The organism is Paraprevotella xylaniphila YIT 11841 (assembly GCF_900683745.1).
GTDB classification, from domain to species: domain Bacteria; phylum Bacteroidota; class Bacteroidia; order Bacteroidales; family Bacteroidaceae; genus Paraprevotella; species Paraprevotella xylaniphila.
In genome coordinates this window covers 3,068,086-3,125,756 of sequence record NZ_LR215980.1, presented here as the reverse complement: position 1 = coordinate 3,125,756, position 57,671 = coordinate 3,068,086, and the positions used below count along the sequence as shown (strand labels likewise).

The following is a 57,671-nucleotide window of genomic DNA, read 5'->3' as shown; positions in this document are numbered from 1 at the left end:
GTACCAAAGCCGCACAATCATCTTCCGTATCCGCCACTTCCTTATAAGCCAGCAACAAAGTACGCTGAGCGTGCATCTGCCAGTCTTTCAGTTGGACGTGATACCCTGCAATTTGCTCTTCCGATAAACCCCGGCAAAGTCCCAAAACGATTTCCGGTGCCCCTTTCACATATACAATCTTTCGTCCCAACACGGAGGAATCCACTATCGTAGCCATATATTTCCGCTCTGAAGAGAAAGGCAGACGAGCCACTTCTTCCACTCCTTGGCGCACCTTCATATAATCAGAGCCGCGCCCTTGCATCCAAAGCAACAAAGCCACTTCCGTGGGATTTCCCAACCCCTCCGTACGGGATTCATTTAAAAAGGCTGTCGTATTGCATGCGATAGCTTCATCCAAGAGTGCCGAATTCTCATCTTGCATCAGCATTTGCGACACGGTCATGCGATTTTGTGTCAATGTGCCAGTCTTGTCCGTACAAATTACCGTAATGGCCCCCATCGTCTCGCAAGCATGCATCTTACGTACCAAATTATTGGTCTTCAGCATACGACGCATATTCAATGCCAGACTTAACGTCACAGCCATCGGCAATCCCTCGGGAACAGCCATGACAATCAGCGTCACAGCCATCATGAAATTATTCAGCACCATCCCAAACACATGCCAATAGTTTTCACTCCCCCACACACCTACCTTGGGAATATATTCCATCAAACCATGTACCGTAAATATCGTAAACGTAAGGAATGCCACAGTATACCCTATCTTACTAATGAAACCGGCCAAACGGTCCAACTGCTTGTTCAATGGTGTCTTTTCACCGGTCAGCACGGTCGCTTCGCGAGCTACCTGGCCAATCTCCGTATGGTCGCCCACAGCGATCACACGGGCCGCAGCACTTCCCTCTACAATGGTCGTGCCACGCATCAATCGATTCGTGGCATACGGGGCATTTTTATCAAAATCCGAATGGTCCGTACTTTTCCGCGTAACCGGTTCTCCCGTCAGATTCGATTCATTCACCTGCAAACTTTCAGCCTTCAACAACTCGGCATCGGCAGGTATCTCGTCTCCGGTGTCCAACATGATGATGTCTCCCACCACAAGCTCCTTGCGTGTAACTTCACACACCTGTCCGTTCCGTACAACCCGCACAAGGGCCTCGCTCCCCAAAGCATTCAACACATCAAATTTACGGGCGGCATCGTACTCAAAATAAAAACCGATGCCCGTGGCCAACAATATGGCACACACGATTCCTATGGTCTCTGCAAATTCATTTTCCACAAAAGCGACTACAAAAGACAGCAAGGCAGCTACCAACAATATCTGTATTACGGGATCCTGGAATTTCTCCAGATAAAGCCTCCACATTGAAGGGCGTTTCGGTGGGGTCAGTTCATTGCTCCCATGACGGGCACGGCTCTCTTCCACTTGTCGGTCATTCAAACCGACACTCAACCAATCTGTCTCTTTTGTACTCATCTTTACCTTTAATTATATACGATTTCTGTTTCATACATCATTCCACGACGCGAAAATACAATAGTTCCGGCAATATTGAAAGCTTTCCCCCCATTTTTTACCTTTATTGTTTGCATATCTCAATAAATCATATTACTTTTGCAATGCAATTTCAGAAAGAAGTTGTTTCGGACTTGTAGCTCAGTTGGTTAGAGCAACAGACTCATAATCTGGAGGTCCCTGGTTCAAGCCCAGGCTGGTCCACTTTAAAAATCAAGGAGTTATGAATCTCGTAACTCCTTTTTTCTTGCCTTTGCGTAAACAAACTGTTTGAGTTGACCGTGTTTTACACATAGAATTTCTATGATGCTCCATGCAATCCTGTAGCATCTTTACCCGAAGTTTTGTTAGTGTAACGACACTTCACAGTCAAATAAACTCAAATGTCTTCCATTTATATATTGATTTACAGAATAATGTTATAACTTTGCAAATGCAATGCATTTATGGCAAGCCATGATCAACAGGTGCTCTTTCCCCAAAAAGGAAAAGTGAGTTTGCCTAACCATCGTGGGAGGGTCATCCCATTCCGATGAATCGAAGCGTAGAGGGAGTATTAGTCGGAAGATACTCTATTTCAAACAATACGTGAGAGTTGCTTCAGGGGTTGAGACCGATTAGCAGAAGCCCGGTTACCAGTCAGCGACAGAAGACAACGAGATTGCACCGCTGCATATAACGACAATGTTTTTATCCGTCAAAGGATAGAGGCTCAGTGGTTATATGCAGCGTTTTGTATATGTACGCCTCACATTGCAAAGCGGCTGTATTCAGAGGTTATGTTGAACATAAACAATGAATGCAATGGAAAAATTAACCAAGTCATTGCCACTTTTCAAAGAGCGTAACTGTTCTGTCTCTATCGTGCTGGATGCACGTACCCGCAGGAAAAATGCGTATGAGTTCCCTTTATCCCTACGTTTCACGATAGACCGCAAGTTCTTCTACTTTACAGTTGGAAGTTCTTTTACTGAGAAAAAGTTCTCGGACATCTGCAATGCGACGAAATGTAAAAGCGAGAACTACAAATTTCAGAAGGAGTGGAAAGATACCATTGCCCCTAAGTACAAAGAAATCTTGATTAATCTGAACAAAGGCGGCATCCTGACATTTGAGATGGTACGTCAATGTATCATGGGTGAAGAAGTGGTGCTATCCAAAGAGGGCACAACCCAATCACAATCCTTTATTAGTATATGGGAGCAAGTCATTCACGAGTTGCGTACAGAAGATGAAGGAGCACGTTTCACTACGGCAGAGAGTTATGAGTGTTCTCTCAAATCATTCAGAAAGATTCTTGGAGAAAATGCAATTAAAGGCTTCTGCATCTGTGCGGCAGAACTTCAGAAGTGGAAGGATGGTATGCACAATGGGGTAAAAGACGAAAATGGTGCGATTGTCGGAAAAATCAGCGACACTACGGCCGGTATCTATTTGCGTTGTTGCCGTGCCGTATGGAACAGGTGTGTACATGAAGGCTACCTCAAAGATGTGCCCTATCCTTTTTCCAACAAAAAAGAGAAAGGGCTTGTGAGCATTCCCAAGAGTGCAAAGCGCAAACAGAATTTCCTGAACGTGAATCAGATGACGGAACTATACAACCTTTTCGTTTCAAAGAAATACCCAGAACATTGGTCGGAAGAATATATGCAACGTGCGCATTATTCATTGGGATTATTTCTTGCCCAATACCTTTGCAACGGTTTCAATATGGCTGATGCTAGTCGCTTGACCTATAATAGTTATTATTATCAGACAAATGGCAAGGCTTTCCGCTTCAATCGAAAGAAAACATCCCGACGGAGTGCTGACGGTTCAGAGGTAATAGTCCCTATCATCCCTCCCTTACGATATATCTTGGATGAGATAGCTGCACCTCCGACTCGGGATAGTTTTGTGTTCCCCGATATATTAAAAGGAGCGGAAACGGAAGAGTTACGCCGCAAATACACCATGCAAGAGAACTCAAACGTGAAAGACCGCGTCATTAAGATTTGCCATGAGGCATTGAATTGGGATAAGGCCATCTGTCCGTCCGGCACATGGTGCCGACACTCGTTTGCTACTAATCTGCATAATGCCGGAGTGGATATGGATTATATCTCTGAAAGCATGGGGCATTCAACTTCTGATCATGCTATCACTCAAATCTATATTGAGCATTATCCTCTTGATATACAGATGCAGAACAATTCAAAACTACTAAACTTGGAGGATCCCTCTGAAAGGGATGTGTTATTGGCGAAGTTGGCAAGTATGTCCACAGAAGAACTGCTTAAACTATTCAAATAACTTTTATTAGTAATGCAATGACAAACTTCATAGAAAGGATAAAATCCTATTCCAAGAGGAAGGATACGGCTGATATGGCTATCCGTGCATGGAAATCGGATAACAAGAAAGTGTATGCTGATTTTTGTAAGCGCATGGATGCTGTGGCTAAAGGTAATATGTCTGTTTTAATGGATATGTATCTGATGATGCGTGACTGCGTTCCACCCGAAGCCTTGATGATGTATAACTGGCTCTCTGATTTTGTGAACGTCAAGGATGTGTCAGACATTGCAAACCAACAATGGGCTGGCCAATATACCGAGACCATCGCCAGATGTATAACCAACAAGCGTTTGTGGATAGGCATCAATGTGAAAACAGGTATGGTAGAACTTCTTACTACTCCAAAGTCCGGGCTGTTGATGGTTCATTCTGAAACGTCTATCGAAATTTGGAACCATCTGCCATTGGAAATGAGAACCTATTTGACTGAACAGTTGGATTTGCTTATGAGAAACAGCAAAGGTTGTTTTCTGTTAAGTAAGTTGGAAAAGAAAATGGTTTATCAGTTTCTGACCTATATCTCTCAAATTGTTTTCCTCTCTCATGCAGTATTCATTGGTGGGTTCATGGCTAACCTGTATGACCGTGTAATGGAAAAGAAAAAGGATTTGGCTTATTGTATGTATTATTTCGTGGTATTTGACCACGGCCTTTTACGTATGACCAAGTTATTCAACCGTTTATCAAACAGTGAAGAGGTTGACCATGGCGATATACTTTTGGTGAAATCATGTGTTACCATGCTTGCCAATAGAAGTATAGAGATGGGCGCAGAAACCAAAGCAGACTGGGAAGATACTATAGAAGACTGTACCCCGGAAATCTGGAAGGAGGTAATGTTTGCCTTACGAAAAGTAAAAGGCAGGCGAGGCAATAGAAAGGTGATACAATCATTGGATGATATTCTTTGGGGCGGCAAGGAACGTATCAAGCAGGGTATCCGTTTGTTTCTTGAAGAGAATACAGAGGACATAAGTCTTGCCTATCTGTTGCAATCATTGGTAAAGTCTGGCAAGATAAAAGCGTCCACAAGATACATGACATTCCACCGTGCCATAGAACAGTTCTCTCAACGGCATTATGGGCACGATATACCGCAAAAGCGATACGGGGAAATCAAGGAACTTACTTTGAACTCACCCCAAAGAGGAAGCAGTTACACCAAAGCAAAACGGATAATAGACCGTTGGACGGACTATTTTGCCAATAACGGGTAGTTGGGAAATCCAGCTATCCGTTTTTACTTTGCAAACAACTGTTGTAATACGGTCGGTTAAATTAAGGTATAAATAAACCGACCAACACACAGAGTTTCATACACTACCTTTGCTTGCGAAATCGGTTTCACAGAGTTGAGCCGAGGCTTAAAGTATTTAATCACCAAACAAGTAAAGGTATGGAAGAAAAACTCAATTTTACCCAACTACTCCAAAAGCCCATCGCCATGATGACGGGTGAGGAGCTTTGCTTTCTCATCACCAAAAGTGTGGAGAGTACAGAAGCGGCCACTCCCCAAGTGGCATCCAAAGGCAACTACTATGGCATAGAAGGAATCTCCCGTGTGTTCGGATGCAGTGTACCCACGGCAAACCGCATTAAGAAAAGCGGTATCATAGACAAGGCTATCACACAGATAGGACGAAAAATCGTAGTGGATGCAGACCTTGCACTGTCTTTGGCAAAGGAAGCAGGTGGCATCCATATCAAAGAATAGCGGTATGGAAGAGAATTGGAAAAAGAATCTGGCAACAGACAGTTACGGAAATCCGGTTCGTTCCATCAGTAATCTCCGGCTTATTTTCACACTGGATGAGAATCTTAGTCAGATAAGGTACGATACCTTCTGTCAGGACGATGTGTGTTTCTGCCCTTTGTTCCGCAATGTCAATGGTAACAAAATTGATGAAGAATCGGCAGGAAAGATACAGGACTATCTGGAAAAGACATACAGAATACGTCTGACGCAGAATAAGGTATTTGAGATACTGAAGACCACTTCTTCTGAACGGAGTTTCAATCCTGTACAGGAATTCATCACACAAGAGACATGGGACGGACAACCTCGCATAGCCACAACCATCATCGATTATCTTGGAGCCGAGGACACTCCGCTTGTCCGGGAACAGACAAAACTTTGGTTTGTGGCGGCTGTAACCAGAATATTCAATCCAGGTTGCAAGTTTGACAACGTATTGACCTTGCCCGGTCCCCAAGGTATCGGTAAAAGCACCTTTTTCAAAGCCATCAGCGGGAGATGGTTCAACGATTCGTTCTCTTTTGCCAGCGGTGACAAAGAGAAAGTGGAGACCATAACCAATGGCTGGATTATTGAAATCAGTGAGCTTAATGGTTTGAAACGGGCGAATGATGCGGAAGCTGCCAAGGCTTTTCTAAGCCGTTGCAGTGATTATATGCGTCCAGCTTATGGACACAAGGTAGTGGAGTTCATGCGGCACAATGTCTTTGCAGCGACTACTAATGAAATGAACTTTCTGCAAGGAGACAATGAAAACCGCCGATGGTGGATTATCCCGGTCAAAGGCAACGGTCATGTGTCAGATTGGTTGGATGATTTGCAGTGTTCCGTTCCTCAACTTTGGGCAGAGGCATATACATATTATAAGCAAGGTATGAAACTCTATTTGTCGCCGGACATGGAGAATGAGGCCAACGAAGTGCAGATGCAACATTCCAACATTCTTGTTGACCCTATTATAGAGGACATAGAAATGTATCTGGAACGTGAGGTTCCCATCCAATATGCAAGTTGGATGATTCCGACACGACAGGCTTATCAGAAAGGAGCATACTCAGAGCCAAAATCCACAATGACCTCACTCAATATGGTTTGTGCCCGGCAGATTATAGAGGAACTGCCCAATGACTTGGTCAGACGAAATCCGTCCAAATACACTTCGCAATACATCAACCGCCTGATGTCCAAGATTCCAAATTGGAAACGGAGTGAACAGGAGAAGGTTAAGGGGCTGCATCCTGCCTATTGCGACAAGACAGGACGGACGAAATACCCATGGGTGAGAGTGGACGCTCCAAGTGAAGACTCCTGCGCGACACTGCCAAGTGAACAGGAATTGCCATTCTAATTTTAAAATAAGGGAAAAAGAAAAAACTAATGTCCCCTTGTCCCTTTTGCCCTCGAAAAAAGAATAAAAACAGGAAATAAGCAAAATAGAAAGTTATAAAAATGCTTGGGACACGGGACAATATAAATCACAATATAAGAAAAGAAGAACTTATCAAACAACTACAAGAACGTGACTCGTTGTTGGCAAATGCGGTCAGCCACATGGTTACGTATGTTCAAGACCGTTACCCTTCCACCTTTCCAAGTAAGGAGCAGACCGAAGCGGTGAACACCTACTTACATAGTGTCCATGCCGACGGGGACGGAAGTATGTCGGAACGGAATTGTGAACACCGGCGTATCGCGTCACAGAACATTACCATTGCCGCCATCCGTGTGTTGGACAGCCAACAACTTGACAGACTGCAAAACGTGCTTGACCACATCGCATACGACAAGGAGTATTATATACCGGAGAGAGGATGCGGAATGCACCGCTGACTTTCTCTTTTGGCTGCACCATTTATAAACCATCTTCAAAATTGACAGACGATGAAAACAAACTTGAATTATTGTATAGTGCTTTCGTCAGAGCAACTTGCATATCTGGCAGGGAGCAAGTATGGCATTGACCGCATGAAAATTCTGCACCAACTTATCGAAGCGGCTGTGTTGGAAGAAAACGACTATGCCATAAAAGGATTTTCCACAACCTTACAAGTGGGGCAAGCCATCCTTTCGGAAGTGGATTTGTCCTGCAAATTAGGCTATGACAAAAAGACCATATCCCGCGTACTTGACAAGATGAACCAGTTGGGAATTGTCGCATCTACGCAGAGCAACCGAACAAGCGTTCATACCCTGAAATGTATATCGGCATGGATGGAAAATGGCAATCGTATAAACAATCCTTTCTATGTCCGAATCAAAAACCGACAAGAGGAAGGAGAGAATACAGGCGCACTATCCAATGATGCGAAGCCTCTTTTACCAACACCCCCGCTGGAGGAAAACGTTTCCAATTCTAATGATTATAGTCAATCAGAAGTAATGAATGAGGGCTGTATTTCTGACACTGATTTTTCCTTTGAAGACAAATTACCTGTTATATCAGACAAAGGGGAACTACTCTCGTCCTCTTTTTCTTTCCCTTCTGTTTCGGTTTCTCCACCGCTTGCGGGAGAGGAAGAATCCGGTGAGGATATATTGGCAGACAGCCAGACATAGTCATATTGGATATGGCAATGGAGCCTCTGTTTTTGTGTGGGGTCTTGCAAGAAGTTCCTATGTCGCACAAATTCGCTACGCTCATCCGTACTACATAGGCGTATTCCGGCAGTCACAAGCTCCCACCGTGCTGTCCAATTTTAGAAAGAAGTTTCACTCATAACACAATGAAGTATGAAGAAGAAAAAGAATATCAGCAATGAAGTTGACGAAGAAAATGACAAGAAAGTTATAAAGCGTACCCTGCGACTTGAAGCCAGGGTGACGGAACAGGAATATGCAAAGGCGGCAGAACTTGCCAAAACCTGCGGTTTGTCCATGAGCAACTATGTGCGGCGTACCGCTTTGGGGCAACATCCTCGGCAACGGCTGTCTGAGCGTGAGGTAGAAGCCTTGTACAGCCTGACGGATGCAAGAGGCGACCTCATCCGTATTGCGGCAGCCGTGAAATCCATCCAAGCGTACAAACGAGCCTTGTATTTCAGTGATACACGCTTTGTAGAGCGATGGATGATAGCAGCTACACAGCTTATCAACCGCTGGGGCCAGATCGAGAATTACCTAACAGAATAAAAATCCTTACCTATTATGATAGCAAAAGCCAGTACCATTCCGCATGGTGCAAATGCCATAAGATACTCCGTCAACAAGGACAGGGCAGATATAGTCAAAGCCAACCTGTTACCCGATGACATTTCACCGGAAGCGATGTACGGTCGGATGATGCTCGTGCAGAAGATGTTTGCCGAGAAAATCAACAAGGGCAGACCTCTTGGCAGAAACGTGATAAGAATTGAAATTTCCCCATCCGAGGAAGAGAGCCGAAACTGGACAATGGATGACTGGACGCGTTTGGCAGATGAGTTCATCCGGGTATTCGATTCCATAGACCTTTCTGAAAAGACCCAACGGGCTTCCTCAAAACGAACCAATCTCAAAGGTTCGCAGTACATCGTTGCCTTGCATCGTGATTCCAAAAGTGGCATTCTCCACCTGCATATTGATGCCAACCGTGTGGATATGAATGGAAAAATAAATGATAGCCATAAGATTGGTGAGAGGGCAGTCATGGCTGCGAATATCATCAACGAAAAACGAGGATGGGTACAGCCCAAAGAAATCGGCATACGGCACAGGCAGGAAATCTCAAACTGTTGTATGGAGATACTTCGTGCGATGGACAAATTCAGTTGGCGGCAATATAAAATGGAACTGACAAAACGGGGGTACAAAGTACACATACAAGAAAATGATAAGGGAAAAGTTTATGGTTATTCAGTCAAACGGGGTAACTCAAATTATAAATCATCCGTGTTGGGTATCGGGAGAAATCTGACTCCATCAAAGATAGAAGCTACTTGGGCAAAATTGCATCCGCAGGAAAGGACGTTTGAGCAGACAAAGCCTATTCCCCAACAAACACGGACAACCAATGCTGATTCTGTTATACAACCCAAGATGGCTCCACAGCCTGCTATAAGGCACTATGATATAGCAACAGACGAATATCACAGCTACCATGTGGAGATACCCGAGGTCGCTGACAATATCATCAGGCAGGAATGTTCTTTGGAGGAAGCTCATCCGTTGGCTAAGATTGAAGAGATACAACACACGGCTCGTTTACTCTTTGCCGGGTATTTGGATGCTGCCACAAGCATAGCGGTTTCAAGTGGTGGTGGCGGCTCTGACACAGGTGACTGGGGAAGAGACAAGGACGAGGATGAACTTGAATGGGCACGCCGCTGTGCAAGAATGGCAAATACTATGTGCAAACGCAGAAAAGGACTTCACAGATAATTCACCTTTTATAAAAAGAAAAATATGGGTATAGGAAAATCAAGGGGCACTTCGCCCATAAATGTCAACGACATGCTGGAGAAGGTTGAAATCAACCAGCAAATTGAAGCTGAAAAATCAGAAGTAGATAAACTTCTCGTAGAAATCAGAGAGGCAAAAGAAACGCTGATAAAGTTCAATGAGGATTTGGAGAAAGCTATCGCTGCCGAATGTCACATTGAGGGTGCGCTCAAAGCGGCAGCTAGCAGTTGTGACAATATTGTCAACGGCATCTGCAATGCCATTGTGAAAGCAGAACGAGACACGAAATTTAAAACAACTATTACCCCTGACCAACTTGCAAAGCTTAAGCAACTTATAGACCATTCTGTAGAAAGTTGGATTTCGGTATTGGCAAATCACCGTGCCGAACAATCAAAACTTATCACCGAACATGAATCCAATATGCGCAAAATCCTCAAACGGAATGAGGGCGTTTGGTTTTCCGACTTCTGGATGAAAGTCTTGCTGATATTTTTGTTCGTTTATACGATGGGATTGGGAGTAATTGTATGTTATGCCACATAAATAAAGCATCATAGTTATATTATGACGTTGTTTATTATAATCATTTTACTTTTTCTTCATGCAATAATTGACATGTTACCAAATAAAAATACTGTCAAATAAAAAATTGGTTTATGATTTCTGTTTCCCTAGGGTGTATTGTTCCATCTGCTTCAGCCATCCCAACGAATAGAACCTTAGCTAGAATTTTATTCTCATCAGTCATTCCACTGATTATAAGTTTAGTTTGTATATCATCAATATTGGAGATGTCCTCTATATCATTGATTGTTATGGAAAAATCACTATATGTTTTATCCATGTATCTCTCCTCTTTTGGATGAATGATACCATCTGCTTTCATAATGTGTGAAAGAACTTTTATGATGGCGTATTTTTCTATTGTTGTGAAACTATTCATAATGTCTGATTGTAGAAGAAGTTGTGATAAGTATCATTACCAATGTTAATTATATACATGTTTTCCCTTGCACGAGTTATCGCCGTATATATCGTTTGTGGCGACATTGGGCGAAATGTCGTATTATGCAAAACAATGTCATTCTCTAGAATAACTATAACGGAAGGAGATTCCCAGCCCTTGAAACTTTGTATGGTAGATATTTTCAAACAACGTTTGTCTGTCGTAAACAATTGCTTTCTTGTTCGTTCAAGAGCTTCAAAATCTCTATTAAATTTCCAATTGGCTGCCTTTTCATCAGTAACCTGATGTATTTGCTTTAACCATTCAAGGGTTTCGTTTGAAATAAATGTTATTTCTGTTTGTTCGTTTGTTCTTTGTCGATAAAGAATGTCAATATTGCGAAGCAATTTTGTTGAAGAAGCAAGTACAGCAAAATCTCTTGCTTCGTTATTGTCATTGGAAATGATATTGATTATATTAGTTATTATGGATTCAATGGAATTGTTTTGTCTCAGATCAATATAAGTTACAATTTGGAAATTGAACGTATTTGATATGGTATTCTCCGCAACTATATCATCGGTAGGTAGATTTGCCATAAATTGTGTTTGAAATGCAGTGGCAAGATTAGCAAGACGTGGATTAGTAAATCTTCGACTGGTTGTTAATTGTCTATTCCATTGTCCTCCAATAATACCTAAGCGGATGTCACCATTTGCATCTAAAGGTCGTTGATATACATTTTGTTTGGGATCCCCAAACACTACCAGTTCACCATTAGGCACCAAAAGGAAATTCTGCATGATGATGCGAAGCCATTCCGTAGTATAGTCCTGAACCTCGTCAACAAAGATTGCAGAATACTTCTTATGACCTTTGGAATTTTCAAAGAAGGCTTCGTTTTGATATGAGCTAAATTCAACATGCAACTGACATTCTGCAGCACGTATTCTAAAGAATTGATGATAAGGATATACGTCTATTTTTTCCCAAGAGAAATCCTCCCGAATCTCGGAAAGCCTAAACTTCAGGTAATTGGCTAATGTAATGTTATATGTCAACACTAAGACATCACCTCCAGTACGCTTCATGGCATTTACTGCTCTAAAGGCAAGTACTTGAGTCTTTCCAGAACCAGCGACACCACTTATTTTCTGTTGTGTTATACTACTTTCCGATAGTCGCTTCTGTGCACCAATAGGTTGCATATCAATACGTCCTTCCTGATATGAATGCCAGGATGGAGATATCATCCTAGCCAATTTCCTTCTTACAACATCGTCAAAAGCATTGTTGTTGTATAAGAAACCTATGGTAGTATACAAATTTTGTGATATATCTCTATTTTCAATAATCTCCTTACCGAAGATAAAGGTAAAATTAAAGACGTTATTCTGATATTCAAAGAATTTTTTTATTTCGTCAATAGAGTTTTCTGAGAACACAACCGCCTTTTTGATAAGACTAAAATTCCGATTATCTTCAATAGTACTCATCAAAAGTTCTTCTATACCATCCTTAATGCTCAATTGACATAGGTTTATAAGGTCAATAGGAGATTGATATAGTTGCCCATGTACATTTATTTCCTTTTTATCTTCTGATAATGTACACTCATTAAGGTTCTCCTCGAATATGTTCAGTAGAAGAATCCCCTTATTAGGTCTAACGATAATAAAATCTACAGCCACTTCGTTTACTGCTGCATCAATATACATTATGTCATCCACAGACAAAATATTTTCGAGTCTCCATGCGACTCTTGCTTTTTGAGATGATAACACATGATTCTGTATCTGCAAACGTAAATCATATTCATTATATATTGCCTCATGTCTTTCATCCACCAAAGCTAATTTGTTAAGGTCAATTGTTGCACCATTGTATTCAAAGCATCTTGTCATGCATGTATAGGGATGTGCTGTTCTCCTTGTGCGTGCATAACGTACACTATTTATCTGGCTGAAATAATTCTGTTCTCCAAAAACAGAACAAAATTTCTCAATTCTATACGCCGCACCATTTTGGGGACCAATACATAGAACAAAGTGTTTCCCTTGCGCAGATGCCACCATCTTTGCAACTATTCCCAAATCGATAGCAGTTACATCCAAGATATTAGAAAAAACATGGATGATATTATTATATCTATATCCAATAGAATTAAGAGTCTCTCCTTCAACAATGTCGTTTGCTGGAAGAAAAAGATTCTTCACATCTATTTCAACTGTGCCGTGCGTAAGAGTTCGGATATTATCGTTGGCGCGTTCGATGGCACTATGAGAAGGCTCAATAAGCGTTATTTTACGTAGCCATTGAAATAAATTACGCTGTCTTAATACTTCAATTATAGTAGCAGAGCCTATGCCTTGACCACATCCCCAATCAACTATCTCAATACTTCCCTGAATATCGTTAAATGGGAAATTCATCATTGCGGCACGACACTTGGTTACATGCATATCTCCATATGCAGACATATAACAATTTAGTGCCACATCACTTGCTAATAGATTTATGCCATGATTCAACTCTGGATGTGTCCAAGGTCTTCCCTTATATTCTTCGGGCAAAGCATTGTGACAATAATCAATAATGTCATCAATACTATTACATTGTTTTATATCTTCTGCGTATGGCATAATTATCTTCCTGCTATTGTTTCTGCAAATCTATTCTCTATATGCTGTTTCCAATTTTGCAATGCCAATTGTTTTGTGGTGTTAGCATAACAGTATTCGCAAAGATGCGGACAAGTGTTGTATTCACCAATGTCCTTAGAGGCCATGCATTCGCAGAATGGTCGCTGCCCCAGGTCTTTCTTGTGCTTACTGATGAAGTAATGGTTATGAGGCAGAAGTATTGCTCCTTGGGGCAATTGGGACTCGCCAAAAAGCGTTGGCGCAGGAACTTTCTCTATCTTTACTTTCATGAAGTCCATCAGTTCCTCGTCGTCCCAAGCCAAACGAGTGATAAGGTCTCCATCTATGCAGCGATTATGCTGAATGCCATATTTTGAGATGTCAATCTTCTCACCACAAGTAGCAAGTTGGAAGTTCCAACTGCGTTCACGATTCATAGTAGATAGCTTGTCAGCAAACTCTTCCATTTGCCCTGTATCCCACTCATGGTATGATATACCACTTACTTCAAGATTATGTTTCACCTTCCTGTACATAATAATATCCGCATAGCTGAATACCAACTTTTCTGTGTAATCTTTTAGTTGGTCACCAATATTCTGAACTTTCCATAGCAAGTCATCCACAGATATGTCATCTGTCAGCATCATGGGGTCAAACCGCCAAATAACAGCACCCTTACCAAGTTGCTCAACAAGTAACTTGAATGTTTCTATGCGTTTAGCAAGAGAAGGTACTTTCTCTAACTTCTCCTGTTCGTAATCATTCAGGGTATATTGAACATAGCACTTAATGTTACGCTCTTTGAGGATATGCAGATATGGCAACAATGGTAGTGGATTCTTTGACCAAAATACAATGAAGCGAGTTTTCTCATACGAGACATACGACTTTATGCCATTGAACGGATTCGTCCATGCTGAATACCCTTTCTGTAAACGATGGAAAAACCAATCAGCATAGAATGCCGGAATGTCGGTACTCCTACTTGCAGAAATAATGAGGGGAGTCTGCGCTTTTACAGGTAATCCATTAATAATAATGTCTGTACATTGCCACGTTGCCATAATACATTAGAATTTTTTGAATGTCTCTTTTATCTTTTTTTGTTTTGCTTCCTTTTCTTATGCTCTTGATATACTCTTGAGTAGGCTTAGAAACAGCCTATAGTATGCCTTCACTCTTCAAATGGATACGTTTCGTCATAGACTTCACTTAGAAGACGGTCGTTGAAAAGCCAGTGTGGTGTGGGCTGTATATGTTTGACCTTGTAGCCTTTTAGCTTAGCAGAAAGTGCACTAATAGAAGTTTCTTCTCCTTGATAACACACTTTGCGCTCTGAACGAATGGTGACAGAAATTGACGGATCATCTTTCCAGATGAGAATATCACCTTTCTGCAATCCCATCTCGTAGAAATTGAGCGGTGGACGTTTTGCTTGTGCTTTTGTGCTGGCAGCTTTATCCTCATCAGTGAGGTCGTTCTGTATCTCATCTGTCACTTCTTCCGTCACATCTTCATGATGGAAAAGTTCGAGGATGGCTTGTGCCTGATCCACGTTGATACGGAAGAACTCACGATTCTGATTGATGCGCTGAGGTTCAAAGGCTTTATGAAGGGCTTTCTCAATTTTGAGACAATCACTTTTCTTGACCTTGCACGCAAATTTACACTCAAACGGAACGGGAACTCCTGTGGTATATAGTTCCTTCATCCGTTTATCAATGTCTTCCTGTGTGGTCATGCCTATTTTTACCAGTCCTGGCATCACAGGGTTTGTCAGAAGATAAACTATTCCGTATTCCATATCGTTGTGTTTTTAGAGACTATTGTACAGTTTGTCTTTGTTTGTAACTCTTTCAAATTCGTGCATCAGTGTATTGCCATTTCTGTTGGTAAATATATATGAGTTCATTTTTTACTCCTCCTATATTTTTGATTGCTTGCATTGGGATGCTCGGGATTGGTCATTTCAAGATAACCTGCCTCTACAAGTGACATTATATATGTTTGTCTATTCTTGCTATGATTCGTTACTCCTATTCTATCAAGAATTTCCTTGCTGCTGCGTGGCACACTACAGAAGTTTACAATGTCCTTTTGCTTATTTGTTATTTTAGGATGCTTGGTGTCTAAGTAAGCATTGAGAGTGTCAGAGTTAGTGTCTAAGTCTGTGTCAGAGTGTCCAAGTCCAGTGTCAGGGTTGGTGTCCAAGTGTCTAAGTTTGGTGTCTAAGTTGCCATTAACTTGGTTACTTTTATTGCTAGCTTGGTTACTTTTCTCGTTGACTTGGTTACCTACTGGCCTATTTATAGTAATCACAAACTCATTCGTCCTATCGTTATTGGTGAACGAGACATTCATATTCTCAGACAAGGCACGAAGCATACCACTACCTGCTCCTGTGTAGGGGAGCAAATGAATGGCATTTGTGAAAAGGAACATATTACGAGGCATAGAAGTTCCCACAACAATATCATCTACAGAAAGTCCATTGGGGAGTGTTCCGGGACTGTGTATCTCCACCCTGTCGTCAAAGATGAATATACGGATAGGGGCTGTCGCATTCAGCGAGCGATGCACTAAAGCATTTACGGTGAACTCAACAAGGCTGATGTATGGAATCTCCAATACACCTTGCGAGTTAAATTCATCCCCAACCTGTATATGGCGCAAGTTTCGGGTGAAGAAATCCATAATAGTCTCAAACTGATGAAGCAGATTGCCCTCAATGTCGGCATCATTCACCTTATCACGGAACTGCGTACCGCCAAGATTGTTGCCAACGAAGCAGATACACTTTGCTGTCATTACCGGAAGCCAACGCTGGGTATACTTGCCAAACAGTAGCATTGCTGCCACTGTGATTTTTCCGTCAGGACGAATGAAGCGTAGGTTACGCAACAGCTTCTCTCCATCGTGACCACTGGCGATAGCGGAGCAGACAGTATCTAAAGAGGCTTCGCGTAAAGCATCGCCCACCAGACCTTTTCTCACCAATACTTTTTCAAACTTGTTGCTTAGGAAGGTTTTGATGGTATTCTCGTCCAAGTCCTTAATCGTAGCATCTCTTACTCCTGCTTCATCAGGCGAGAAACTGCCGCAGTCGGTCATCATTTCGGCAAGCTCGGCATTATCGAACACTTTGCGCTTGTCGGCACCGTTCTTCACCCACACAATGCCACGATTGTCATGGTAAGGTTTATTCACCCCTTCTTTAATATGAGCCACAACAAGGCTTCCGTCATCCACAGAAATAGTTTCTACATCAACAAGGATGGCAGGAACAACATTCTCAGATGCGATGTTGCCAAGTGTATTCGTCGTTTCCTGTACTTCCAGATACGACAAAGGATTGACGCTGCCAGTTTTGTCCTTCACACCAACGACCAGTGTTCCACCACGTGCATTACTGAATGCCACCAATTCGCAGCCGATGTCGTAGCTGTCAAGGAGCCGTTCTTTGAACTGCACCTTACTGACCTCACCTGACTTTATCTGTTGGATAATATCTATTTCCTTCATTTCTTCAAATGTTTTTGGTTGAGCAGTCTACCTGCATCAATATTCAAAGCCTCTGCTATACGTAGGAGGTTTCTTGCGTCAGGTTGCATGGTATTCGTCACCCATTTGGAGACAGTAGCCCTGTCTTTTCCTAATTGTTCTGCCAGCCACTTACTGCTTTTTTGTTCTTCGGCAAGCACAATCTTCAGCCTGTTAATCATTTCTTTTTCCATAAAAGACATTCTCTTCGGTGTAAAGGTACAAATAAACCCTGAGAATCCCGGAGAAACACGTCAAAAAAGAGCGTCTTTTTTATAAATAATTGGTTATATCGTCAATATGTAATCTGCATTTGTTCCTTTGTGAGTAATAGATCTGCAACAAAACGCTTTTCCAAGACAGGGAGGGGATATAAAGGTTTTCTTAGTTGAATGGCATTCCTAAAAATAGTGGAACCGACTCGGTTGAGATGGTTTCTAACGGCTCATTGTTTCCTGTGTGGACACAACTTGTTGGTGGCGGCTTATCCTTAGTAGAACTTGTTTTCTCGTCGGGCTGCTACGGCTCTTTCATTTAACCTTGGCATTGTTTGATAACAATTTGAATAAGTTACATTTACTGCAAAATCAACCTTTATAAATATAAGGAATGCCTTGTTGGGGTAAGTTAAAAATAGCTTTTAACCGCTTAATACCCACAAACATTGAAAATTAGAGGCATTTTTAATGAAAGAGCCGTGTCCGGCTGTAACACAAAATTAGCATTTATGATTGAGTTGATAAAAAATTGAATTAACTTTGCATATTCGTTTCTGAAACAAACTAGTTTCAGACACACTTAAGGAAACACTGCCGTTAAAAAAACAAGCGTTTAGGCAAGATATATTTTAAAGTAGAATGAAACTCATTAAGGCCAATGACCTCAAACGATGGGCAGACACGTTGGAAATCCGTGGTTTGCTTCCTGAGTTAATACGCCGATTGGTGCATGCAACTAAGCCGCATCTTTCAAAGGTGTACATACCGACTGAAGAAAGCACTCATTCTGCCGGATGGGATGGCATTGTTGTTTCTGAAGACAATGACACTTATCTGCCAGCTGGTACATGTCTTATCGAGATGGGGACGAATGAGAAAGTGGCAACAAAAGCTAATGACGATTATACAAAACGTACGAATGGCCCATTAGAATTTGAGAAAGGAGAATGTACCTTCGTTTTCATCACTCCTCGCGAATGGCCCAAAGCGCCATCTTGGGAAGCAGACAAAAATAAACTGAATAAGTGGAAAAGGGTTAAGGTGATAACAGCCGTAGAATTAGAGGATTGGCTATCTTATTATCCTTCTGTCGCTTTATGGGTGGCAGAAAAACTTAACATTTCCCACAGAGAGAAAATTCAAAGTATAGAATCGTATTGGCGTCAATGGTCAACCAACGATAAAGGACAACAACTTTGCTATAGTGTTGCCGTTGGAGGACGCGAGGAATCTGTCAAAGAACTTCTGGAGAAAACAGAAAATCATATAGCAATAGATGTTTGTTCCCATTCTGTAGAAGAATCGCTCGCATTTGTCGTGGCTGCTATATTACAATGCGGAGATGACAATCTTAAAAACAGAGTGGTTATTGCAAAAGACAATGAAACCACAGGCTTATTGGCTTCACAATGTTCCAATATGGTTATTATCTCTAGTGGAGATGATAAAAACATTAATCCAAACGAGAATTGCTTGGTGTATGTTACACATCCATCTGCAAGAAGCAGAAGTGGAGTGTCTATCATTCTACGAACACCAGAGCCTGACGATTTTATTAATGCTTTAAAAGAAAGCGGATTTAATGAAACGCAAGCAAGGCAGCTTTGTTCTGATACAGGGCGAAGCACAGCTATCTTGAGAAGGAAACTTGGTTTTGAACGCAACAACCCTGATTGGGCGAAGCCTGAAAATATCAACCAATTGCTTCCGGCTCTTCTGATAGGACGTTGGCTGAATAATTTGGAAGGGGACAAAAAACTAATTGAAGAGCTTTCTGGGATGGAATATTGCCAATTCGAAAATGTTATTCAGACATTTGCTAAAGGCAACGACAGTCCTTTTGGACTTATTGATAATCTATGGTATGTTATATCTCCATTTGACGCTATAAATTATGCAATAGATTTTATCACACCCCAATACTTAGATAGACTCTCTGTCATTATTGACAAAGTCGCAAATGATATTGACCTTGATGACAAAAAGGCAGCCACGACTGATTCCTTATTCTGGCAAAAACATAATACGAAGTATAGCTATTATGCTAAAGAAGGGTTATTCTTGACATTGGTGTTATTGGCTCTTCGAGGTGACAAAAATGCTCAACTGATTCCGTGGGTTGACGAAAAGGTTAGAGCAATATTAAATATAAACACTTTAGAATGGTGGTTTGGCTATTGCAAACAGAATCTGATATCTCTCTTGGCAGAAGCTTCGCCTCAGGTTTTTATTCAGAAAATTGAAGATGATGTGATGAGCGATAATTCTATCATCCGTGAGATGTTCCGAATCAATTTTGAGCATACCTCCTTGTGGGGTAATAGTTCGCACTATGGATATGTTTTATCTGCATTGGAAGACTTGGCCTGGCCTGCAGAGAATCTTTCCAGAATTAGCCGAATCCTATTTGAACTCTCGTCTTTAGGGAAGAAAGAAGGGTATGCTGGAAATCCTTTTGAGTCGTTGTGCAAAATATATTGTCTCTGGATGCCTAAAACAAAAGCAACCGTAGAGCAATGTTTTATGGTACTTGAATCCATGGCAGAGGAGTTTAGACCATTTGTTTTCAGACTTTGTAGATGTTTAGTGAACTATAGCCGTCAATCACAAAGCATTAATGGCCGTATAATGCGGTGGAGATATTTCGGAGAAGACGTTAAAGCCGTGACAATGGATGAGTTTTTGACAGCATTAACAGCTACAGTGAGGATGTTGATACAAAATTGCGATTATAGCAATGATGCTATTGAATGCATGTTGGAAACAGCGACTGCTCCTGACTTGCCTGCTCATCTTAGGAAAGAAGTCCAAGATGCGATTTCTTCAAATATAGATTTTCTGAAAGGTAAAAATAAGTTCTGTGACAAAATAAGAGAAAAAATATATCATTTTGAAGAAGCCCGTGATTCAGATTGGTGTATAAGTGATGATGAGATGAACTGGCTAAAAAATCTCTTAGAAGTCATATTGCCAGATGATATTATTGAGGCTAACTTGTGGAAATTCAAGGCTTTCTTGCCTATACATGAACTGCATCGGAGAGAGGATGATATATGTAAGTGGACAGAAAAACAGTTGAATTTCAGAGTAGCTGCCGTGAAAGAACTGTACAAGCAGATAGGATTCGATGGTTTAAGAAAGATTGCCGAGAAATCTGAAGACAAATATCAAACAGGTCTTGCATTTGCAAAATTCAAGACCACATACCCGATGGTTGATTTTGTTATAAACGAAGGTTTTGACAATCAACTTTTAGCAGGATTCTTTGTCTCTTTATTCAACACAAACAAGGAACGCTATTGGAAAGTGGTGAGGAAATACAATAATCGGAATGATATTCTTATTAGCATCGGAACAAATGAAGAATTAACCAGATTTGTCGAAACTCTACCAGAAGAAGCTAAGAAAAATTATTGGAAGACCGTATCTGTTTGGTGCTATTCTGACGATACGCTGAACATAATGGCAGAGCAACTGCTTAAAGTGGGTAGGTATGGCGATGTATTATCTTTGCTACGTCATGTCAGTTATGGTGGGAAGGACATTCCTGTTGCACCAGCCTTTAATGCCTTACAAGGATGGTTGAACAATATTAAAACACCAGAATTGGAGCAGTACAAGCATGATGCAGAAAAAATACTGGAATATCTTGATAAAAATCCAAATGTCAAAGATGAACAAATAGTTAGTTTAGAACTTTTACTTAGCGAAATTTTCCATCTGGATTCTGATTGTCGCCTGTATCATTCTATTTACACAGAGCCAAAAAGTTTGTTAGAACTAATATCATTTGCATACCGTGGAGATGAAGATTTTGACGATAAGACTTATTCTGATTCAGAGAGAAACATCGGGTTGCTTTCACTGCGTTTTATCAAAGGCCATGTAAAAAGTTGCCCTGGATTGACAAAAAACGGGACATTAGATGAAGATGCTTTGATGAAATATGCCGATGAATTTATGTCTCTTGCAAAAAGAGAGAAGTATTTTCGTGCTGCAAAGATAGTGTTTGGCCAACTGTTAGGCAACATTCCTGACAGGGAAGACTACCCACAGGATGTTCTCTGTAAACTATTGACAAAATATAGTGAACATGGTCGTGACAAATCAATCCTAAATTCTTTTCGATGCCAGTTCTTTAACAATCGTGGTATGACCTCACGTCTGCCCTACGATGGAGGACGAATTGAAAGGACACGAAGTGAGAAATACAAGAAATATGCAGATAAGACACGCTACACGTACCCAGATGTCGCATCAATCTTCGACTCATTGAGCCGAGATCATGAATATGATGCACATCGTATGGACAATCAAGCTGAATTGGCAAAAATTGGGTATTAAAATATGAGGCGATATTTACATTGACTATTAATAAAAGTAATAGTACTGTATGCTTAATGGGTTCAACGGCAATATGCAATCTCTCAAATTCTGCGTAAACAATGCGTAAACAAACGGTTTCAGTTAGGGGGGATTTAGTGAGTTTCATTGTAAATGACGGATTTTACAACTGACTGATATTCAATAAAGATTAATAAAACAGACTATCACAGAACATCATCTTATCGTTCTCATAATCTGGAGGTCCCTGGTTCAAGCCCAGGCTGGTCCACAAGACATAAAGCAAAGAAAATTAAGCCGTTATAAAGAAATTTGTAGCGGCTTTTTCTTTACACACAAAAGTTCATTGCACACAATTTGCACACAGTTCCGAGAAGTCTGATAATCAATGATAAACGAAACACATCGGTAAATTGTACCACATTCCATCTCGTTTCTTTCATAACTATTGCCTTATCGGTTGAGGCTTTTCACCGATAGTATAATACAAATAAAAGGAATAAGCTACACACCGGTAGTTATCCCTTTTGTTCGCAATAAAATCAAGCGAGAAGTATGTACATCACAATTTTCCTGTTTTCATGCGCCTTAATATATCGCAAACTTGATTCATGCCTGCACATGGCTTGCCAACAAATAAAGTACAGACATCTCTAATTTTTCTTTGATTTGACTTTCTTCTCTATAATCTGTTGTTTCAAATTTATAGAGATAACTATAAATAAGCGAACTAATCGTGGCAATATTTGTTTATATAATAAATTAAAAGTAATTTTGCCACAGAACTAAAAGAGGCACTCATGAGAACGATAAATCAAATTATTGGAGAAAATCTAAAAAAGATTAGAGAGCTGTCTGGCTTCACACAAGAACAGATAGCCAAATCTATTGGGATTGAGCGTTCTGCATATAGTAATTATGAAGGAGGCACTAGGGAAGTTCCGTATGATATTTTAGAACGAATCTCAAACATGTTCGGTTGTGAACCTTTCATTTTGTTTGAAGATAATATCCAAGCTGATAATGAAATTATGGCTACTGCTTTCAGAATTTCTGATTTGGAAGATAATGACTTAAAAGAAATCGCAAATTTCAAGGACATTGTGAAATCATATCTTAAAATGGAACGAATTGCACAGAATGAAGCCGAATAAGTTTATCATAGAAAAACAAGTATCAGCATTTCGCACAGATAATGGGCTTAGTGCATCCGAGCCTGTCACATTGAAAAGTCTGCTTTTGAAATTGAACATACTTACAGTGTTCAGACCTCTGTCTGACAATTTTTCAGGCATGTGTTTAAAGGACAATTCCGGGCATCGTTTTATGCTTATCAATTCCAATCAGCCACGTGGAAGACAGCATTTCACAATTGCCCACGAATTATATCACTTGTTTATAGAAGAAAAGCCTACCCCGCACAAATGCAACCCCGGATACAGCAAGAACTTTGTAGAACAAAGTGCCGACATGTTTGCTTCTTTATTATTAATGCCTGAATCCGGAATCTGCCAACTGGTACCGGAGAATGAATTAAAGACTAAAAGCATTTCTATGGCAACAATTTTGAAACTTGAACATTACTTCTCTGTTTCTCGTTCGGCCTTGTTGTATAGATTGTTAAATATAGGCCTCATTTCAGAAAGTACACGTTCCCAATTTGCTGAAGTAGGAGTAAAAAACTCTGCAAAATGTTTCGGATATGATACGGCTTTATACGAAGCTGCAAATGAAGGTTTGGTTATCGGTGATTTTGGAGAAAAAGCACGTAATTTATTCGATAAAGAGAAAATCTCGGAAAGCCATTATATGGAGTTGCTCGGTAAAATAAATATCAATGGGACACAAGAAAACGAAAATAGTACTCGATGCTGATGTGATTATCCATTTTATAGAAGCGGGTAACTTTTCACTATTACCGGATATATTCCCCGAATATGAATATATAGTATTGGATGTGGTTTATAATGAAGTTTCAAAGAACTCTAAAACAAGAAATCTCATTGACAATTATCTTCGTTATTTCTCAAAATTAAGAAAAGAGACTTTTTCTCCTAAAGGTGAATCTATGAAAGAATACTTCTCATTACAACGTAGATTGGGAAAAGGCGAAAGTGCCTGTATGATTTATTGCAGGGATAACCAAGATGTTTTAGGGAGTAGCAATTTAAGGGACATAAAAGAATATTGTTCTCAAAATAGTATTACTTATCTGACTACTCTTGACTTCCTATATTACGCTTATTGCAAAAAGAAAATGACACAACAAGAATGTACTGAATTTATGCAAGCTGTAAATGATGCAGGAAGCAGGCTTCCTATTATTGATATAACTCTATATAAATGCACCGTGCAAATCTAATTGCGCACATCTTAGGAAAAACGAAGGATACAAAGAGATGTTTTACTATAAAAAATCAACGGCTTACAAAAGATATTCGCAAGCCGTTTTATTTCAACTATATTACTTCACAAACCCGTCTCACGGCGCTGTTTACGAAGATTCTACGTGAAATCAGATGTATTTCTACCCTGCAAAAAGAATGTAAAAGCAACGCAACTGGCTCTTAATAAGTTTACTCTATTTTTGTTGCATCAAAACTTGACAACATAAACTTTAAAAGAAAAAAAGAATGAAAAAGAGAATGCTGACACTTCCGTTGCTTTCGTTAGCAATTTGCGGGTATGCCCAGGCACAAGCCGACTGCATAGAAGGCAACCCTGTCATGAAAATCAATGAGACGTCCACGTTCGAGGCTCCCAAAAATGAAACTGCCGCCCATTACGATTGGAGGACTCCTATCGGTTGCAAAGTCATATCAGGACAAGGAACACCTACCGTCGAAATTTCATCTTCCTTTCTATCACAAGACAGCCCGGTCCGCCTGATAAGAACATTTACCGATGAACACAAAGATACCTTGGAGACTCCTATAAAATTCTGCCGCTACGTGCAAAGCATACAAGACCACACCATTGCTCCGGGAGAGACAATAAATATAGGAGGAAAAGATTACTCCGAAGCTGACATTTACTACACACCGGCCGAAGGTGAAAACGCCTGTGGACAAGTCGTGGCACACCGGCTGACCGTGGAGCCTAAAACCGGCAGCTATGCCGATATGACGAAACCTTACCTCCAAAGCGCGGAAGATACCGCCATCTGGATTAGTTGGAAAACCTCTTTCGAAAACACCCCTAAAGTCATTTACGGAACTTCAAAAGACCAACTGACGCAGACCTTAGAGGGTACCATTGACAATCTTTCAGAAGACGGTTTCCCATATTATTGGAACTCCATCCGCCTCACCGGACTGCAACCCAACACGGTGTACTATTACCAAGCTATCAGTGACGACAAGAAAAGCAAAGTATGCCATTTCCGCACCATGCCGACCCCCAAAAGCCATGAGCCCATGCGCATTCTGTTAATGGGTGATCACCAAATCAAAAGCCGAAGCGGATATGAGTGGCTAATGAAAGCAGCACAACGTAAAATCGAAGAAAAATATGGCGACCTTACCGAAAACATCAACATGATTATGAATATCGGCGACCAAGTGGACGTAGGTACATTGGACCAATACGAACAGATACACCTGTTCAAATCGCAACTCATGTCACCTTATCTCCCCATCATGACAGCCGTGGGAAACCATGAAACTTATAACGACCCAGGTATGCAGAGATATGCCGCACATTACCACTATGAGAACCTTACCTACCAAGGTATCAGCAGTGGCACGGAAAACTATTACGCCTACCAAGCCGGCCGTATCCTTTTCGTTGTTTTGTCCACTGAACATACCGGCGATGCCCAAAAAGAATGGGTGAGAAAAATTGTAGATGCTGCCAAAAAAGACGATTCTGTAGACTTCATTATCAGTGTAAACCATCGGCCTATCCAAGCTGAGCAATACGTTGGTGACATCTCGGCATGGGTTAGAAATGAAATCATACCCATCCTGTCCGAGACTCCGAAGCACGTACTGAACTACGGAGGTCACCACCATTTGTACCATAGGGGGCAGTTGACCGATTATCCGCTATATCACATCATTAACGGCGCTGCCTCTTGGGATCAAATGTGGGGCATGTCTTCCGAACAAGACTACGATGACGTACAAAAAACCATTGACTATTGGGGCTACCAGATTTTGGAGTTTGATTTCGATAAAAAAGAAATGAAGGCGGAGTGTTATGCCATCGGTAACAAGGAACTGGTCGTGGACAATATTCTAATAGATTCCTTCAGTCGCACTTTGGGTAAGGCTGCTCCAAAAAAGCCGGAAATCAAGGAAATAACAGAAGAGACCATCACCCTGCCTTATACGTTCAAAGGAAGTCCATATAAAACCACTACGGATGAACAACTAAATAGCGTACAATACCAATTCTCACTCAACCAAGACTTTTCTACCATAGAATACAACAAGGTACACGACGTCGAAGACCTTTACGGTTCTACGGGGAAACCCTTACACATCCCCATTGACCTCAATGAAAATATAGACATCACCCAACTTACCATTGAGAAAAACAAACTGATAAACGGTACCTATTATGTAAGGATGAGATACCGCGATACCAATATGGAATGGTCGGAATGGTCAGACACCAGACAGTTTACCGTAGAAGGAAGTATAGCAGGCAAGCCTTCCATTTCCATAACGGACACAAGCGTAATACCGGGAGAGACCATTACCATCGACTACAAATATGCTCCTGAAGGTCAAAACGCATGGATCGGCATCTACCGCAAAGGAGAAGAACCGCATTCCGTTCTTTCGTACAAATGGAAATATACCCCGGCTCAATCCGGTTCAATGAATTTCACCATCGACGAAACCAACGAATACTATGCCGTGCTATTTGAAGATGAGGGATATACGGAAATCAGCGAAAGAATCCCGTTCTATGTCGGTCCCGAACCGCAAATCAGTTTGGAAAAGAGCGAATTCGAAGAAGGAGAAGACATCGTGGTGACCTACTCCAACGCACCGGCCCTGAAGAACGACTGGATTGGCATCTACAAGCGGGGAGAAGTTCCCGGCACAGCTGATACATCCGACTCATGGGATTACCTCGGCGGAAACACCGAAGGCACACTCACTTTGGCGAAAGATCTGCCCAAAGGATATTATTTCTTGAATTACTTCACCTTGGGACAGTACTTCGAACCGCGTGAACGAGTTTATTTCTCTGTAGGCAAAGACATATCTTCGCTGTCTACCGACAAGACGGAATTCTCCACCGATGAAGCAATTCTCATCCACTACAAGGACGGTCCGGGTACGCCGAAAGACTGGGTAGGCGTCTACAAAGATGGCAAAGACCCCAACGTGGACGAGCTTGACGGTTTCTATTACACTTACGGAGCCACGGAAGGAACCGTGAGCATCAAAGCCGGTACGCTCGAACCCGGAAACTATTTCAGTGCCCTGTTCATTAACGATTCCTATGACGAGGTTTCCCCGAGAATCCAGTTCACCATAAAAGACGGCACGGGCATTAGACAAGCTAAAAACGAAGACGGCCCACTCTTCTATCCCAATGCTAACGGCTCGCTGCGTATCGAAGGTAACACCTATGAAACAGCCGACATCTTCAACTTGGCCGGAAACTGTGTGCGTCGCACGACTTTGACGGAAGGTAACTGCACAATCGACTTTACCGACCTGCCTGCCGGAATCTACATCTTCAATTTCCACAACGGGACGGATAACAGCATCGTACACAAAGTCATCAAGAAATAACCCACACGGAAATATCATTCCCCCAAAAAGGGAGTGCCGGAAGAGAGGCTATCAAACCGAGCCTTCTGGCACTCCCTTTCTTTTTGTTTTTATCCTCGCCCTTTGGTCATCCGTACCGGATTATTGCCCGGATAGAACCAACTGTTTTACCAGTCCCTCCAACGCGTCCAGATTACGAGGGTCTGCATTTACGTCGAGCACATGACCGTCTACACCGATAAGACGGTAAGAGGGAAAACAGTTCACTCCCAGATATTGTTCTATGGCTCGTTGTTGGTCGTCCGGAAGATTATAATGCACCACATTGTCACCTACCACGTTATATTGTTTGATGACGTTCTTCCACGAATCTTCCGCAGAGCGGTTGGCCAAGTAAAGGAACACCACGCCGTAGGGACGCATCCGCTCGAACAGTTCATGCGAATGAGACAAGGCTTCCTTACACGGCCCGCACCAAGTACCCCAAATGTCGAGCAACACGAGTTTGCCGCGATAAGGCTCCGTGAGCTTACGCAACAACGCCTCGCCGCCGGTCACGTCCTTCACGTCTTCTGCCGACCTCAGACTGCTCACGTCGGACAAGTCCCGATTTTGGATAGACACGTACTTCTCTTGTTCCCTGCTAACGATGTCCCATCCGCCCTCAAGCCTGATTCCCCATTCTGCCTTTGCCATCATCCTGTCCGGCAAAGGTTTCCGCATGTTATCAATCAGCCCGTAAAGCTTCCGGGCTAAATGAATTTGGCATAAAATACTGTCACACCCCACCGATTCCGCGTCTTCTTTCCAGAAATCTATATTATCTATCAATATCTCCTCATTTAAAACGTCCTCGAAACGTGTAACAAGCGACATGAAACGTTGGGATAACTCACTTTTCCCAAGCTCCACCACCATGCGTTGACGCAACGAATCCGACGGCTCCGCATTCAGCTTTTCCTGTAATTCCCTAACAGCCAGTTGATAAGCCTCCACGGTGTTTGACTCCTCCTCCGTCATCGAGATTTCACCTTGCTGCCGCAAACGCTTGAAGGCATTGAATACTGCATTGCCCCTCGCCTTGTCTTTCGCTTCTGAGAAATGGCCTATATAATCCCTCATCAATATGCCAAAATTCTGGCAAAGCGTATAGGGTTTGGAAGGACGCTGCCAGACTTTTGTCCGGACAAAGTCCACGTAATCTTCGGGTAACTGCCAATCGGGCACCGCAAACCGCGCCTGCATCATCGAACGACCCAACCCTGTCAAAGCAAAAGATTCCATAAAGTAACGGTAACGCCGCGAAAGGTTCGGATGCGCCTCCACACGCCGTGACAGTTCCTCTACCGCATGCCGATACTTATCCTCCATCTGTGTCCGGAATTCATCGACCGTCCCTTGCCCTTTCCGGAGATAACCATCCACGTACAAAGGAGGATGCGTCTGCAATTCGTTTTGAAACCGGACATCTTCTCCCATGAAAAGCACATGGCCGGTGGAGAAATCGTGCAACAGGAAATAAGTCTCCCCCGGCTCCACCACCGTGTTGACACCCTTCCGCCCTATGTCGATATAGATTTCCGACGTGTTGACCAACGGCACGCGCACGGAGAAACGCCCGGTCGAATCCATGGCTGCCACAAAGGATTCCTGTTTGTCCGTAAAGATGTTGTTGCGTAATATTTCCACGCTTCGCCCTTTCTCCCACGCCTCGGCAGGCATGTCCTTCATCCATCCCATGAGGGTCACGCTGTCGTCCGCACGGTAACCGTTGTCCTTGAACCCCTCCCGCAGGTCTCCCACGGGATAGTCAGGCAACGCCGTCCCCGTAATCAGACTGCACTCCACGGCCGGTTCCTTGCCCACGGTGATGCGACGCGTGCCGCGTTTTTCTTTGCCCACCTCCACAGCAAGCTGCTCTCCACCATAGGCAATCACCCATTGGCCACGCCCGTCTTTTCGTTCATCCCGGCTCACCACGTCCCAAACCTTGCCGTCGTATATCACGCCGTCGCCGGAAAAGCCGACAAACCAATCTCCCGTACGCACATCGCGCCAATAGGTGTCCTCTATCCCTTCGGGCCGATAATCCTCCGGACGGATATTGTAAACCGTCCATCCTCCCGGTTCTACCAGATTCATCTTTACCGTCCCAAGCGGTACGGCATCGAATGTCAACGTAAAGTCCACTTCATCGCTCTCAGGCATAGTGTACCGTTCCCCAAGGGGAATGCCCGAAGCATCCCTTACGGGAAAGTTCCGGCCATCCGTTTGCAATTCTGTCGTGCGCAGGATTTGAATCCAATAACCTGAAGGGTAATGTACATGGCACGACACTTCCGTGCGGTCCGCATGGAGCACCACCTTGGTTACCTCTACGATAGAATGGGTATAGCCCACCACAGGATGGTGCCAAACCACGGAATCGTTTGCCCAAGCACTGACCACGGCAAACGTAACACATAACAATGCAATAAGTTTCTGTTTCAAGTGTTTCATCATGGAATTATCTAAATTAACCGACATAAAATTACACAGTTTCTGAAACTCGGCAAAGTCATGCCCCGAGAAAATCTGGTACATTGTGTTTTTTTAGTATTTCCAACCCGTAATCCGGGTAAAAATACCCGTAATCCAGATAACAAACCTTCCAGTAAAACCGCGTATCTTTGTACCATTATTTTAAAACAACAAAATTATCCGTTATGATATTAGAAAACATCAACTCTCCGGAAGACGTGAAAAAATTGTCCAGAGAGGAACTCAACCTGCTGAGCGGTGAAATACGCGAAGCATTGTTACACCGGCTGAGCGACCACGGCGGCCATTTCGGCCCGAACTTCGGCATGGTGGAGGCCACCATCGCCCTGCATTACGTGTTCAACTCGCCGGAAGACAAAATCGTCTTCGACGTGTCCCACCAAAGCTATCCGCACAAGATGCTGACCGGACGGAAAGACGCTTACCTCTATCCGGAAAAATACGATGACGTGTCGGGCTACTCCGAGCCGTCGGAAAGCGCACACGACCATTTCGTCATCGGCCATACCTCCACCTCAGTCAGCTTGGCCGGAGGACTGGCCAAAGGCCGTGACCTGAAAGGCGAAAAAGGCAATGTCATTGCTGTCATCGGAGACGGTTCGCTGAGCGGCGGCGAAGCTTTCGAGGGATTGGACTACGCAGGAGAATTGGGCACGAACTTCATCATCGTAGTCAACGACAACCAGATGTCCATTGCTGAGAACCACGGAGGCCTGTACCGTAACCTGCAGGAGTTACGTGAAAGCCAAGGCACATGTCCTTGCAACTTCTTCAAGGCCATGGGACTGGATTACCTGTACGTAGACCAAGGCAACGACATCGGAAGCCTCATCTCGGCATTCCAAAAGGTGAAAGACATCGACCACCCCGTCGTGGTACACATCAACACCCTGAAAGGCAAGGGATACCGACCGGCAGAAGAACACAAGGAACCATGGCATTATTGTGCACCATTCGTCATCGAAACGGGTGAACCCCGGCATAAACCCGAGGGAGGAGAAGACTACGGGACACTGACTGCAGACTATTTGCTGAAAAAGATGAAAGAAGACCGCCGCGTGGTAGGCATCACGGCAGGCACCCCCACAGTCATGGGCTTTACGGAAGACAAACGGCAAGCCGCAGGCCACCAGTTCGTGGACGTGGGCATCGCCGAAGAGCATGCCGTAGCCTTAGCCTCCGGCATCGCGGCCAATGGGGGACGCCCCGTATTCGGTGTGTATAGTACATTCATCCAACGAGCTTACGACCAACTTTCACAAGACCTCTGCATCAACCGTAATCCGGCCACGCTGCTCGTCTTTTGGGGATCATTGTCGGCCATGAACGATGTGACACATCTTTGCTTCTTCGACATCCCGCTCATCAGCAACATCCCTAACATGATTTATCTCGCCCCGACCTGCAAGGAAGAGTATTTCGCCATGTTGGAGTGGAGCCTGCATCAGAATGAGCATCCCGTAGCCATCCGCGTGCCAGCCAACGGAGTCATCCACGCAAACCGCAAAATCGATACGGACTACGGACAACTGAACCGTTATGAGGTCGTAAGGAAAGGAACAAAAGTAGCCCTGCTCGCCTTGGGTTCTTTCTTCCCGTTAGGCGAATCCACCGCACGTATCCTGAAAGAAAGGGCCGGCATTGAAGCCACCCTCATCAACCCACGCTATATCACCGGAACGGATGCCACTTTATTAGATGCGCTGAAAGCCGACCATGTCCTTGTAGCCACGCTAGAAGACGGCGTACTGGACGGTGGCTTCGGTGAGAAAATCGCCCGCCACTACGGCACAAGCCCCATGAAAGTACTCAACTTCGGTGCCCGCAAGGAGTTCGTAGACCGCTTCGACGTGACGGCATTCCTCCGCGACAACCACCTGACGGCGGAACAGATTGCCGAAGACATCCTCGCGCAGTTATAAAAATTCCACTTAAAAGAGGCAGTCCCCTATTACAAAAGGAACTGCCTCTTTGCCACATATATAAAAGAACCCTACTGTTATTCTAACAAAATTACCTTGGCTGTCTGGTTATCCATGCCATACATCGTCTTGCCCACAGGTGCACCGATAAAAGTACCATCGGCTATCACGAACTTTCGTCCTTCCAACAAGACATAATCGCCCGCCACGGCATCAGACTGCGAAAATTCCACAGCCGAGGCCAGGTGTCCCGGATAATAAACCAGGATACAACGAAGCCCTAATAAATCGCGTACCAAACGGGTAAAAAGGATACTACGGTCCTCACAGTCGCAATATGGATAGTAAAGGGATTCCTCTGCAAAGAAAGCCCGGTCGCCACCCCATACCTTGTCGTCATACTCGTACTCGAAGCCCGTCTGCACGAAATTCAGCAACTTATTCACAGCCGTCAACTGGTCGCATCCGTTTATGGCTGCTTTCAAGTCCGGATATATCTGACGCTTCACATCCTCACTCATCGGCGTATTGGCATACATAGCCCAACGGCTTACAAAATTGTCGCCCACCATCGAAGTGGGATAAGAGGAATAGAAGTCCATCAGATTCTTATTCGAGGACATCGTAACCTTTACCTCCGGATAACGCTCGGATTGACGCGTCCGTGATGAGGTGGCAGACACAGCCAACCTTGGAGATGCAGCGAACCAAAGGGACAGGCTCTGTTCGCCCTGGAATGCATTGTCGCTGATGTATATGCTCGAAGGGCATTCCCCATAAGGATAGAACCTCTCACCTCCCACGTTATAATGCGGTATGTCGTAAATGATGTGGCGAGATGCGAAAAGCATGTGCAAAACGCCGGAATCATCGCGTGCCAACCTCATCTTGTAGCCGGATTGGCAATACAAGTAAGCCATAAGCAAAGTGGATTCGTTCGTACCCTCTCCAAAGAGTTTTTCGGCCACAGCCTGCAACATCTCAAGGTAAGCCCAATCGCCCATCTTATACTCCGTACGCAACTGTAGGCAATCATAAACAAGATTGGTGTACTGCTGCCCTGACAGTTCCAACCACGCAGCAGAAACCACATCTTCTCTTGCGCCTGTCATCTGCAAAGCCGATGAGGTATCAAACCGTACGCTTAACTTAGTGCCAAACCATGAGAAATCCACTTTCGGCATCGGTTCCGGGTCTTCCTTAATGGGTTCCACAGGTTTGGGTTGTGGGGTAGGTTTGGGAACCGGAATGACCACATCAAAAGGCAATGGCTCTGGGGCAGGAAGAGGATTGTCCTTATCCTCCTCCGGGTAAATCACCGGAGGCACATCGTCTTCTTTGGGTATGACGAGCGGTTTCTTTTCCGTAAACTCCTCCCACGGATTTTTCAAAAACTCGGCATACTCTTTGTTTATCTTCTTCCGGAAGTTATTGAAATCCTTATGGATAGCTCGTCGAAAAGATTCAAAATCTTCTTTGAAGTCATCCCCGAAGTCATCATTCTGGGCCTGTACCTGTCCGAAAAAGCACAATGCCATGCCCACTATAACAGATGCCTTCTTCATATCCTTATACTAAAATTCCTCGCTCAGCACCTCGTCCACGATACCGTCCAACTCGCTGTCCAAGCCGTCGCCTTCCGCTTCAAGTTCCTCTGCCAACTGGCGTTTCATTTGCTTTTTCATGACTTTCTTGTCATAAGCCACGGTTACCTGCACTTGGTAATTGTTGTTCGGCAATACACGGTAAATATGCACCACAGGAGTCATCATCGACAACGTGGCATCCGTTATTGCCCGTCCGCGCTCGTGGAACTTGTCTACTGTGGTGGCATCAATGGCAGAATTTTGAGCATTGTCCTGCTTACGCTTCATAGCCGCAGCTATCTTCGTTTCCAACATACTGGCTATCTCGGCCTGGCATTGTGCACGTGCAGACGAGTAGCCCACAGATTCCGAACCGGAAGTCACCGTAGCCTCATGGAGGATATAGCGGGCCACAGGTTCTCCCGCATCGTTAGCCATCAGTTCCTGCCTCATGAGTTGCGCCCGGGTAAACTGGCTGGCCATAGACAAACCACCGGCCGGCACCTCCCACCCGTCCTTTGTCCTTTGTTTCGCCTGCTTCTTTGCATCTTTCGAGGGTTTGGCATTTAACATGTCCATATTCACCTTGTCTAGCTCGCGTTGCTGTTTGGCCAGTTCTATCGCACTTTGTGCGTAACCTGCCGATACGCCCATGAACGCCACGGCCAATAATACCAAAATCTTTTTCATAATACCATGTTTTAAAAATGAATAGTGTTAGTCGTTATAAAAATCACCTGCGCTGAATATCTTCGACATCGAGACCTCATTGGGCTGCCACTTACGCACCTTGATTTGCGGTGCATCATGGTCGGTCATATCCACCAACAGGAAGAGGTAACCTTTGTCCGCGTAACGGGAAGAGGTGTATTCCTGACCTATCTGTATGCCGTAGATTTCCGCATCTTCATATTTCTCCAACCACTGCACGTCATTGTTCGTAAAACGCAGGTTGATGAATTCGTTCAATTTGAACGTACGGGCCAAGTTGGCCAGATAGGTCTCCTTGTCATAACGGTTATATTTGATGATGTCCTGCCCTTCAAGCGAAATGGCACGTTCTTCCGGCACCGCCGCAAGGTTGCGCTTCACGATATTGCCCACGATGATGACGGCATCATCGGCAAAGATGTCACGGATATAATCCAGACGTTTCAGGCAATAAGCCGTCTTGTAGTTTTCCAGAAACTCCATGATCAATTCGCGGGTTTCGTCTTTCCATCCGGGCGCATAACGGTTCAGGATATCTGACTCTGCCACTTTCCCTAATCCGAAAGCCACGTTGCAGATTTTCTTGTCCGGATTGAACGTGAACACCACGTCTTCCACGAACGTTTTCTTCCGCTTCCCGCTCGTGAACGAGAACGACATCTGCAGCCCGCGTGCCACGACCTGTCCGTTTGTGCTACGGTAATATACCATATCAGGTTGCCCCACCACACGTCCCGTACCGTAAGAAATCAGTTTGTTGTACACGTCCAGGCCTTCGAGCGTAAAACAAGAACTGGCCTTTACGTAGTTGCGCGACTTGATGGCTGCCAACACCTTTTCCATCGCTTCACAATACAAGGCAGCGTCGTCCACCGTCTGCGACGGGGAAGGACCTGCCGCCGGGGCATCCGTAGTGGCCACACTTGCAGTAGCCAACCGTGCCGCAGGCTGGGAAACCGCAACCGAAGTGCCGTCTTGCGCCGCACGGCCTTTCACGCTTACCGAAGACTCCGGAAAAGCCGCCTTCGCCACGACATTCAACACAGCCTGCAACTCATCGTCCCCACGTGCCAGATTCTTATACTCATATTCAATGTCAAGATGATAGAACTCCGTCTCATAGCCCGGTGCCATCTCCAACATGCCGCGACCGTCTTTCGCTGCCCCGTCGCACTCTTCACGCCCGTCGGAATAGAGGAAATCCAACCCCGATACGGGACGACCTTTGTAGTTGAACACCAAATCCACACAATCCCCTTCACGCTTTTCGAAAGCCACACTGATGTCTTCCAATATGCCCCGTATCTTCACCGGAAGCAGCGTCACCAAGCTATGCCCGGCCTCATCCTTCGCTTCCGTGGGATGTTGCAGGGAACGTGCCAAGGAGTAAGCCCAGTAATAGTATTGCAAGGCCATGTCCACCTTGGCTTTCTCCAACGCCCCGTCGGCAATGGCCACCATGTCGCGTATCTTTTCTATGCGCTTCTCATAAATCTTGTCCAACTCCGAACGCAGCATATAACGCCGCACGGTAACCTCCGGTTCTTTCCCCTCTGTCCATTTCTCCACATTGGTCAAGGCAGAGGAGGAATAAGTGCTCACACAATTCCTTACATAAGTCTTATGGTCGATGTTCCCATTGGTTTGAGTCTCGTCGGTCTGCGACTGGAAATCGCTTGACACATGCACCGCTATCATCTGTACCAAGTCGTTCAATGCAGCCTTGTCAGCCTCAGCCTCCGTCTTCCCCGTGCCGGAACCGTAATAATATTCGCCGGATGAACGGATATAGTCCCAGTTTTGGGCTTCCAGAGCAGGACAAAGCACCAACAAGAGCAGCCATAGGTTTATTATTCGTCGTTTCATCAGACTATGTCATTATTTTACAAGAACCGGACGGACTTGCATCCGGTAATATTTACTATTATAATCTATATATTTGGAACTGGAAGTTAATTCTAATGCATAAGCCTTATTCGAACTACTGTACTCTGTGGAACTCCAATAATATCCAGAAGTGTAAGAAGACCCATTCACTATATTCTCCCCTGTAGTATAGAAATAAAAAGGTAAATAAATGGAATTCCCGTTCACAGCCGTTATCGTATATCCGTAAACCTTCCTTTCGGAATCATAGGCATACGTCCATGTACAATTATTTATCAACTCTTCCCATTGCTCTCTTGTCGGTATCTGCCAACGTTCGTTCCAAAGGTTCGTGGCGATATCATAAGCCGGATTTCCCACTATTTCATGTACATCATTGTTATAACTGCTACTGGTAGAAGTATTCGTACCATACGCATCCCCCCACGAGGTGTAGATTCCATCGTCATATTGGTTCGAGGCACCCACATTCATTGAAGCCCAACGCACGCTAAGCCCCAAATCCACGGCCTCTTCGGGATAATAATAAACAGAGGTCCATCCCTTGTTCTCCACTTGGGACGGCATCACCATGTAACCGCTCTCGCCAGCCATGAACTTGGTCGGATCGAAGGTCTTGGTATACTTATAATAAAGGTCGTCCAGTGTAATCACGTGGGTCTCATCCAACGAACAATATATATAAGGTGTATAGCCATCGGACTCAAACTGTGTGCTTATCTCTTCCGTAGATGTCGTAAACACATTGTCCGTCAGGCTGAACGACGTGTTGTACACCACCCCTGAAACCGCGACCGTCTTATCCTTCTCCCCTTTGATGTGCATACGGGCAGTCTTCGGAGCCAAAACCGCACTTACGAACAGTTCACTGTCATCCACGATATAAGTCGCAGCCTCATCCACATAAGCACAGCTCATCGGAGTCATGGTCACATGATAGTTGTCCGTGGCCGTGGCATTGACAAAGTAAAAAGCCTCACATTTCAAAGTGCTGCCAGTAGACAAGTTACCGTAGTAACTGATGTTCCACAGCGACGACGAGGCATTGTAAACCGCCTTGCCGCACACCACCGTTTTCTCATCGGCCTGATAGAAACGCAGGTAGATGACATCCCCCTCGTTCCATTCCGTTGAAGTCTCACGCTTCGGGGTGTAGGACTGCAAGCCGCCCGTCAAGTGCATGACCGCCGTATGTTCCGTCTCCTCCGTCGCTCCCGGCTGCCCCATGAGTTCCTCGGTGTCGTTGCTGCACGATACCCCTGCCATCAAGGCCGTTCCTACGGCCACAAGCCCAAAGAGTTGGCTTATCCTTTTCTTCATTGTTTTCATTTTATCTTCTGTTTTTTCGTTCTTGATTCTTATTTTATGCCTTGCGGCTTATTGTTCCAAGTTCTGGTCCGTGCCGTAGTCGTCACGGCTGATTTCACCCGATGTGCCGGGCGCGGGCGACAAGTCCTTGTCCTCGCCATAGTCCGACCGAATGATGAGGGCACCGTCCTTATAAGTCACGTCCAGACGGACATCCTCGCCGTAGTCGTCACGCACGAACTGGGTGTTCTTGGAATACTGCGTCACCACGATGTCCACCATCTTGGCCTCGGATGCCTCGCCGGACAAGCCGGTCAGGTAAAGCGATATGGTGGCTGTACGCTTGTCGTTGCCGCTATACGGTTCGGCAGTAAACATGAGTAGGTTATTATTCGTTGCCACAACCAACCAATCGGCTCCGGAAGATTTTTCCACACGGAACGTCCCGTCGGTAGACACCGTCACAGGAGCAGATGTTCCCCCCTTATAGAAGAACGACACGGCCTGTGCATCGGTCTTCAGGTAACGTCCGGCCTGCTTGACGGCCAACTTCACTCCTTGTTTGTTGGCGGGTGTAAATACGATGGTATCCGTCCGGCTTTCCAGACTGGGGTTGTCTTGGGCGGAAATCACCAGTTTGGCATCGCCTTGCCCTTGCGTGGCGGAAAGTGCCAACCATGAGGACTGGTTCTTCACGGCTGCCGTCCATGCCTGATTGGTCGCAATACCTAATTCTATGGTTCCTCCCTTCGAAGGCAAAGAAGCCGACGGTCCCCGGTCGATGGTGAAATAACGTCCTTTCTGCACCACGTTCACATACTGCACGGTGCCGCCCACCGCCACAGAGAGTAACCCCGTACGTTCATTGTCGGTTTCATTGGCCTCTACGGTAACCGTCACTTGCCCGTTGCCATGTCCGGACGACGGGGCGACGGTAATCCATCCGTCTGAAGTCGTAACCGTCCAATCACCATCGGTCGAGATGTCGAGCGTGTTCGACGAGGCCACGTTTTCAAACTGCAATACCGTTTCGAGCGGGCCGAACGACTTGCCTTCCTGCGTCACCCAAAGGGTATCGGCCAAAGAAAGCCCTTGGTTACCCACAACCACACGTCCTTCTCTTTTTGTAGTGTTCGGATTGTCTTCGACATTTATCGTAAGAGTATGCTCCCCGGCCTCGCCGCTCTCCGGCGACACGCTTACCCAAGACGGTTTCTCCAACACGTTCCAGAACGACAGGTTGGTGGACATCGACACAGTCCGCGAAGCTGCACCCGATTCAAAATCAAACCGGCTTTCCGTCATGTCCATATACAAGCCCGACTGCTTCACCGGAATCTCTATCAGGAAATCACCGTCCACATGAAGGTTGACGGCTCCGTAGCGTTCCTCTACTCCACCGTTCTCCGTCACGCTCACCGACAGTTCCACCGTACCCGCCGAGCCGGAGGAAGGACTGACCTGAATCCAAGAATCAGTAGTAGAAGCCGTCCATCCCAAGTCGCAATACAACGTTACCGTTTTCGTGCCCGCCGTATTGCGGAAAGCCAGACTGCTTTCGGACAAGGAATATTCAGGAGATTCCTGGCGGACTTCCAGATAATAGGTATAAATAGTAGGCGAAGAACTTTGCCACTCCTGCCTGTAAGTGTCGAAATAGATATAGCCCACGCGCACGTCCTCGGTGGTGTTCGCCTCCACGGAAAACGTGACCTCGTTGCCCGAAGCCGTAGCCTGAAGCCAATCGACATCGGTGCGCAGGTCGAACTTGGGCGCGTTCGTCTCCACCGTAAAGGTCTCCGACGCAGCGGATGCAGAAACCCGCAACGGGACATCACATGACACGGTCAACGACGTGCCCGTGTTCCCCTGCTGTTCTGCCCAAATCTGCTGGCTGTACCGGTAAACCGTCGTATCGATGGCCGACTCCAGACTGAACACCGAATAACGGTAATACGTGGAAGGGTTGACATCCGCCCCCACGCTGACGATGGAGAACGTATCCTCCCCGGTTCCTTCCGCCGGGGAGACCTTGAGCCATTCGTCGGCCACGTCCAACCGCCACGGCACGTTCCTGCATTCCACGCCGAACGTGGAAAGCTCCGTCACGGTGTCGGGCAAGTTGAAGCCTAACATATTCGTATATAAGTAATAAGCCTTCGTGGCTGGCACGACACCCACGCCGCCCATGTAAAGTTCGTCATTGCAGGACACCGTCAGCCCCAACAGCGCCAGGCATCCTGACAAATATTTCACTATCCTTTTTCGTTTCATAACCATCTGTGCGTTTTCAAGTCATTAAAAGAAGAAATAGAACCCGACCTTGCAATTGAAGCCCTCGCTCCAGTCCTTCATGGAGGGCAACACGGACGACAACAGCTTATAACCGTCGGCTTCGGCAAGCTTGAAGGCGTATTCCGGCGTCAGGCTGATGCCGAAATGCGACGTACAGGCCGCTTCAAGGCGCACCCCAACCGTACCCGATAAGGCATACACCGAAGTCTCTTTGTTCCCCGACACGCCCACATAAGTGCAACCGATTTGGGGGGTAACGCGGAAACGTGTGCCCAATATGAAGCCGTAACCGAACTTGCCGCCCGCAACGGTCTTTACCTCAAGTTCCTCTTCCGCCCAATGGGCCGCCCCCTCCGTATCATTTCCCGTGGAGTTCCAATAGACCGTCTCCTTGCCAAAACCTTTCATGTAGAAAGCCTCTATATTCACATTCCCGGCATAGAAGCCCATCGTGCCGCCCACGGCCGTAAGTGCCCCGAACTGCCCGTCCGCACTGAAATAGAATGTGTTTTTCTTCATCAACTGGCGCGCCATCTTGAAATGCACCGTGGGGGTAGCCACGTCGATGTACATCTTGCGGTGGAAAGGACGGTAACCGTAGTACCTGGCCCGGATGTCATAAGTGCCCGAAGCCATCTCCTTCGTGAACGGGGTGGTGCCTTCGAGCGTGCCGTCTATCAGCACTCCGGCACCGCTCGGCGTACTGGAGAACGAAATCTTTGCCGTGGAGCTTAATTCCACGTTCAGCGTCTCTTCCTTGCCTTCCACGATGTTCACCTCGCGCACCTCCGGCTTCCGGTTTGTCATGGACACCTCCACCTTATGCGGACCGATAAGCAGGTTCTTGATGTTTTTCGGGGTCACGCCATACTTTTCCCCGTCAATGCCGTAATCCTTTCCGTCAATCTTGATTTGTGCGCCCAACGGGTTGGAATTGACCGACAGGAAACCTGTAATGGGCACTGGGGAATCGAGGGCGATGGTACTGGCTACGTCCACTTCCACTGTAATTTTCTTGAAAGTCGGGCGGTGGTTGGCCTTGCGGCATTCCACCTGATAAGTACCTGCCTTCAAGGGGCCGGCCCAACGGCCTTTCCCTTTGCGTATGCCGTCCACATAAATTTCCGCATCCCCTTCTACGGTCAGTGTCGTTTCAGCAAAGTCGGATTCCATTTCAGGCTGGATGACCGTAGTCTTCCCCTGCTCGATGGTAAACGTCTCGGTATAGCTCTTATAAAGGTCTTTCACCAACAACAACTCGTATGTGCCGCAATCCCATTTGGTATCGCTTTTATAAGGCACCGTGCCCACTTCCTCGTTGTTGACAAAGACTTTCGCCCCAGAAGCGTTGCCGGGATCTTGTACCTCAAGGTAACCGAAGTTTGGAATCAACTTCACTTTTTCCACATAGGTACTGTCCGAAGTGGTGAGCTTTACCCTCCCTTTCGACACATTATAATTGGGTGCCTTAATCTCATACACATACGTACCGAACTCCTTATTCCAAGCCTTACTCCCCGTAGCATCCGTATAGGAAGTCTCCGAGGAAGCCTCCTCGCCCTCACGTTTCAGAGTGACCACGGCACCTGAAAGGCCAGGCTCCAACTGTATCCTTAGGAATTGTTTTTTCAAGGACGGCTTCACGTAAGTCTCTAATTGTTCAAAAGTAATCTTCATGACATACGTCGCTCCTTCTTTGAGGGTCGTCTTCAAGTCCCACTTCTTGATAGGAGCATACCCTTCACGGTTAATGGACACCGTACGTGCGTTCTTCTGCACATAAATCCACAATTCGTCACCATGTAGCACGGTCTTATGCTTCATGTTCCCGAAATTGAACGTGAAAGCCTCGAGGTTGTCAATTTTCACCGTGGGGTCGGCCGACATAAACTTGATGATGGCATACCATGACCCACTTCTGTCACGGTCACCATAAGGCTCAGACATAGCCGTAGTGGCCTGTTGATCTTGGTAGAACTCCGTGATAGTGAACTCATTCAAGCGTTCCGACTGGGCATAGACAGCCATTATCCCCCAGCAAAGCAACAAGCAGAGTGTCCACTTCCTTTTTAAACTTTGTTGTGACATTTTCTTAATCTACCTGCCATTTGCCGCACCGAGTTTTCAGACATGCCGGAGGGCAAAAGCATTTCTTTTCGCCATATCTGCCGACTCTCCCCGCAAATCAATCCAGTTAGTACATCATTATATACGAAAAAAAGCGTGAGAGTCTGTACCCGTTACTCATCCCGCTTATCAAGGCTCTCGCATTGCCCAGTCTGGTAGAACGAGCAACGCAGAAGCCCACGCCGATATGTATACAATTCCCCCACACCCGGCACATACACCTTTATTAATAATAAGGTGAATATACCAAATATAAGGGGATGCGTATAAAACACATCCCGAGGACATCTACTGTTGCCTTATCTTGACCAAACTGTGAACTTGCGAGATTCTGATAAGCCCAAGACAAGACGCATGTAAACGCCTTTTCCCAATATATAGTGCTCCGGCTCGCCCAAGACCCGCCGTCAGTTCCGAGCACAACCTCTTTCCTTCAGGCCCGGCGTAAGCTTTTCCCATCCTTATCACGGCACTGGAACCATCCGTCCTCGCCATGAAAAATAGGAACGCAGGAGTACAAGGGCAAAAATACTAAAGAAGGTTGAAAGAAACAAATAAATCTTCAAGATATTCTCGGTATAACAGGCAAAATCCTTTTTCTTATGTATATAAGCCCCTCCTGACTCCCGTCCGCAGTGCTCCTTTGTAACCGGAAAGACATCCTCCGGCAAACCCCAATCCGTTTTTGACATTTTGTCATTTTCATCCGAAATGCGGCGCGTAATCCGGGAAAAATCCGCCGTGGAAGATTTCAAGCGATTCTCGCGCCGTCAGGGAAACCCGGAAAGAAAGCCGTTTCCCCTTTCGGCTGCCATTTCGTTTCCCGCCTCCCCGCACCATGCGGAAGAAACTCCCGGACGCGTCATCCTTGCAAACATTTTCCTTTCTTTCTGCCATTCCATTCAAGCACGGTTTTTCTCGGCAAATAGAGATTTACAAGGTACTTAAAGCCTTTCCATTCGTCGCCGGACGGGCATTTCCGGCACAAAATATCGACAACTCACCACCACTCTGCGCCAGACGAAAAATCTCTTTCAGCCAAACGATTTTCCGTTCGGCTGAGACCAAAAAACGGAAATGCACAATAGAAGCAGAAGAATGGAGTTTGTGTGAAAAACAGACCGTTTCATGAGCCACCAAAACTTCCGGAAACCATAAAACGACAAGGATAAAATTGACAAAAAGCAAGCAAAAACCCCGTTGATTCGTCCCATAATCAAGGCATAATCCGTATCTTTGCGGTGCAAAATGACAACCCCATAAATATGACGTTCACTCCATATATCCTTTTAGCATGCTTTTTAGCCGGAAGTGCCGCCTGCGCCCAAACTCCGGGACGGACGGCTCAAGCCATGGAACGGGCGGGTTTCGTGGATGTCCGCAGCATGGACAGCACGATACGCGTGAGCCTGATGTACGCACGGGCGGACAACTTCACGGGACGGGTACTTTACACCGACCTGCATGAAGCTTACCTGCACCCGAAAGCCGCACGCGCTCTGGCCAAGGCCCAAAAAATCCTGAAGACCTCCCACCCGGAACTGAGCCTGAAGGTGTACGATGCCGCCCGCCCGATGCACATCCAACAAAAAATGTGGAACGTAGTGGCCGGAACACCGAAGAATATCTACGTGAGCAATCCCAAAAACGGCGGGGGATTGCATAATTACGGTATGGCCGTGGACCTCACGCTCTGCGACGCGAAAGGCGACACGCTGTCCATGGGCACGAAAATAGATTACTTAGGCAAATTGGCCCATATCGACAACGAGGCGGAAATGGTAAAGCAGGGCAAACTCACGCCGGAAGCCCGGAGCAACCGCGAACTGCTGCGCCGGGTCATGCGCCAAGCCGGGTTCAAAGCCCTGCGCACGGAATGGTGGCATTTCAATTTCATCACGCGCGCCGAAGCCAAAGCGCATTATAAACCCATCCCGTAAAACACATGCTGGACGAAAAGACACAAGACTTCATCCGGACACATCGGGAGGAGGACGTACGCCGACTGGCCCTGAAACCGGCCCCGGAGAACGTAGACCTGCGCATGGCCTTGCAACAAATCGAGGGTTGGCAGACGGCAAGACGCAAACTCCCCTCATGGGCGGAACGAGACGGGATACAGTATCCGCCCCGTCTCCCGATGGAGCAATGTTCTTCGGAACAGACGGCAAGGTACAAACAAGCCCTCGTAAAACGCTTGTTGGACAACGACGGCACGGAAGCTCCCCATACCCTGATGGACCTGACCGGAGGTTTCGGCATCGATTTCAGCTTTCTGGCTCCACTGTTCGACCGGGCTGTCTATATGGAACGCCAACCGGAATTGTGCCGTATCGCGGCACATAACTTCAAAACATTGGGATTGGCACAAGCGGAAATCCGGGAAACCGACTCTTCCCTTTCGCCGGACGAATGGCCCGACGCCACTTGTTGCTTCGTCGACCCGGCACGGCGCGACACCGTCGGGCGCAAGACGGTGGCCATAGAAGACTGCGAGCCGGATTTATCCATCCTCCAGGAAGCCATCCGCCGCAAAGCGGCTTTCAGCCTCATCAAGCTCTCCCCCATGTTGGACATCCGGACGGCCCTGCGCACCTTGGCACACGTGGCCGAAGTCCACGCCGTCAGCGTACAAGGGGAATGCAAGGAACTGCTGTTGGTCATGACACGGCAAAAACCGGAAAAGACGGCGTGCCATTGCGTCAACCTCGGCACGGAAGACCCCACCTTCACGTTCACCTTGACTGAAGAGGAGGAGGCCGCATGCACTTATTCGGACACACCGGGCCGATTTCTCTACGAACCGAATGCTTCCGTGATGAAGTGCGGCGGATTCCGCAGCCTGGCCACACGTTACGGCCTGCGGAAACTGCATCCCAATTCCCATTTATACACCTCAGACCATTCCTGCAAGGATTTTCCCGGGCGGGCGTTTGCCATAGAGGATTGCTGCGGATTCGGCAAAAAGGAACTGAAAGGACTTTTAAACGGCCTCGGACAAGCCAATCTGACCGTCCGCAACTTTCCGGACACCGTAGCCGGACTCCGCAAACGCCTCAAACTAAGGGAGGGAGGCAACGCTTACCTCTTCGCCACGACGTTGTCCGACGGACGGCATGTGCTGCTCCGGTGCCGGAAAGCGGGACCCCAATAAAAAAGGCCGGCTTCACAGCCGACCCCTTCCTTATGAAAAAAATTGCTCTGTTACTTTAACCTGTAACGGGTCTCTTCCAATCTGTATTTCTTCGTCTTCACTTGTTCCTTCTTCACGCCCTCACCCGTGACTTTTACGATAGCCACACGGTTCTTGTCGTTCTCGGCAAACGGTTGCACGGTGTCGCCCTTATATTCGGAAGTAATGACAGAGCGACTCACACCGGCCTTCACTAACGCCGCAACGACTTTCTCCGCCCGTTCCTTGGAATATTGCATATTCAACTCCGGTGTTCCCGTGGCTTTATCTGCATAAGCGGTTACCTGTACGTTGCAATTCTTATGCGCCTTGACAAAATCGGCTATCTTCTGAATCTTTGAAGCCGGATCCGGTTCGCTCAAACGGATTTTATAGTAAATATTGTCCTCGTAAGTGACTTTTTCGGGCACGTCCCTATACGTGATGTCGTCATACCAAACGGTATCCGTACGCGTAGCCCATTCCTCTGCCACCAGAACCGGCTCTTCCGCCATCTTTTCGGCCTTCTTCTGCCCGAACTTGAAAATCAGACCTAAAGAAGCTGTGGCAGCCCAGTCATTTCGGTCGGTCGTTTTAGAATTGATACGATCGGATCTGTTATTAGCGGCCAATTCCAGATTCAGTCCGAAATGTTTGACGATATTGAAATCGAGCTGCATTCCCAACCGCACATTATGCGAAAGCCTACGATCCTGCCATGCCATCGGATAGTTCTCGGCTGCTTTGGCAGCCAACGCGTGGAAATCGTCATTGTCCCATGCGCCTGCCAATCCTACACCTCCAAGAAGAATAAGATTAAAGACACGATCTTTATCGCTACGGAACATGTTGGTCACGTTCAACAGCAAGTCCGCACTACCCGTCACCGTATTGAAATCGTAAGTTTCATTCAAAGATTTGATACCCCCCTTGTTCTCGTAACCGCTCACATGCAAACGCGCTCCAACGACCGGATTGAAATAAGCACCGAACGAAACGCCGTAACTCGGTGTGATCAACTTGCTGAAATCATAATGAGTAAAAGACACTTGCGCGCCCCCGTTCAACCCGAAGAACATGTGCGGATACGGACGATAATCTTTCTCACTGTTTCCTTCTCCGGCATAAGCCACTCCCGTACCTATGGCCATAGCCATAACCGCGAGCATACATCTTATCTTTCCCATCAGTCTATATTTTTATGATTCAACTTGGATTAAGTTCACAAATATAAGATAAATACAAGAAGCTAACAATCTTTTTTAACTTTTTCTTAAAAAAAAGGGAGGATAAGCGAAAAGCGAAGCATTTTACTCAACTGTTAATAAAAAAAAGACTATATTTGCACGTTTGCGCATTGCCGCAATTTATTGACCATTTTACATATATGACATGTCTGCTGTAACCATTAAAAAAATATCGACTCGCCGAGAGTTGAAAGCGTTCATACGTTTCAACTACGAACTGTACAAGGACTGTCCGTATGCCGTGCCCGACTTTTTGGAGGACACGCTCGACACGTTCAACCCGCAGAAAAACGCAGCCTTCGATTTCTGCGACGTGGATTATTTTCTGGCTCTACGCGAAGGAAAAATCGTGGGGCGCGTGGCTGCCATCATCAACCATAAGGCCAATCAGACATGGGGCACGAACAACGCCCGCTTCGGTTGGATCGACTTCACGGACGACCCGGAAGTGAGCCGTGCCCTGATGGACACGGTGGAAGCTTGGGGACGTGCCCGCGGATGCGACAAGATAGTAGGGCCTTTAGGGTTTACGGACATGGATCCGGAAGGCATGCTCACCGGCGGCTATGACCAGTTGAGCACGATGTCCACAACATACAACTATCCTTATTATCCAATTCACATGGACCGCCTTGGTTATACCAAAGAGGTGGACTGGGTGGAGCGCAAGATACGCGTACCCGACCAAGACCATCAGGCGCACATGGACAAATATTTCCGCGTGGCGGAGATGAGTGCCAAACGCTATAACCTGCGTGTACGCAAATTCAAAAGCGCCAAAGAAATACGTAAAGGCGGATGGGGGCCGAAAATATTCGATGTAGTCAACAAAGCATACGCCCCGTTGTACGGTTATTCCGAGATGAACGAGCGACAGGTTGCCCAATACGTCAACACTTACCTTCCGCTCGTAGACATGCGGCTCGTCACGCTCGTGGAAGACGCCGAAGGACGCATCATAGCCATGGGGGTGGGTATGCCTTCCCTCTCGCACGCTTTGCAGAAAGCCAAGAGCCGCCTGTTCCCTTTCGGTTGGTATCATTTGGTCAAGGCCCTGTTCTTCAAGCATTCGGATATCATAGATTTGTTGCTTGTGGCCGTCCTTCCGGAATATCAGAACAAAGGGGTCAATGCCATGCTCTTCGCCGACCTCATCCCCATTTGCCAACAGATGGGCTTTAAGTTCGGCGAAACGCATCCGCAACTGGAGACCAACGAAAAAAGCCAAGGGCAATGGGCTTACTTAGACGCAGAAGTACATAAACACAGACGTTGCTACCAGAAGTCACTTAAATAGAAACACACTATGGCAGAAGAAGAGAAACCAAACGAAGCACCGATACTTACCGAATACACCGAAGACCATATCCGCCACTTGTCGGACATGGAACATATCCGTACCCGTCCGGGCATGTACATCGGAAAACTGGGCGACGGTTCTCATGCCGAAGACGGTATCTACGTGCTTTTGAAAGAAGTGATAGACAACAGCATCGACGAGTTTAAAATGAATGCCGGCCGACGGATAGAAATCACCGTAGAGGACAACTTGCGGGTCAGCGTACGCGACTATGGCCGCGGTATCCCTTTGGGCAAACTCATCGAAGCGGTGAGCATGCTCAACACGGGCGGCAAATACGATTCCAAGGCATTCAAGAAGAGCGTGGGACTGAACGGAGTGGGTGTGAAAGCGGTCAACGCGCTCAGCTCGCACTTCGAAGTGCGAAGCCATCGCGACGGCGAAATGCGCCGGGCCACTTTCGAACGCGGAATCCTGACCAGCGAATCGACGGAACCGACAGCCGACGAAAACGGAACTTTCATCTATTTCGAACCTGACTGTGCTTTGTTCAAGAACTACACGTTCCGCACCGAATTCATTGAAACGATGCTGCGCAACTACACATACCTGAACACGGGACTGACCATCATGTTCAACGGCCGCCGCATCCATTCCCGCAACGGTCTGGTAGACCTGTTGAACGATAATATGACCAACGACGGGCTTTATCCTATCATCCACTTGAAAGGGGAAGACATAGAAATAGCCTTTACCCACACGGGACAATACGGAGAGGAATATTATTCGTTCGTCAACGGACAGCATACGACCCAAGGCGGCACGCACCAAAGTGCCTTCAAAAAACACATTGCCGAGACCATCAAAGATTTCTCAGGCAAGAACTTCGATTACGGAGACATCCGTAACGGACTGGTGGCGGCCATCGCCGTCAACATCGAAGAACCGCTCTTCGAAAGCCAGACGAAAATCAAATTAGGGTCGCTGACCACCATACCCGACGGCGGAATCAGCATAGACAAGTTCGTGGGCGACTTCGTCAAAGAACAGGTGGACAACTACCTGCACAAGAATACGGACATCGCCGACATCATCATACAAAAAATCACCGAAAACGAAAAGGAACGCAAAGCCATCGCCGGCGTGACAAAGTTGGCACGCGAACGAGCCAAGAAGGCCAACTTGCACAACCGCAAACTGCGCGACTGCCGCATCCACCTGAACGATGCCAAAGGCGACCTGAAGGAGGATAGCAGCATCTTCATCACCGAAGGCGACTCGGCTAGCGGCAGTATCACCAAGAGCCGCGACGTGACGACCCAAGCGGTGTTCAGCCTGCGAGGCAAGCCGTTGAACTGTTTCGGTCTCACAAAGAAAGTGGTGTACGAAAACGAGGAGTTCAACCTCCTGCAAGCCGCCCTGAACATCGAAGACGGACTAGACGGGCTACGCTACAACAAAGTCATCGTGGCTACCGATGCCGACGTGGACGGCATGCACATCCGCCTGTTGATGATTACTTTCTTTCTACAGTTCTTCCCCGAACTTATTAAGAAAGGACACGTGTATATTCTCCAGACGCCCCTTTTCCGCGTGCGCAACCGCAAAAACAAAATCGGCAAGCAAAAGTTGAAGGAACTGGAAGAAGAAGCCAAGGCTGCCAAATCGGACTTCATCACCCGCTATTGTTATTCCGACGAGGAGCGCGTGGCGGCCATCGAAGCCTTAGGTCCCGACCCGGAAATCACCCGTTTCAAAGGGCTTGGGGAAATCTCTCCCGACGAGTTCAAGCACTTCATCGGCCCGGACATCCGTCTGGAACAAGTGTCGTTGCATAAGAGCGACCAAGTGAAAGAGCTATTGGAATATTACATGGGCAAGAACACCATGGAACGACAGAACTTCATTATCAACAACCTGGTCATCGAGGAAGACCGTGCGGAAGAAGACGAAACCGCAGAAACCGCTATATAAAGATTCATCAATGGAAAAAATAGCCATATTCCCCGGTAGTTTCGACCCTTTTACCAAAGGACACGAATCTCTGCTACGACGGGGGCTTACGCTCTTCGACCGCATCATTATCGGCGTGGGCATCAATGAATACAAGCGCATGGAACAAAGTACGGAAAAGCGCATTGCCGCCCTGCGTAAACTTTTTGCCGGGGACGAACGCATCCAGGTGGAGGGCTACTCGGACCTGACCGTAGATTTCGCAGCCCGCCATCACGCCCGCTTCATCCTGCGCGGCATACGCTCCATCAAGGATTATGAATATGAAATGAACATAGCCGACCTGAACCGCCGGTTGACAGGCGTGGAGACTATTATCTTGTTCACAGAACCGGAATGGGCGTTCATCAGTTCCACGATGGTGAAGGAACTTATGCACTTCGGGAAGGACATATCACCTTATATCCCGGAGGGACTCGAATATGAATAAACAACAATTCAGCACAAACATCATGAAAAAAACTCTTTGGGCAGCCTTGCTCTTCTGCCTTCCGTGGACGGCTCCGGCGCAACGGAAAGGAAACATGTCGGAAATGGAACAGTCCATGCGTAAACTCTCCATGGCCCAGTTGGCCATCAGCAGCCTATACGTGGACAGCGTGGACGAAGTGAAACTGACGGAGGATGCCATCAACGGGATGCTCTCCAAACTGGATCCGCACTCCTCTTACACCAACGCCGAGGAAACCAAGAAGATGAACGAACCGTTGCAAGGTAATTTCGACGGTATCGGCGTACAATTCAACATGTTGGAAGATACGCTTGTCGTCATTCAGCCCGTGGCCAAAGGACCGTCGGAAAAGGTGGGCATCCTGGCCGGCGACCGTATCGTCAGCGTGAACGACACAGCCATTGCCGGTGTGAAGATGAGCCGTGAGGAAATCATGCGCAGGTTGCGTGGCCCGAGAGATACAAAAGTAAAATTAGGTGTGGTGCGGAACGGTATCAAAGACCGATTGGAATTCATCGTCACGAGGGACAAGATTCCTGTATCTACCGTAGATGCGGCTTTCATGGTAACCCCCACTGTGGGGCTTATCCGCCTGTCCAGTTTCGGTAGCACGAGCCATGATGAAGTGAAGAAAGCCATCAAGGACTTGCAAGACCAAGGCATGAAGGACTTGATACTGGACTTGCAGCAGAACGGCGGCGGATATATGGATGCCGCGACGGGCATTGCCAGTGAGTTCCTGCCCAAGAACGATTTGATTGTCTACACCAAAGGATTGCGCACGCCCTATAAAGAATTCCGCGCCCAAGGCCCGGGATTGTTCCGTGAGGGGAGAATCATCGTATTGGTGGATGAATATTCAGCCTCGGCCTCCGAAATCGTCACGGGAGCCATCCAAGACCAGGACCGCGGCTTGGTGGTGGGCCGCCGCACGTTTGGCAAAGGCCTGGTACAAAAGCCTTTCGTCCTGCCCGACGGCTCCATGATCCGACTGACCGTGGCACGTTATTATACACCGAGCGGACGCTGCATCCAAAAGCCCTACACCATGGGGGACAAGATGAAGTATAACATGGACGTCATAGAACGTTACAACCATGGCGAACTGACCAACGCAGACAGCATCCACTTCCCCGACTCCTTAAAATATAAGACTTTGCGCAAAGGCCGTACCGTCTATGGAGGAGGAGGTATCATGCCGGACTATTTCATACCGTTGGATACGGCACGCTACACCAAATTCCATCGCGAACTGACGGCCAAAGGTGCCATCGTCAACGCCGACCTCAAGTTTATTGATAAATACCGTAAGAAAATCCGGCGCGGATACGCTTCATTCGACAAATTCAAAACTGGTTTTGAAACACCCCAAGAACTCATCGACCTGGTACTTGCTGAAGGGGAAAAAGCCGGTGTGAAGCCCAAAGACGAGGAAGAACTTCAAAAGACATTACCGGAACTGAAACTTCAGATGAAAGCCTTGATTGCACGGGACATCTGGGACATGTCGGAATACTTCGCTGTCATGTACGAAGAGAATCCGTTTGTGAAAAAAGCATTGGAACTCCTTAAATAATCTCCCTACACAGGAGTTTTACAAAAACATCTTCCATCTTTCAGGATACGCTGCAAACCTTTCGTTTAAAGCATATTAGTATCCTGAAGGATGGAAGTGCCATCTTTCAGCCCACTTTCAGATAATAGGCTGCTACCGTTGTGCGCCAAACGGAAAATCAATCTCAGGCGAGTGATTTTTCAATCTCAGCCGAATGATTTTCGGATGTGCGCCAAACGGGAAGCAGCATTCAGCCCGTCTTGCGCCTGACATGGGCTGAAAGATGAAGGATTGGAAGTTCAGGATGTATCCGTCTTGCTTTGAAAAGGTTACGTGGTATCCTGAAAGATGAAGTCCATTTCCGGGAAAAGGCATGGAGGGAAGAAGGCATGGAGAAGCGCAGGAACGTGCGCAAACCTGCGAAATCGTGCGGAAATGTGCACAAACGTGCAGCCTTCGCCGTGCGGCCCCCTAACTTTGCCGTAAAAACCGAAGCACATGGAACTGAAACAGATCGTAAAGAGGGCGGTACGCCGGTGGGTGGAGAAAATCGCGAGTAAGCGGGCGCAGAGGCAAGCTCGCTTGGCTTTGCCGAGTGGGAGCGATTTATTAAAAAGGAAGGCAGAAGCATACGGCACGAAAGACCGCACGTCTGCCACCCTTGAGCGTCGGTTGGCCGCTTTCGCGGAGGCGCGTTACGACCTGCGCCACAACCTGCTGACGGGGCAGGCGGAGTTCCGCCCCAAGGGACAGGATGCGGCCTCCTTCCTCCCCCTCACGGCACGCGACCTCAACTCCCTCTGCCTCTCCGCCCACGAGGCGGGCATCCCGTGCTGGGACCGCGACGTGTCGCGCTTCGTGGCCTCCGACCGCCTGCCCGACCACCATCCCTTCCGCGATTATTTCGACCGCCTGCCGCGCATCGCCTCCTTCATCGCTACGTCCAACAGCCACGAACTGCTTTCCGACCCTTCTGGCAGCCGCCGCTTCCTCTGCGTGGAGGTGGAGCGCCCCATCGACAGCACGGGCATCGACTATGCCCAAACCTACGCCCAACTGAAGGACATGCTTCTCGGCGGCGGGCGTCACTGGTTCACGGCGGGGAAGAGGCGGAAATCCAACGTGCCAACGTGGCTTTCTACCGCACTTGCCCTGCGGAAGAAAGCATTCGCCCGCCACTTCCGTGCCGCCCGTCCGGGTGAAGAGGCCCTGTCCGTTTCCCTTCCCGAGCTCATCGCCCTGTTGCGCAAGCGTCAGCCGGGCACGCTCACGGGCATCGGGATGCAGGAGTTCAGCCGCGCCCTCGTGGCCGCAGGCGTGGAACGGCGGCATACGGAAAAGGGTAACCGTTACAGGATCGTGCCGTTGGAGACTTCCGATTTCCAAGACCTGTATCTCTACAAAAAGAGTTAAATGAAGTCCCAAACACCAAAGAAAAGGAAAGAAGCCCTCCGGCATTTGACCTTGCCAACAGTACCAAAGAAATACCTCTTTGGAATTGCTTCATATAGCAAAAAAGATTACCTTTGCAACGTCACACCGACCCTTTAGCACGGAATACAACCATGGGAAAGAAGATATTCAATGAAGACCGTTACGTGAACCCTTACACCGACTTCGGGTTCAAGAAATTGTTCGGCACAGAAATGAACAAAGACTTGTTGCTCAGTTTCATCAACAGTTTACTGCATGGCAAAGAAAAAATAAAGTCCCTCACCTACCTCAACACCGAACATCTCGGAATCAGTGAGGCAGACCGGCGGGCCGTATTCGACGTGTACTGCGAAAACGAAAGGGAAGAAAAAATCTTAGTGGAAATGCAACGTGGAGAACAACAGTTCTTCAAGGACAGAAGCCTCTACTATTCCACGTTCCCCATACAGGAACAAGGAAAGAAAGGGAGTTGGGACTACCAACTCAAGGCCGTCTATGTCATTGGCATACTCAATTTCACCTTCGACCACAAGCATGACACATACTACCACCACGAGGTACAACTGACGGACAGGAAGACTCAGGAAGTGTTCTACGACAAGTTGACTTTCATCTATCTCGAGATGCCGAAATTCAACAAACAGGAAAATGAGCTAAGCAACATGTTCGACAAATGGCTCTTCGTGTTACGCAACCTGACGCGCCTCATGGAGAAGCCTGCGGCACTTCAAGAACGCGTCTTCACCAAACTGTTCAAAGCTGCCGAAATCGCCAAATTCACCAAAGAAGAATATGACCGCTACGAGGAAAGCCTGAAAGTGTATCGGGACTGGCAAAACACTATTGCCACAGCCGAGCACAAAGCCTTGGAACGAGGTCTGAGACGCGGATTGGAACAAGGACTGGAACAAGGACTAAAACAAGGTTTGGAACAAGGTTTGGAACAAGGATTTGAGCAAGGAGAACAGCACAAAGCCAAAGTGATAGCCCTCCAAATGAAATCCAACGGTATTCCCACAAATATCATTGTACAATGCACAGGATTGAATGCCAACGAAATAGAAAAGTTATAATTAGAGAATATCTACCGACAGACAAAGAAGCCGTCATGAATCTAATCAAGTTGAACACGCCCGATTATTTCGCAGAAAAGGAAGCGGATGATTTAAACAAATATTTGGACAAAGAAATAGAACGGTATTACGTCCTACTCGTCAATGGAACTGTCATCGGAAGTGGTGGAATAAATTTTGCAGAAAACAAAACGGTCGGGAAAATAAGTTGGGACATGATACATCCGAAATTTCAAGGCAAGTCATTAGGGACAAAGTTATTAAACCATAGACTTGAAATCCTGAAAACCATTCCCGGTATTCAAAGAATAACGGTGAGAACCTCACAAGCAGCTTATAAATTTTACGAAAAACAAGGATTTGTCCTACATGAAATCAAAAAGGACTATTGGGCCGATGGCTTTGACATGTACAGTATGGTATATGGAAAAAGCTTCTAAATATCAACCAATTAAACGGTTTCAATATTTGTTGTAAGAATGATGCCTGTCAAAGGCCGTAAAATACCAACTACTGAAAAGGTGATGGCTGCAACTGCAATAACGCTGTTTACGATTGCTAACCTAAAACTCCACCGTCACCCCTAACGTGGGCAACAGTGTCCCGCTTATTTGTTCTATACGCCGCATCACATAACGCTGCTCCTTCAAAGGCACTTCGGGATTCGACACAACGCCGGTACTCATAAACACATCCGGCTGACGTAGTTTGCTAACGGTCACATTCTGTAAGTCAAGATACAATCCCAGGCGCCAACGTTTGAAAAAGAATTCTTTGTCCACCCGCACATCCAGTTGGGCATAACCTGGTAGCCGCTCTGCATTGTAACGGCTGTAATCGTAGGCTGACTTCCCATTCGCATCCCAATACGTCACGTAGGACGAGGCTATCTCATCGTACGGCGTATAAGGAGAGCCGCCGATGCAACTCAACCGTAATCCTACGCTCCAACGGTGTGGGAAATCATACGTACCGCTCATGTTCAGAATCACTCGATTGTCCCAAGCCGAAGGGACATAAGCGGCATGACGGTCGGCACGGTATTCGCTACGGTACCAAGTAAAAGAACCGGTCAGGTTCAGACGGTCGGGCAAAGTCCAACGCATCAAGGCTTCCACTCCGTAGGCACGGCCTTGCGCCGTAGACACCAATGCCTCGTTGCCTACCACACCATAATCCGTACCCTTGCAAGTCAACGGAACCCCGTCGGCCAACGAAAGCGGCACACGGTGATAAGACTTATAGAACCCTTCTACCGATACAGCCCAACGGTCATTGGCTTTCCATTCGCCGCCCCAAGCTGCCTGCGCCACATTCATATAACGTAAATCCCTGTTGACCAACCGGTTTGTCGCGTCTTTATAGCCCAACGCCGTGTAAGGCGGCAATTGGTGATACCAACCTGCCGAAGCTGCCGTCGACCAATGGGGTGAGAAAACATAACGGAAAGAAGCGCGCGGAGATAGCTGTTCCCACGGACGGGACATGCGCGACGAATAATTATTGCCGTCTGACCGCACCCCGACCGACGCACTCCATCGTTCTTCCGGAGCCGTATAAGCCGCAGAGAACGAGGCTCCGTATGCGACAAGTCCCAAATGGGTACGGTAGACAGACCAGTCCCCGACCGACAAAAGACGGCGTTCACGGTCGGTATAATCCATGTAGTTCAATTCCGCACCCTCTTTCAACGTCCAACCACCCGGCAACGTCGTCATATTCTCTGCACGTAACGTGGTCTTCTGCTCTGTGGAACGCAATCGAAGCGTGAGATTCTCCTCAGTACTCTCGTCATTATTCCGGTATTTCAGATTCTTGTCGTTCAGGTAATTGTGGCTCAATACGTACGTCTGCACATGCCTTCCGGCATAATGTCGGTAAGAAGCCCCTACCGTAAAAGTCTCTTGCTCTATCTTGGGCAGATAGCTCAAAATATAATCCGAACCTTCGTCTTCTCCCGCCAAATCCGTATTCAGTTCCATCCGGTCTACTCCGGCCAATGCCATCACCGTCAGTTCGTCGTACGGCGTCAAACGGGTCTTTACCTTAAACTGCCCGTCGATATAGTTCGGAAGGAAAGGCAAACCTATCATTTTAAAAAGTAATTGCAAATAAGACTGGCGCAAGGAGAACAGGTAAGTCGTCTTTTCCCCGATATGGCCGCTCCCGCTCAAGGCGGCCTCGGAAGCTCCCAAAGTAGCCTTGAACGTCTGACGCTCCGAAGAGCCTTCGCGCAAACGGAAATCGAGCACGGAACTCAAGGCTCCTGCACGGTCGGCCGGAAACGAACCCGTATAAAACTTAATCTCACGCACCAAATCGGCATTGACGATGCTCACCGGGCCTCCCGTAGCTCCCTGCGTGGCAAAATGGTTGATGTTCGGAATCTCTATACCGTCCATATAAAAACGGTTCTCCGACGGACCGCCGCCCCGCACTATCAAATCGTTACGGTATCCCACCGGAGAGAAGGCCACACCCGGATAACCGCGCACGATACGCGAAATGTCCCGGTTGGCTCCAGGGCTTTTCTCTATCTCGCGAAGCCCTATGACCTGCACGCTCACCGGAGCCTCAGCTGTCTTGCCATACGACTTAGGACGTACAGTCAAAGTATGCAACGACTTGACATCTTCCTCCAATTCAACGTTCACTTCGGGCGTGACAGCCGAAACGATATAATCCGGTGTATCCTGCGGCACATATCCGGCCGCCGTCACCCGGAATGAAAAAATACCGGGCGGCACGTGAGGTAATACGAACACACCGGCCGTATCAGTCACCGCACGCAAGGTGTCCATCGAAGTAGGAAACACAAAAGCCCCTACCACCGGTTGGCGGCTCGTCCGGTCTATCACTTTGCCCGTCACACGAAAAGAAGACTGTGCAACTGCCTGCACCACCAAGAGACTACATAAGAGCCATCCGCAGAAAAATTTCTTCATCCCAATTTGTTTTCATACAAAAAAAATGCAAAACGCATTTCAACACTCAAATACGCTTTTGAACAATGATTCTGCTATCACATTGGCCAACCTCACAGGTACGGCATTACCTATCTGTCGCATCGCTTCCGTCCAAGAACCAGATATGGAATAATCATCAGGAAATGTCTGTATCCGTTTCGCTTCAAGCACGGTATAATAACGTACTTTCCCATCAGGATACTTTATCATATTCTCCCCTCCCGGTACCCCATGCCCTCCAGCCTTTATGGTTTTGGACGGCTGATCAATATCACTGCCGGTATGCCCGGCATATTCTTTTGCACCGGTTCTTAACAGATGTTCATCGTACGATTCACTTGCTTCAAGCGGAACAGGCAAGCCCTGCAAAGCATCACGTACAGTCTGCCAAGGAGCCTTTACCGGTGGAAACATTCCATATTGAGACAATAAACGTTCCTTTTGCAAGGCCTGTTGTCTTTGTTCCCCAAAAGGAGGGATGAGATTATGCCTCTCCCAATAACTTCCAGTTACATACTTATCCCAAAGTAATGCTTCCTGCGAATGCGTTCCTTCTGGAAAATTCCAAGCCACATTTAAATCATTCCGGATGCCGACAATAACCACACGTTCACGCCTTTGTGGGACACCGTAGTCTGCCGCATTTAGCAACCT

Annotated in this window: 42 protein-coding genes and 1 tRNA gene (2 of these 43 only partly in view); 25 read left to right on the top strand and 18 right to left on the bottom strand. The window is 46.5% G+C overall.

Annotated elements, in window-relative coordinates:
- Positions 1–1,489, bottom strand: partial view of a calcium-translocating P-type ATPase, PMCA-type gene (locus tag E0E47_RS13050; RefSeq protein WP_130893922.1) — the 5' portion only. It extends 1,136 nt beyond the left edge of the window; the window shows 1,489 of its 2,625 coding nt (coding positions 1–1,489); its start codon is at positions 1,487–1,489; the stop codon falls past the left edge of the window.
- Between the two features lie 169 nt (positions 1,490–1,658).
- Here E0E47_RS13050 and E0E47_RS13045 point away from each other — a divergent pair.
- From E0E47_RS13045 to E0E47_RS13000, 10 genes are all read left to right on the top strand, one after another.
- Positions 1,659–1,732 (top strand) — tRNA-Ile (locus E0E47_RS13045).
- 600 nt (positions 1,733–2,332) lie between these two features.
- Positions 2,333–3,820: a tyrosine-type recombinase/integrase gene (locus E0E47_RS13040; RefSeq protein WP_172604712.1), complete on the top strand. Its 1,488-nt coding sequence runs from the start codon at positions 2,333–2,335 to the stop codon at positions 3,818–3,820.
- Between the two features lie 17 nt (positions 3,821–3,837).
- Complete coding sequence (locus E0E47_RS13035; RefSeq protein WP_130893921.1) at positions 3,838–5,082, top strand: DUF6043 family protein; 1,245 nt, start codon at positions 3,838–3,840, stop codon at positions 5,080–5,082.
- A 179-nt stretch (positions 5,083–5,261) separates the two neighbouring features.
- Positions 5,262–5,579 (top strand): DUF3853 family protein, encoded by a 318-nt coding sequence (locus E0E47_RS13030; protein ID WP_130893920.1) that lies wholly within the window; start codon positions 5,262–5,264, stop codon positions 5,577–5,579.
- 4 nt (positions 5,580–5,583) lie between these two features.
- Entirely contained in the window at positions 5,584–6,969 is a 1,386-nt protein-coding gene (locus tag E0E47_RS13025) for a virulence-associated E family protein (protein WP_172604711.1), read from the top strand.
- 134 nt (positions 6,970–7,103) lie between these two features.
- Entirely contained in the window at positions 7,104–7,451 is a 348-nt protein-coding gene (locus tag E0E47_RS13020) for a hypothetical protein (protein ID WP_130894384.1), read from the top strand.
- A 51-nt stretch (positions 7,452–7,502) separates the two neighbouring features.
- Positions 7,503–8,177, top strand: coding sequence for a hypothetical protein (locus E0E47_RS13015; RefSeq protein WP_130893918.1), 675 nt, complete (start codon positions 7,503–7,505; stop codon positions 8,175–8,177).
- 174 nt (positions 8,178–8,351) lie between these two features.
- Positions 8,352–8,750, top strand: a complete 399-nt coding sequence (locus E0E47_RS13010) for a plasmid mobilization protein (RefSeq protein ID WP_130893917.1) — start codon at positions 8,352–8,354, stop codon at positions 8,748–8,750.
- A 15-nt stretch (positions 8,751–8,765) separates the two neighbouring features.
- Entirely contained in the window at positions 8,766–9,977 is a 1,212-nt protein-coding gene (locus tag E0E47_RS13005) for a relaxase/mobilization nuclease domain-containing protein (RefSeq protein WP_130893916.1), read from the top strand.
- Between the two features lie 24 nt (positions 9,978–10,001).
- Positions 10,002–10,544 carry a hypothetical protein gene (locus tag E0E47_RS13000; protein ID WP_130893915.1) on the top strand — a complete coding sequence of 181 codons (543 nt, stop codon included), beginning with the start codon at positions 10,002–10,004 and terminating at the stop codon, positions 10,542–10,544.
- A 94-nt stretch (positions 10,545–10,638) separates the two neighbouring features.
- Here the strand turns inward: E0E47_RS13000 and E0E47_RS12995 are convergent, their stop codons facing one another.
- The 6 genes from E0E47_RS12995 to E0E47_RS12970 all read right to left on the bottom strand — a co-directional run bounded on the left by E0E47_RS12995 (position 10,639) and on the right by E0E47_RS12970 (position 17,326).
- Positions 10,639–10,944, bottom strand: coding sequence for a tellurite resistance TerB family protein (locus E0E47_RS12995; RefSeq protein ID WP_130893914.1), 306 nt, complete (start codon positions 10,942–10,944; stop codon positions 10,639–10,641).
- On the bottom strand, positions 10,941–13,589 hold the full coding sequence (locus E0E47_RS12990) for an AAA family ATPase (protein ID WP_130893913.1): 2,649 nt from the start codon (positions 13,587–13,589) through the stop codon (positions 10,941–10,943). Before E0E47_RS12990 ends, E0E47_RS12995 begins: the two co-directional genes overlap by 4 nt.
- Positions 13,590–13,591: 2 nt before the next feature.
- On the bottom strand, positions 13,592–14,656 hold the full coding sequence (locus E0E47_RS12985) for a DUF1848 domain-containing protein (RefSeq protein WP_130893912.1): 1,065 nt from the start codon (positions 14,654–14,656) through the stop codon (positions 13,592–13,594).
- Between the two features lie 110 nt (positions 14,657–14,766).
- Positions 14,767–15,396, bottom strand: coding sequence for a GIY-YIG nuclease family protein (locus tag E0E47_RS12980; RefSeq protein ID WP_118363594.1), 630 nt, complete (start codon positions 15,394–15,396; stop codon positions 14,767–14,769).
- A gap of 104 nt (positions 15,397–15,500) precedes the next feature.
- Positions 15,501–17,114, bottom strand: a complete 1,614-nt coding sequence (locus tag E0E47_RS12975; RefSeq protein WP_130893911.1) for an RNA-binding domain-containing protein — start codon at positions 17,112–17,114, stop codon at positions 15,501–15,503.
- Positions 17,111–17,326, bottom strand: a complete 216-nt coding sequence (locus tag E0E47_RS12970) for a helix-turn-helix transcriptional regulator (RefSeq protein ID WP_008767280.1) — start codon at positions 17,324–17,326, stop codon at positions 17,111–17,113. Before E0E47_RS12970 ends, E0E47_RS12975 begins: the two co-directional genes overlap by 4 nt.
- Positions 17,327–17,989: 663 nt before the next feature.
- Here E0E47_RS12970 and E0E47_RS12965 point away from each other — a divergent pair.
- The 5 genes from E0E47_RS12965 (at position 17,990) to E0E47_RS12945 (ending at position 27,450) form a co-directional block, all read left to right on the top strand.
- A complete protein-coding gene (locus E0E47_RS12965; protein WP_130893910.1) occupies positions 17,990–21,694 on the top strand; it encodes a hypothetical protein in 3,705 nt (1,234 codons plus the stop codon).
- 800 nt (positions 21,695–22,494) lie between these two features.
- Positions 22,495–22,848 (top strand): helix-turn-helix domain-containing protein, encoded by a 354-nt coding sequence (locus E0E47_RS12960; RefSeq protein ID WP_008627182.1) that lies wholly within the window; start codon positions 22,495–22,497, stop codon positions 22,846–22,848.
- The gene (locus E0E47_RS12955; RefSeq protein WP_008627181.1) at positions 22,835–23,569 is read left to right on the top strand and encodes an ImmA/IrrE family metallo-endopeptidase; all 735 of its coding nucleotides are present in this window, start codon (positions 22,835–22,837) and stop codon (positions 23,567–23,569) included. The genes E0E47_RS12960 and E0E47_RS12955 overlap by 14 nt, the downstream gene beginning before the upstream one ends.
- Positions 23,532–24,056 (top strand): PIN domain-containing protein, encoded by a 525-nt coding sequence (locus E0E47_RS12950; RefSeq protein WP_130893909.1) that lies wholly within the window; start codon positions 23,532–23,534, stop codon positions 24,054–24,056. The genes E0E47_RS12955 and E0E47_RS12950 overlap by 38 nt, the downstream gene beginning before the upstream one ends.
- Before the next feature lie 271 nt (positions 24,057–24,327).
- Complete coding sequence (locus tag E0E47_RS12945; RefSeq protein WP_130893908.1) at positions 24,328–27,450, top strand: fibronectin type III domain-containing protein; 3,123 nt, start codon at positions 24,328–24,330, stop codon at positions 27,448–27,450.
- A 120-nt stretch (positions 27,451–27,570) separates the two neighbouring features.
- Here the strand turns inward: E0E47_RS12945 and E0E47_RS12940 are convergent, their stop codons facing one another.
- The gene (locus E0E47_RS12940; protein WP_232038438.1) at positions 27,571–30,012 is read right to left on the bottom strand and encodes a TlpA family protein disulfide reductase; all 2,442 of its coding nucleotides are present in this window, start codon (positions 30,010–30,012) and stop codon (positions 27,571–27,573) included.
- A 122-nt stretch (positions 30,013–30,134) separates the two neighbouring features.
- Here E0E47_RS12940 and E0E47_RS12935 point away from each other — a divergent pair, with 122 nt between their 5' ends.
- The gene (locus E0E47_RS12935; RefSeq protein ID WP_130893907.1) at positions 30,135–31,892 is read left to right on the top strand and encodes a 1-deoxy-D-xylulose-5-phosphate synthase; all 1,758 of its coding nucleotides are present in this window, start codon (positions 30,135–30,137) and stop codon (positions 31,890–31,892) included.
- Between the two features lie 77 nt (positions 31,893–31,969).
- Here the strand turns inward: E0E47_RS12935 and E0E47_RS12930 are convergent, their stop codons facing one another.
- From E0E47_RS12930 to E0E47_RS12900, 7 genes are all read right to left on the bottom strand, one after another.
- Positions 31,970–33,457, bottom strand: coding sequence for a hypothetical protein (locus E0E47_RS12930; protein WP_008627174.1), 1,488 nt, complete (start codon positions 33,455–33,457; stop codon positions 31,970–31,972).
- Positions 33,458–33,466: 9 nt separating this feature from the next.
- Positions 33,467–34,168: a hypothetical protein gene (locus tag E0E47_RS12925; RefSeq protein WP_130893906.1), complete on the bottom strand. Its 702-nt coding sequence runs from the start codon at positions 34,166–34,168 to the stop codon at positions 33,467–33,469.
- Positions 34,169–34,195: 27 nt separating this feature from the next.
- Positions 34,196–36,055 (bottom strand): LPP20 family lipoprotein, encoded by a 1,860-nt coding sequence (locus E0E47_RS12920; protein ID WP_130893905.1) that lies wholly within the window; start codon positions 36,053–36,055, stop codon positions 34,196–34,198.
- Positions 36,056–36,067: 12 nt separating this feature from the next.
- Complete coding sequence (locus E0E47_RS12915) at positions 36,068–37,396, bottom strand: fibrobacter succinogenes major paralogous domain-containing protein (protein WP_040602823.1); 1,329 nt, start codon at positions 37,394–37,396, stop codon at positions 36,068–36,070.
- 57 nt (positions 37,397–37,453) lie between these two features.
- Positions 37,454–39,658 (bottom strand): BACON domain-containing protein, encoded by a 2,205-nt coding sequence (locus E0E47_RS12910; RefSeq protein ID WP_172604710.1) that lies wholly within the window; start codon positions 39,656–39,658, stop codon positions 37,454–37,456.
- Between the two features lie 24 nt (positions 39,659–39,682).
- A complete protein-coding gene (locus E0E47_RS12905; RefSeq protein ID WP_130893903.1) occupies positions 39,683–41,767 on the bottom strand; it encodes a PEGA domain-containing protein in 2,085 nt (694 codons plus the stop codon).
- A 741-nt stretch (positions 41,768–42,508) separates the two neighbouring features.
- Complete coding sequence (locus E0E47_RS12900) at positions 42,509–42,703, bottom strand: hypothetical protein (RefSeq protein WP_130893902.1); 195 nt, start codon at positions 42,701–42,703, stop codon at positions 42,509–42,511.
- A 368-nt stretch (positions 42,704–43,071) separates the two neighbouring features.
- Here E0E47_RS12900 and E0E47_RS12890 point away from each other — a divergent pair, with 368 nt between their 5' ends.
- Positions 43,072–43,746 (top strand): M15 family metallopeptidase, encoded by a 675-nt coding sequence (locus E0E47_RS12890; protein WP_008627151.1) that lies wholly within the window; start codon positions 43,072–43,074, stop codon positions 43,744–43,746.
- 5 nt (positions 43,747–43,751) lie between these two features.
- Positions 43,752–44,960, top strand: coding sequence for a THUMP-like domain-containing protein (locus tag E0E47_RS12885; RefSeq protein ID WP_130893900.1), 1,209 nt, complete (start codon positions 43,752–43,754; stop codon positions 44,958–44,960).
- 50 nt (positions 44,961–45,010) lie between these two features.
- Here E0E47_RS12885 and E0E47_RS12880 read toward each other — a convergent pair whose 3' ends face one another.
- Positions 45,011–46,165: an OmpA family protein gene (locus E0E47_RS12880; RefSeq protein ID WP_232038437.1), complete on the bottom strand. Its 1,155-nt coding sequence runs from the start codon at positions 46,163–46,165 to the stop codon at positions 45,011–45,013.
- 205 nt (positions 46,166–46,370) lie between these two features.
- Between E0E47_RS12880 and E0E47_RS12875 the strand changes: the two genes are divergently transcribed.
- The 7 genes from E0E47_RS12875 (at position 46,371) to E0E47_RS12845 (ending at position 54,491) form a co-directional block, all read left to right on the top strand.
- Entirely contained in the window at positions 46,371–47,522 is a 1,152-nt protein-coding gene (locus E0E47_RS12875; protein ID WP_008627148.1) for a GNAT family N-acetyltransferase, read from the top strand.
- A 9-nt stretch (positions 47,523–47,531) separates the two neighbouring features.
- Entirely contained in the window at positions 47,532–49,499 is a 1,968-nt protein-coding gene (locus E0E47_RS12870; protein ID WP_008627147.1) for a DNA topoisomerase IV subunit B, read from the top strand.
- Positions 49,500–49,509: 10 nt separating this feature from the next.
- Positions 49,510–49,968, top strand: a complete 459-nt coding sequence (gene coaD, locus E0E47_RS12865; RefSeq protein ID WP_008617490.1) for a pantetheine-phosphate adenylyltransferase — start codon at positions 49,510–49,512, stop codon at positions 49,966–49,968.
- A gap of 22 nt (positions 49,969–49,990) precedes the next feature.
- Complete coding sequence (locus E0E47_RS12860) at positions 49,991–51,565, top strand: S41 family peptidase (protein WP_130893899.1); 1,575 nt, start codon at positions 49,991–49,993, stop codon at positions 51,563–51,565.
- A 477-nt stretch (positions 51,566–52,042) separates the two neighbouring features.
- Positions 52,043–52,957: a DUF3874 domain-containing protein gene (locus E0E47_RS17655; protein WP_232038436.1), complete on the top strand. Its 915-nt coding sequence runs from the start codon at positions 52,043–52,045 to the stop codon at positions 52,955–52,957.
- A gap of 152 nt (positions 52,958–53,109) precedes the next feature.
- Positions 53,110–54,051, top strand: a complete 942-nt coding sequence (locus E0E47_RS12850; RefSeq protein ID WP_130893898.1) for an Rpn family recombination-promoting nuclease/putative transposase — start codon at positions 53,110–53,112, stop codon at positions 54,049–54,051.
- 35 nt (positions 54,052–54,086) lie between these two features.
- On the top strand, positions 54,087–54,491 hold the full coding sequence (locus E0E47_RS12845) for a GNAT family N-acetyltransferase (protein ID WP_130894382.1): 405 nt from the start codon (positions 54,087–54,089) through the stop codon (positions 54,489–54,491).
- A 123-nt stretch (positions 54,492–54,614) separates the two neighbouring features.
- Here the strand turns inward: E0E47_RS12845 and E0E47_RS12840 are convergent, their stop codons facing one another.
- Positions 54,615–56,996 (bottom strand): TonB-dependent receptor, encoded by a 2,382-nt coding sequence (locus tag E0E47_RS12840; RefSeq protein WP_130893897.1) that lies wholly within the window; start codon positions 56,994–56,996, stop codon positions 54,615–54,617.
- A 39-nt stretch (positions 56,997–57,035) separates the two neighbouring features.
- A protein-coding gene (locus E0E47_RS12835; protein WP_130893896.1) for a DNA cytosine methyltransferase crosses the window boundary here: on the bottom strand, positions 57,036–57,671 show its 3' portion. Its footprint extends 504 nt past the window's final position; 636 of the gene's 1,140 nt are visible here — the last part of the coding sequence; the start codon falls outside the window, past its right edge — the gene reads right to left on this strand; it ends in the stop codon at positions 57,036–57,038.

What these genes read in the sequence shown, in the direction of transcription:
- E0E47_RS13040 (WP_172604712.1), top strand. Translation starts at nt 2,333, where the DNA reads ATGGAAAAATTAACCAAGTCATTGCCACTTTTCAAAGAGCGTAACTGT.
- E0E47_RS13035 (WP_130893921.1), top strand. Translation starts at nt 3,838, where the DNA reads ATGACAAACTTCATAGAAAGGATAAAATCCTATTCCAAGAGGAAGGAT.
- E0E47_RS13030 (WP_130893920.1), top strand. Translation starts at nt 5,262, where the DNA reads ATGGAAGAAAAACTCAATTTTACCCAACTACTCCAAAAGCCCATCGCC.
- E0E47_RS13025 (WP_172604711.1), top strand. Translation starts at nt 5,584, where the DNA reads ATGGAAGAGAATTGGAAAAAGAATCTGGCAACAGACAGTTACGGAAAT.
- E0E47_RS13015 (WP_130893918.1), top strand. Translation starts at nt 7,503, where the DNA reads ATGAAAACAAACTTGAATTATTGTATAGTGCTTTCGTCAGAGCAACTT.
- E0E47_RS13010 (WP_130893917.1), top strand. Translation starts at nt 8,352, where the DNA reads ATGAAGAAGAAAAAGAATATCAGCAATGAAGTTGACGAAGAAAATGAC.
- E0E47_RS13005 (WP_130893916.1), top strand. Translation starts at nt 8,766, where the DNA reads ATGATAGCAAAAGCCAGTACCATTCCGCATGGTGCAAATGCCATAAGA.
- E0E47_RS13000 (WP_130893915.1), top strand. Translation starts at nt 10,002, where the DNA reads ATGGGTATAGGAAAATCAAGGGGCACTTCGCCCATAAATGTCAACGAC.
- E0E47_RS12995 (WP_130893914.1), bottom strand. Translation starts at nt 10,944, where the DNA reads ATGAATAGTTTCACAACAATAGAAAAATACGCCATCATAAAAGTTCTT.
- E0E47_RS12990 (WP_130893913.1), bottom strand. Translation starts at nt 13,589, where the DNA reads ATGCCATACGCAGAAGATATAAAACAATGTAATAGTATTGATGACATT.
- E0E47_RS12985 (WP_130893912.1), bottom strand. Translation starts at nt 14,656, where the DNA reads ATGGCAACGTGGCAATGTACAGACATTATTATTAATGGATTACCTGTA.
- E0E47_RS12980 (WP_118363594.1), bottom strand. Translation starts at nt 15,396, where the DNA reads ATGGAATACGGAATAGTTTATCTTCTGACAAACCCTGTGATGCCAGGA.
- E0E47_RS12975 (WP_130893911.1), bottom strand. Translation starts at nt 17,114, where the DNA reads ATGAAGGAAATAGATATTATCCAACAGATAAAGTCAGGTGAGGTCAGT.
- E0E47_RS12970 (WP_008767280.1), bottom strand. Translation starts at nt 17,326, where the DNA reads ATGGAAAAAGAAATGATTAACAGGCTGAAGATTGTGCTTGCCGAAGAA.
- E0E47_RS12965 (WP_130893910.1), top strand. Translation starts at nt 17,990, where the DNA reads ATGAAACTCATTAAGGCCAATGACCTCAAACGATGGGCAGACACGTTG.
- E0E47_RS12960 (WP_008627182.1), top strand. Translation starts at nt 22,495, where the DNA reads ATGAGAACGATAAATCAAATTATTGGAGAAAATCTAAAAAAGATTAGA.
- E0E47_RS12955 (WP_008627181.1), top strand. Translation starts at nt 22,835, where the DNA reads ATGAAGCCGAATAAGTTTATCATAGAAAAACAAGTATCAGCATTTCGC.
- E0E47_RS12950 (WP_130893909.1), top strand. Translation starts at nt 23,532, where the DNA reads ATGGGACACAAGAAAACGAAAATAGTACTCGATGCTGATGTGATTATC.
- E0E47_RS12945 (WP_130893908.1), top strand. Translation starts at nt 24,328, where the DNA reads ATGAAAAAGAGAATGCTGACACTTCCGTTGCTTTCGTTAGCAATTTGC.
- E0E47_RS12940 (WP_232038438.1), bottom strand. Translation starts at nt 30,012, where the DNA reads ATGTACCAGATTTTCTCGGGGCATGACTTTGCCGAGTTTCAGAAACTG.
- E0E47_RS12935 (WP_130893907.1), top strand. Translation starts at nt 30,135, where the DNA reads ATGATATTAGAAAACATCAACTCTCCGGAAGACGTGAAAAAATTGTCC.
- E0E47_RS12930 (WP_008627174.1), bottom strand. Translation starts at nt 33,457, where the DNA reads ATGAAGAAGGCATCTGTTATAGTGGGCATGGCATTGTGCTTTTTCGGA.
- E0E47_RS12925 (WP_130893906.1), bottom strand. Translation starts at nt 34,168, where the DNA reads ATGAAAAAGATTTTGGTATTATTGGCCGTGGCGTTCATGGGCGTATCG.
- E0E47_RS12920 (WP_130893905.1), bottom strand. Translation starts at nt 36,055, where the DNA reads ATGAAACGACGAATAATAAACCTATGGCTGCTCTTGTTGGTGCTTTGT.
- E0E47_RS12915 (WP_040602823.1), bottom strand. Translation starts at nt 37,396, where the DNA reads ATGAAGAAAAGGATAAGCCAACTCTTTGGGCTTGTGGCCGTAGGAACG.
- E0E47_RS12910 (WP_172604710.1), bottom strand. Translation starts at nt 39,658, where the DNA reads ATGAAACGAAAAAGGATAGTGAAATATTTGTCAGGATGCCTGGCGCTG.
- E0E47_RS12905 (WP_130893903.1), bottom strand. Translation starts at nt 41,767, where the DNA reads ATGTCACAACAAAGTTTAAAAAGGAAGTGGACACTCTGCTTGTTGCTT.
- E0E47_RS12900 (WP_130893902.1), bottom strand. Translation starts at nt 42,703, where the DNA reads ATGGCAGAAAGAAAGGAAAATGTTTGCAAGGATGACGCGTCCGGGAGT.
- E0E47_RS12890 (WP_008627151.1), top strand. Translation starts at nt 43,072, where the DNA reads ATGACGTTCACTCCATATATCCTTTTAGCATGCTTTTTAGCCGGAAGT.
- E0E47_RS12885 (WP_130893900.1), top strand. Translation starts at nt 43,752, where the DNA reads ATGCTGGACGAAAAGACACAAGACTTCATCCGGACACATCGGGAGGAG.
- E0E47_RS12880 (WP_232038437.1), bottom strand. Translation starts at nt 46,165, where the DNA reads ATGGGAAAGATAAGATGTATGCTCGCGGTTATGGCTATGGCCATAGGT.
- E0E47_RS12875 (WP_008627148.1), top strand. Translation starts at nt 46,371, where the DNA reads ATGTCTGCTGTAACCATTAAAAAAATATCGACTCGCCGAGAGTTGAAA.
- E0E47_RS12870 (WP_008627147.1), top strand. Translation starts at nt 47,532, where the DNA reads ATGGCAGAAGAAGAGAAACCAAACGAAGCACCGATACTTACCGAATAC.
- coaD (WP_008617490.1), top strand. Translation starts at nt 49,510, where the DNA reads ATGGAAAAAATAGCCATATTCCCCGGTAGTTTCGACCCTTTTACCAAA.
- E0E47_RS12860 (WP_130893899.1), top strand. Translation starts at nt 49,991, where the DNA reads ATGAAAAAAACTCTTTGGGCAGCCTTGCTCTTCTGCCTTCCGTGGACG.
- E0E47_RS17655 (WP_232038436.1), top strand. Translation starts at nt 52,043, where the DNA reads ATGGAACTGAAACAGATCGTAAAGAGGGCGGTACGCCGGTGGGTGGAG.
- E0E47_RS12850 (WP_130893898.1), top strand. Translation starts at nt 53,110, where the DNA reads ATGGGAAAGAAGATATTCAATGAAGACCGTTACGTGAACCCTTACACC.
- E0E47_RS12845 (WP_130894382.1), top strand. Translation starts at nt 54,087, where the DNA reads ATGAATCTAATCAAGTTGAACACGCCCGATTATTTCGCAGAAAAGGAA.
- E0E47_RS12840 (WP_130893897.1), bottom strand. Translation starts at nt 56,996, where the DNA reads ATGAAGAAATTTTTCTGCGGATGGCTCTTATGTAGTCTCTTGGTGGTG.